The 57272-nt window shown below is 62.7% G+C and carries 49 protein-coding genes, 8 tRNA genes, 1 pseudogene, 1 riboswitch and 1 other annotated feature (2 of these 60 cut by a window edge); of the genes and pseudogenes, 41 read left to right on the forward strand and 17 right to left on the reverse strand.

The genetic code is table 11. From position 1 onward, the window contains the following. A protein-coding gene (locus AAGW05_RS11790; protein WP_411804725.1) for a DMT family transporter crosses the window boundary here: on the forward strand, window positions 1–51 show its end. Its footprint begins 264 nt before the window's first position; 51 of the gene's 315 nt are visible here — the last part of the coding sequence; its start codon lies beyond the left edge, outside the window; the stop codon is at window positions 49–51. A gap of 333 nt (window positions 52–384) precedes the next feature. Here the strand turns inward: AAGW05_RS11790 and AAGW05_RS11795 are convergent, their stop codons facing one another. Next, complete coding sequence (locus AAGW05_RS11795; RefSeq protein ID WP_411804726.1) at window positions 385–570, reverse strand: CsbD family protein; 186 nt, start codon at window positions 568–570, stop codon at window positions 385–387. 342 nt (window positions 571–912) lie between these two features. Further along, window positions 913–987 (reverse strand) — tRNA-Val (locus AAGW05_RS11800). A gap of 473 nt (window positions 988–1460) precedes the next feature. Here AAGW05_RS11800 and AAGW05_RS11805 point away from each other — a divergent pair. The 17 genes from AAGW05_RS11805 (at window position 1461) to ribH (ending at window position 11835) form a co-directional block, all read left to right on the forward strand. Beyond that, window positions 1461–1533, forward strand: a tRNA-Gly gene (locus tag AAGW05_RS11805). A gap of 24 nt (window positions 1534–1557) precedes the next feature. Further along, a tRNA-Cys gene (locus AAGW05_RS11810) sits at window positions 1558–1631 on the forward strand. Window positions 1632–1679: 48 nt separating this feature from the next. After that, window positions 1680–1751, forward strand: a tRNA-Val gene (locus AAGW05_RS11815). A 53-nt stretch (window positions 1752–1804) separates the two neighbouring features. Then, a tRNA-Gly gene (locus AAGW05_RS11820) sits at window positions 1805–1877 on the forward strand. Window positions 1878–1950: 73 nt separating this feature from the next. After that, a tRNA-Val gene (locus AAGW05_RS11825) sits at window positions 1951–2022 on the forward strand. Window positions 2023–2075: 53 nt separating this feature from the next. Continuing rightward, a tRNA-Gly gene (locus AAGW05_RS11830) sits at window positions 2076–2151 on the forward strand. Window positions 2152–2343: 192 nt separating this feature from the next. Next, a complete protein-coding gene (locus AAGW05_RS11835) occupies window positions 2344–3186 on the forward strand; it encodes a cytochrome (protein ID WP_411804727.1) in 843 nt (280 codons plus the stop codon). 78 nt (window positions 3187–3264) lie between these two features. Further along, window positions 3265–3828 (forward strand): peptide deformylase, encoded by a 564-nt coding sequence (gene def, locus AAGW05_RS11840; RefSeq protein ID WP_411804728.1) that lies wholly within the window; start codon window positions 3265–3267, stop codon window positions 3826–3828. Further along, window positions 3825–4745: a methionyl-tRNA formyltransferase gene (fmt, locus tag AAGW05_RS11845; protein ID WP_411804729.1), complete on the forward strand. Its 921-nt coding sequence runs from the start codon at window positions 3825–3827 to the stop codon at window positions 4743–4745. The genes def and fmt overlap by 4 nt, the downstream gene beginning before the upstream one ends. After that, window positions 4742–6298: an RsmB/NOP family class I SAM-dependent RNA methyltransferase gene (locus AAGW05_RS11850; RefSeq protein ID WP_411804730.1), complete on the forward strand. Its 1557-nt coding sequence runs from the start codon at window positions 4742–4744 to the stop codon at window positions 6296–6298. Before fmt ends, AAGW05_RS11850 begins: the two co-directional genes overlap by 4 nt. An 11-nt stretch (window positions 6299–6309) precedes the next feature. Continuing rightward, window positions 6310–6987, forward strand: a complete 678-nt coding sequence (rpe, locus tag AAGW05_RS11855) for a ribulose-phosphate 3-epimerase (RefSeq protein ID WP_411804731.1) — start codon at window positions 6310–6312, stop codon at window positions 6985–6987. A gap of 222 nt (window positions 6988–7209) precedes the next feature. Beyond that, window positions 7210–7354, forward strand: a riboswitch (FMN riboswitch). Window positions 7355–7479: 125 nt separating this feature from the next. Continuing rightward, window positions 7480–8235: a nicotinamide riboside transporter PnuC gene (pnuC, locus tag AAGW05_RS11860; protein ID WP_411804732.1), complete on the forward strand. Its 756-nt coding sequence runs from the start codon at window positions 7480–7482 to the stop codon at window positions 8233–8235. Between the two features lie 11 nt (window positions 8236–8246). Further along, the gene (ribD, locus tag AAGW05_RS11865; protein ID WP_411804806.1) at window positions 8247–9389 is read left to right on the forward strand and encodes a bifunctional diaminohydroxyphosphoribosylaminopyrimidine deaminase/5-amino-6-(5-phosphoribosylamino)uracil reductase RibD; all 1143 of its coding nucleotides are present in this window, start codon (window positions 8247–8249) and stop codon (window positions 9387–9389) included. A 1-nt stretch (window position 9390) separates the two neighbouring features. After that, complete coding sequence (locus tag AAGW05_RS11870) at window positions 9391–10035, forward strand: riboflavin synthase (protein ID WP_411804733.1); 645 nt, start codon at window positions 9391–9393, stop codon at window positions 10033–10035. After that, window positions 10032–10712, forward strand: a complete 681-nt coding sequence (gene ribB, locus AAGW05_RS11875) for a 3,4-dihydroxy-2-butanone-4-phosphate synthase (protein ID WP_411804734.1) — start codon at window positions 10032–10034, stop codon at window positions 10710–10712. Before AAGW05_RS11870 ends, ribB begins: the two co-directional genes overlap by 4 nt. Beyond that, window positions 10709–11350, forward strand: a complete 642-nt coding sequence (gene ribA, locus AAGW05_RS11880; RefSeq protein ID WP_411804735.1) for a GTP cyclohydrolase II — start codon at window positions 10709–10711, stop codon at window positions 11348–11350. Before ribB ends, ribA begins: the two co-directional genes overlap by 4 nt. After that, complete coding sequence (gene ribH, locus AAGW05_RS11885) at window positions 11347–11835, forward strand: 6,7-dimethyl-8-ribityllumazine synthase (protein WP_411804736.1); 489 nt, start codon at window positions 11347–11349, stop codon at window positions 11833–11835. The genes ribA and ribH overlap by 4 nt, the downstream gene beginning before the upstream one ends. 33 nt (window positions 11836–11868) lie before the next feature. On the opposite strand, the gene AAGW05_RS11890 is transcribed toward ribH, so the two are convergent. Then, window positions 11869–12522 (reverse strand): dihydrofolate reductase family protein, encoded by a 654-nt coding sequence (locus AAGW05_RS11890; protein WP_411804737.1) that lies wholly within the window; start codon window positions 12520–12522, stop codon window positions 11869–11871. A 63-nt stretch (window positions 12523–12585) separates the two neighbouring features. Between AAGW05_RS11890 and AAGW05_RS11895 the strand changes: the two genes are divergently transcribed. The 4 genes from AAGW05_RS11895 (at window position 12586) to hisF (ending at window position 14720) form a co-directional block, all read left to right on the forward strand. Further along, on the forward strand, window positions 12586–12732 hold the full coding sequence (locus AAGW05_RS11895; RefSeq protein WP_411804738.1) for a hypothetical protein: 147 nt from the start codon (window positions 12586–12588) through the stop codon (window positions 12730–12732). Next, window positions 12729–12992 (forward strand): phosphoribosyl-ATP diphosphatase, encoded by a 264-nt coding sequence (locus tag AAGW05_RS11900; protein WP_411804739.1) that lies wholly within the window; start codon window positions 12729–12731, stop codon window positions 12990–12992. Before AAGW05_RS11895 ends, AAGW05_RS11900 begins: the two co-directional genes overlap by 4 nt. A 102-nt stretch (window positions 12993–13094) precedes the next feature. Next, window positions 13095–13940, forward strand: a complete 846-nt coding sequence (gene hisG, locus AAGW05_RS11905) for an ATP phosphoribosyltransferase (RefSeq protein WP_411804740.1) — start codon at window positions 13095–13097, stop codon at window positions 13938–13940. Window positions 13941–13949: 9 nt separating this feature from the next. Further along, complete coding sequence (hisF, locus tag AAGW05_RS11910) at window positions 13950–14720, forward strand: imidazole glycerol phosphate synthase subunit HisF (protein ID WP_411804742.1); 771 nt, start codon at window positions 13950–13952, stop codon at window positions 14718–14720. An 89-nt stretch (window positions 14721–14809) separates the two neighbouring features. On the opposite strand, the gene AAGW05_RS11915 is transcribed toward hisF, so the two are convergent. Then, the gene (locus tag AAGW05_RS11915; protein ID WP_411804743.1) at window positions 14810–15454 is read right to left on the reverse strand and encodes a TIGR03085 family metal-binding protein; all 645 of its coding nucleotides are present in this window, start codon (window positions 15452–15454) and stop codon (window positions 14810–14812) included. Between the two features lie 114 nt (window positions 15455–15568). On the opposite strand from AAGW05_RS11915, the gene hisI reads away from it, so the two are divergent. The 11 genes from hisI (at window position 15569) to pyk (ending at window position 31047) form a co-directional block, all read left to right on the forward strand. Beyond that, the gene (gene hisI / locus AAGW05_RS11920) at window positions 15569–15985 is read left to right on the forward strand and encodes a phosphoribosyl-AMP cyclohydrolase (RefSeq protein WP_411804744.1); all 417 of its coding nucleotides are present in this window, start codon (window positions 15569–15571) and stop codon (window positions 15983–15985) included. Window positions 15986–16062: 77 nt separating this feature from the next. Continuing rightward, a complete protein-coding gene (locus AAGW05_RS11925; RefSeq protein WP_411804745.1) occupies window positions 16063–17616 on the forward strand; it encodes an anthranilate synthase component I in 1554 nt (517 codons plus the stop codon). Beyond that, entirely contained in the window at window positions 17613–18221 is a 609-nt protein-coding gene (locus AAGW05_RS11930) for a Trp biosynthesis-associated membrane protein (protein WP_411804746.1), read from the forward strand. The genes AAGW05_RS11925 and AAGW05_RS11930 overlap by 4 nt, the downstream gene beginning before the upstream one ends. A 98-nt stretch (window positions 18222–18319) precedes the next feature. Further along, the gene (locus AAGW05_RS11935; protein WP_411804747.1) at window positions 18320–18595 is read left to right on the forward strand and encodes an HGxxPAAW family protein; all 276 of its coding nucleotides are present in this window, start codon (window positions 18320–18322) and stop codon (window positions 18593–18595) included. 2 nt (window positions 18596–18597) lie between these two features. After that, window positions 18598–19413 carry an indole-3-glycerol phosphate synthase TrpC gene (gene trpC / locus AAGW05_RS11940; protein WP_411804748.1) on the forward strand — a complete coding sequence of 272 codons (816 nt, stop codon included), beginning with the start codon at window positions 18598–18600 and terminating at the stop codon, window positions 19411–19413. A gap of 181 nt (window positions 19414–19594) precedes the next feature. Beyond that, window positions 19595–21028 (forward strand): tryptophan synthase subunit beta, encoded by a 1434-nt coding sequence (gene trpB, locus AAGW05_RS11945; RefSeq protein WP_411804807.1) that lies wholly within the window; start codon window positions 19595–19597, stop codon window positions 21026–21028. Further along, on the forward strand, window positions 21021–21857 hold the full coding sequence (gene trpA / locus AAGW05_RS11950; protein ID WP_411804750.1) for a tryptophan synthase subunit alpha: 837 nt from the start codon (window positions 21021–21023) through the stop codon (window positions 21855–21857). Before trpB ends, trpA begins: the two co-directional genes overlap by 8 nt. After that, window positions 21854–22867 carry a prolipoprotein diacylglyceryl transferase gene (gene lgt / locus AAGW05_RS11955; RefSeq protein WP_411804751.1) on the forward strand — a complete coding sequence of 338 codons (1014 nt, stop codon included), beginning with the start codon at window positions 21854–21856 and terminating at the stop codon, window positions 22865–22867. Before trpA ends, lgt begins: the two co-directional genes overlap by 4 nt. Before the next feature lie 620 nt (window positions 22868–23487). Continuing rightward, complete coding sequence (gene gltB / locus AAGW05_RS11960; RefSeq protein WP_411804808.1) at window positions 23488–28047, forward strand: glutamate synthase large subunit; 4560 nt, start codon at window positions 23488–23490, stop codon at window positions 28045–28047. Further along, entirely contained in the window at window positions 28040–29494 is a 1455-nt protein-coding gene (locus tag AAGW05_RS11965) for a glutamate synthase subunit beta (RefSeq protein ID WP_411804752.1), read from the forward strand. The genes gltB and AAGW05_RS11965 overlap by 8 nt, the downstream gene beginning before the upstream one ends. A gap of 68 nt (window positions 29495–29562) precedes the next feature. Then, window positions 29563–31047 carry a pyruvate kinase gene (gene pyk / locus AAGW05_RS11970; protein WP_411804753.1) on the forward strand — a complete coding sequence of 495 codons (1485 nt, stop codon included), beginning with the start codon at window positions 29563–29565 and terminating at the stop codon, window positions 31045–31047. Window positions 31048–31256: 209 nt separating this feature from the next. On the opposite strand, the gene AAGW05_RS11975 is transcribed toward pyk, so the two are convergent. Next, window positions 31257–31859: an ANTAR domain-containing response regulator gene (locus AAGW05_RS11975; protein ID WP_411804754.1), complete on the reverse strand. Its 603-nt coding sequence runs from the start codon at window positions 31857–31859 to the stop codon at window positions 31257–31259. 178 nt (window positions 31860–32037) lie between these two features. On the opposite strand from AAGW05_RS11975, the gene AAGW05_RS11980 reads away from it, so the two are divergent. Together AAGW05_RS11980 and AAGW05_RS11985 are read left to right on the forward strand one after the other, a co-directional pair. Next, window positions 32038–32118, forward strand: a tRNA-Leu gene (locus AAGW05_RS11980). Between the two features lie 463 nt (window positions 32119–32581). Beyond that, a protein-coding gene (locus tag AAGW05_RS11985) for an IS3 family transposase (RefSeq protein WP_411804755.1) occupies window positions 32582–33801 on the forward strand; the annotation gives its coding sequence in 2 pieces (ribosomal slippage) (window positions 32582–32861 and window positions 32861–33801; 1221 coding nt in all). Further along, window positions 32860–32973: a sequence feature (AL1L pseudoknot), on the forward strand. Its footprint overlaps the gene before it by 114 nt. Here the strand turns inward: AAGW05_RS11985 and AAGW05_RS11990 are convergent. The 10 genes and pseudogenes from AAGW05_RS11990 to AAGW05_RS12035 all read right to left on the reverse strand — a co-directional run bounded on the left by AAGW05_RS11990 (window position 33763) and on the right by AAGW05_RS12035 (window position 49138). Then, window positions 33763–34314, reverse strand: a complete 552-nt coding sequence (locus AAGW05_RS11990) for an HAD family hydrolase (protein ID WP_411804756.1) — start codon at window positions 34312–34314, stop codon at window positions 33763–33765. The two genes, AAGW05_RS11985 and AAGW05_RS11990, sit on opposite strands and share 39 nt — an antisense overlap. Window positions 34315–34483: 169 nt before the next feature. Next, complete coding sequence (locus tag AAGW05_RS11995; protein WP_411804757.1) at window positions 34484–37201, reverse strand: plasma-membrane proton-efflux P-type ATPase; 2718 nt, start codon at window positions 37199–37201, stop codon at window positions 34484–34486. Continuing rightward, window positions 37191–38303: a class I fructose-bisphosphate aldolase gene (locus tag AAGW05_RS12000; protein WP_411804758.1), complete on the reverse strand. Its 1113-nt coding sequence runs from the start codon at window positions 38301–38303 to the stop codon at window positions 37191–37193. The genes AAGW05_RS11995 and AAGW05_RS12000 overlap by 11 nt, the downstream gene beginning before the upstream one ends. Continuing rightward, window positions 38300–40741 carry a phosphoketolase gene (locus AAGW05_RS12005; RefSeq protein WP_411804759.1) on the reverse strand — a complete coding sequence of 814 codons (2442 nt, stop codon included), beginning with the start codon at window positions 40739–40741 and terminating at the stop codon, window positions 38300–38302. Before AAGW05_RS12005 ends, AAGW05_RS12000 begins: the two co-directional genes overlap by 4 nt. Continuing rightward, window positions 40738–41736: a carbamate kinase gene (locus tag AAGW05_RS12010; RefSeq protein ID WP_411804760.1), complete on the reverse strand. Its 999-nt coding sequence runs from the start codon at window positions 41734–41736 to the stop codon at window positions 40738–40740. The genes AAGW05_RS12005 and AAGW05_RS12010 overlap by 4 nt, the downstream gene beginning before the upstream one ends. After that, window positions 41737–42768, reverse strand: coding sequence for an ornithine carbamoyltransferase (gene argF / locus AAGW05_RS12015; protein ID WP_411804761.1), 1032 nt, complete (start codon window positions 42766–42768; stop codon window positions 41737–41739). It abuts the gene before it with no gap. 12 nt (window positions 42769–42780) lie between these two features. Continuing rightward, window positions 42781–44052, reverse strand: a complete 1272-nt coding sequence (locus AAGW05_RS12020; RefSeq protein ID WP_411804762.1) for an arginine deiminase — start codon at window positions 44050–44052, stop codon at window positions 42781–42783. A 54-nt stretch (window positions 44053–44106) separates the two neighbouring features. Beyond that, window positions 44107–45498, reverse strand: coding sequence for an amino acid permease (locus tag AAGW05_RS12025; protein ID WP_411804763.1), 1392 nt, complete (start codon window positions 45496–45498; stop codon window positions 44107–44109). Window positions 45499–46048: 550 nt separating this feature from the next. Then, window positions 46049–47463, reverse strand: a pseudogene (locus AAGW05_RS12030) (IS1380 family transposase). 280 nt (window positions 47464–47743) lie between these two features. Then, window positions 47744–49138 (reverse strand): IS1380 family transposase, encoded by a 1395-nt coding sequence (locus tag AAGW05_RS12035; RefSeq protein WP_411804764.1) that lies wholly within the window; start codon window positions 49136–49138, stop codon window positions 47744–47746. A gap of 935 nt (window positions 49139–50073) precedes the next feature. On the opposite strand from AAGW05_RS12035, the gene AAGW05_RS12040 reads away from it, so the two are divergent. The 3 genes from AAGW05_RS12040 to AAGW05_RS12050 all read left to right on the forward strand — a co-directional run bounded on the left by AAGW05_RS12040 (window position 50074) and on the right by AAGW05_RS12050 (window position 51641). After that, window positions 50074–50853, forward strand: coding sequence for an HIRAN domain-containing protein (locus AAGW05_RS12040; RefSeq protein ID WP_411804765.1), 780 nt, complete (start codon window positions 50074–50076; stop codon window positions 50851–50853). A 222-nt stretch (window positions 50854–51075) separates the two neighbouring features. After that, window positions 51076–51276: a hypothetical protein gene (locus tag AAGW05_RS12045; protein ID WP_104092141.1), complete on the forward strand. Its 201-nt coding sequence runs from the start codon at window positions 51076–51078 to the stop codon at window positions 51274–51276. Then, entirely contained in the window at window positions 51273–51641 is a 369-nt protein-coding gene (locus tag AAGW05_RS12050) for a type II toxin-antitoxin system death-on-curing family toxin (protein WP_411804766.1), read from the forward strand. Before AAGW05_RS12045 ends, AAGW05_RS12050 begins: the two co-directional genes overlap by 4 nt. 734 nt (window positions 51642–52375) lie before the next feature. Here the strand turns inward: AAGW05_RS12050 and AAGW05_RS12055 are convergent. Next, on the reverse strand, window positions 52376–52924 hold the full coding sequence (locus AAGW05_RS12055; protein WP_411804767.1) for a DUF6036 family nucleotidyltransferase: 549 nt from the start codon (window positions 52922–52924) through the stop codon (window positions 52376–52378). Continuing rightward, window positions 52921–53541, reverse strand: a complete 621-nt coding sequence (locus AAGW05_RS12060) for a helix-turn-helix domain-containing protein (RefSeq protein ID WP_411804768.1) — start codon at window positions 53539–53541, stop codon at window positions 52921–52923. Before AAGW05_RS12060 ends, AAGW05_RS12055 begins: the two co-directional genes overlap by 4 nt. Window positions 53542–54957: 1416 nt before the next feature. Between AAGW05_RS12060 and AAGW05_RS12065 the strand changes: the two genes are divergently transcribed. From AAGW05_RS12065 to AAGW05_RS12075, 3 genes are all read left to right on the forward strand, one after another. Continuing rightward, entirely contained in the window at window positions 54958–55626 is a 669-nt protein-coding gene (locus AAGW05_RS12065; protein WP_411804770.1) for a response regulator transcription factor, read from the forward strand. 47 nt (window positions 55627–55673) lie between these two features. Beyond that, a complete protein-coding gene (locus AAGW05_RS12070) occupies window positions 55674–56861 on the forward strand; it encodes a sensor histidine kinase (protein ID WP_411804771.1) in 1188 nt (395 codons plus the stop codon). Window positions 56862–57250: 389 nt separating this feature from the next. Beyond that, window positions 57251–57272, forward strand: partial view of an FAD:protein FMN transferase gene (locus AAGW05_RS12075; protein ID WP_411804772.1) — the beginning only. 887 nt of this gene lie beyond the right edge of the window; the window shows 22 of its 909 coding nt (coding positions 1–22); the start codon lies at window positions 57251–57253; its stop codon lies beyond the right edge, outside the window.

Below are 57272 nucleotides of genomic sequence, written 5' to 3' on the forward strand. Positions count from 1 at the left end.
CTTCTGCTTGGCCTTGTCGGCTGCATCGTGGGACTGAAGCTCGCCCACTAACCATTTCCGAAAACCTGATGCCCCATACGCCTGTCCAGCAGCACAAGGGCGCTGGTCTATTGATCCCCCATGAAGCCTTTGGTTTTGACCGTGTGGATGAAGCGCTTGGTGGAGCCTGTTAGGCAGATCGCGGCGCCAATCAGCATCGGCTTGCGCCGGGGCGCTCCATTACTTTTTCAGTCATGCAGTAGAACGTAACACCGGCCTGTCGGGTGCCCGGCGACATTTTGCCGCGGGACACGAAAAAGCCCCTCCGGCCGGCATTGCTGCTGCTCGGAGGGGCTTTTTCTTGGTGGAACGCTTCTTGTGTTTAGTGGCGAGAGTTCCTCATGCCTACTTGCCGAAGACATCCTTCGCGGCGTCCTTGACGTGCTCACCAGCCTGCTTGGCCTTCGCGGCAGCCTGATCCGCGGCACCTTCGGCCTGAAGTTTCTCGTTGTTCGTTGCGTCGCCAAGGGTTTCCTTCGCCTTGCCGCCGACTTCCTGTGCTTTGTTGCTGATCTTATCTCCGAGTCCCATGGGGCCCTCCTTCAATTCGAATCCAACTAGTACGCCTTCGAGCCTAGGAAATGAGCCTGAGTGTTTCCTGAGAGCCACGGGATCCTTCAATGAGCACATAACCATCAGGCTGGCATGCTTTGGTGACCGTCATGCCTGGTGACCGTCACGCTTGGCTCGACAGGGAGCGCCGGGACTATCGCGACGTTACGCTCCACTCGGCCAAGCTTGCCGCCTCGATGAGGCGTGGTCCTAATGGGTCGCTCCCTTGCGCTGATGCGCTCCGAGAATCTAGGATCCTGTTCCGCGGCACGAAAAAGCCCCTTTGACCAGCATTTGTGCTGGTCAAAGGGGCTTTTCTCTTGGTGGGCGATACTGGGTTCGAACCAGCGACCTCTCCGGTGTGAACGGAACGCGCTACCACTGCGCCAATCGCCCAATGTCTGCATGCACTTTCCGCTTTGCGGATCGTGTGCTTCCCTTGGTGCGTGTAAAACAATAGCTCAAACCCTCGCGTGCTCATAATCGCTATTTTTTCATGGCCTGTATCCGTTGATTGGGTAATTCGGAGGCAGCTACCGTCTGCCAGCCTGACCGGCGTCCAGGGCGTGGAAAGCGGCGGGGGAGTGCCCGACGTCGTACCTTCGGGCATTGTTGTGACGCACACCTCAGAAATCATCTGGGTGGAAATGGGCGAAATTGGGGCAAAAGTCCCCTCAAATGACACTTTTGTAATTCGAATGCACGGGGCATAATCGGCGCCAATTCAACGATCCCCCCACTTCGGCTGCTTGACCGGCCACCCCGGTGCATGGCTGATTTGGTGTTTCGGAATGTGCTCGGGTAATGTTTTCACCGCAGCAACACGGACTGCCGAAGCGGAAACGCAGAGGCGGGAAAGTGAAGCTCATGCGGTTGTAGCTCAGCTGGTAGAGCACTACCTTGCCAAGGTAGATGTCGCGAGTTCGAATCTCGTCAACCGCTCGCATGACACCGTTCAGTATTCACGGTGGGGTGGCCGAGAGGCGAGGCAACGGCCTGCAAAGCCGTGTACACGGGTTCGAATCCCGTTCCCACCTCCAGGTTGACTGAAACAACGCATTTTGCTGTATAGTTCAGCGGGATGCATTGGGCGATTGGCGCAGCGGTAGCGCGCTTCCCTGACACGGAAGAGGTCACTGGTTCGATCCCAGTATCGCCCACGGATGAGCTTGTCTTATTCAAGCTGATGTAAATCAGTTATTGCAGTAAAACTGCGGTTGTAGCTCAGCTGGTAGAGCACTACCTTGCCAAGGTAGATGTCGCGAGTTCGAATCTCGTCAACCGCTCGGATGTTTGCGGAAACTGCCGAAATCCACAGGTTTCGGCAGTTTCGCAATTCCAGAAATTATGTAGTCGCTTGGGCGATTGGCGCAGCGGTAGCGCGCTTCCCTGACACGGAAGAGGTCACTGGTTCGATCCCAGTATCGCCCACGGATGAGTTTGTCTTATTCAAGCTGATGTAAATCAGTTATTGCAGTAAAAATGCGGTTGTAGCTCAGCTGGTAGAGCACTACCTTGCCAAGGTAGATGTCGCGAGTTCGAATCTCGTCAACCGCTCCATATATAAGGACTGCCGGAATCCATTGGGTTCCGGCAGTTTTTGCGTGCGCCCTTGAGGTTTCGGTGCGTCCCGCGTCGAAACAGCAGCTGTTTGGGCCTCGCCTGCCCTGCTCGTGTCCCTGACGGCCGGGTTATCCACAGTTGGCTTGCCGGTCGGATGCAAGTGTCGGCGGCAAATGGAATAGTAGAGGCATGACAGCACCAGCATTGGCCCACAGTACCGAATTGGGGCGCATGTACGCCCGTTCCCTGCAGGAACCGCCCACGGTTCCCTCAATCACCACGGTCATCGGCCAGCAGGCCATTTCCCTGGACGGCTGGATCGGCTACATGGCGGCCAATGCCGTCGCCAAGCACCCCGACCTTGGCTCTGCCGTGGGCAACCCTGGGCAATTGCGCACCGTCGTGCGTGACAGCTCCAATGCTGCCGAGCAGTTCAGGGATGCGGCAGCCGCCCGTGGCGACCGCGTCCACAACTACTGCGAACAAGTGGCCCTGCGTTCCCTTGACCGCCCGCACCAGCTGGTGGAAGCCCGCGAGGCGTTAGATGAACAAGGCGAAGGAAACTTTGCCCTGCGCTTTGACCACTGGTGGGAGGAATACCAGGTCAAGCCCGTGGCCCCGGAAATCACCGTCTGGAATGAATCGCTGGGCTACGCCGGAACGCTTGACCTGGTGGCAACCATCGGAGGCAAGCTCTGCATCATCGACTACAAGACCAAGGGCACTGACCGCAACGGCCAGGTCAAAAGCCTTGACGCCAAGGTCGTCATGCAGCTGGTGGCCGGCATGAAGGCCGAGGAGTCCATCGTGGATGAAGCGGCAGGGACCTGGGAGTCCTGGAAGTACGGGCAGGACCCGATCTTGCTTGGCGTCGCCATCGGGGAAACTGAGGTCCGCACGCTGCGGGCCAACCCCGAGGTCCTGAAGGCACATTGGTTCAAGTTCGCTTCGCTGCGACGCGTGTGGCAAACGTCATTGGATGCGGCGGGCGCCGGCACCCCTTTGCTCGAAATTGCACCGCCGGGGCAGTAACGGGCAACTAGACTGGTGGGGCCAGCAGTTTTACGGCCCGCTCCGGCCCGTATCGATACCAAAGTGAGGTGCCCACCCATGGCCATCCTGAGCATTCGCATCATTGGCGACCCCGTCCTGAGGACCGTCGCCGAAGAAGTGACGAGTTTTGGTCCCGATCTGGCCAAACTCATCGCGGACATGCACGAAACTATGCTCGATGTCCGCGGAGCGGGTCTGGCCGCACCCCAGGTCGGTGTCAACAAGCGCATCTTCACTTATTCCGTCGACGGCGACGAGGGCTACATCATCAACCCGATTCTGGTGTCCAGCGACGACATGGCCCCGGCAGAACCCGAAGGTTGCCTGTCAGTCCCGGGCATGGGGTTCACCGTTGAGCGCCACCGCTGGGTCCGCGTCACCGGCGTCAACCTGCACGGCCAGGCCATCGACATGGAAGCAACGGGCACCCTTGCCAAGTGCTTCCAGCACGAAACCGACCATCTCAACGGCAAGCTTTATGTGGACCGCCTTGAAGGGGAGGACCGCAAGTCCGCCCTGCGAGCCATCCGCATGGCCAACTACCACGACGTGACGGCTGAAACAGTTGCCAAGCGTGCCCAGACTGTAGGCTCTGCCTTCAGTGCCGGTGCCGCCGAATGAGGGTTCTCTTCGCCGGTACCCCCGCCGTTGCACTGCCATCCCTTGAGGCCTTGCGGGCCGCAGGGCATGAAATCGTCGCCGTCCTGACCCGACCGGATGCGCCCCTTGGCCGCAAAAGGGTCACGACGCCCTCGCCGGTGGCCGCCCGCGCCGAAGAGCTGGACCTGCCTGTCATCAAGGCTGACAGGATCGACGCCGAGGCTGCCGCCGCCATTGCTGCCGCCGCACCAGATGTCGCCGCCATAGTTGCCTACGGCGCGCTGATCCCTGCGTCCGCATTGGAGATTCCCACCCACGGCTGGATTAACCTGCATTTCTCCCTACTTCCCGCCTGGCGCGGCGCGGCACCCGTGCAGCACTCGGTCATCAACGGCGACGAAGTCACCGGCGCCTCCACTTTCCTGCTGGAGGTGGGGCTGGACACCGGCCCCGTCTACGGCACCATGACCGAGAGCATCCGGGCCACCGACACGAGCGCGCAACTGCTCGAACGGCTCTCCCACAGCGGAGCCGTGCTCCTGGCCCAGACCATTGACGCCATTGCGGCAGGTGCGGTCTCCGGCGTCGTGCAACAGGGCCAGATTTCTCTGGCACCCAAACTGACCCTCGAGGATGGCCGGGTGCACTGGAATGATCCTGCCCTGGCCATTAACCGACGGATCCGCGGTGTCACCATGGAGCCCGGTGCGTGGACCATGCTCGGCGGACAGCGGTTCAAGCTGGCCCCTGTCCTGCTGCGCCCCGATGTCACGGACCTGGCCCCCGCGCAGCTGCGGATCGAGCCGAAGTCGGTTCTGGTGGGCACGGGCTCCCATGCGGTGGAGTTGGTTGAAGTACAGCCCGCCGGTAAAAAACTTATGAAAGCAACGGACTGGGCACGTGGCCTGGCCAACAAGGAAGATGTGGTGTTTGAATGACCAGCGAGCAAGGCGGACGTTCGGGCCCCCGCAACAATCAGGGCAGTGGCGCAGGCGGCGTGCGGCGCCGTGACGACGCGGGGCGTGAACGCAACCGCAGCACAGGACGCAACCGGACAGAAACAGCCCCCGGCCAGCGCACCCGCGTCGCCGACCCCGCCCGTTTGGTTGCCTTTGAGGTGCTGCGCGCGGTGTCGGCCGACGACGCCTACGCCAACCTCGTGCTGCCCACCCGCATCCGCAGGCACGGCCTTGATCGCCGTGACGCGGGCTTCGCCACGGAACTGACCTACGGCGCATTGCGCGCCCAGGGAACCTACGATGCCATCCTGGCCAAGTGCGTTGACCGCCCCCTCAGTGAGCTGGACCCGGCCATCCTTGACGCGCTGCGCATCGGCGCACACCAGCTGATGGCGATGCGCGTGCCCACCCATGCCGCGCTCGACCAGACGGTCGGGCTGGCCCGCGCCGTGATCGGTGCCGGTCCCTCCGGGCTGGTCAACGCCGTTCTGCGCAAGGTCGCCGCCAAGGAACTGCCCGAGTGGATCGTCGAGCTCACCGACGGGCTCACCGACGACGTCAAGATCGCCTCCATTGAGCACTCGCACCCCGAGTGGATCGTGCGCGCCATGCGCCAGGCGCTGGTGGCCCACGGCCGCGACGTTTCCGAAATCACCGCCTTGCTTGAGGCCGACAACGCCGCCCCCGTGGTGAACCTTGTCGCCCTGCCCGGTCTGGGCGACCTGTCCGAGGCCTTCGATGCCGGCTTCATGCCCGGTGAGCTCGTGGCCGACTCGGCTCTCTCATCCGGAGGAGACTTGAGCCGCCTTGAAAGTGTCCGCGACGGCTCCGTCCGCGTGCAGGACGCCGGTTCGCAGCTCGTGGCCCGGGCCTTGGCCGCCGTCTTCGTTACGTCGGAGAAGAACGACGGCGAGGAGCGCTGGCTCGACATGTGCGCAGGTCCTGGCGGCAAGGCAGCCCTCTTGGCCGCTCTCGCAGCCGAACAGGGAGCCTGGATCTTGGCGAATGAGCCCTCCGTGCACCGCGCCAAGCTCGTGACGCAGGCACTTGCCGCCGTGCCGGAAGACACCTGGACCGTGCGTACTGGCGATGGCCGGGACATCGGCAAGGAACACCCCGAATCCTTCGACAGGATCCTCGTCGATGCCCCCTGCACCGGCCTCGGTGCGCTGCGCCGCCGCCCGGAATCACGCTGGCGCCGCAAGCTCTCGGACGTGACTGAACTGGGACCGCTGCAGCGCGAGCTGCTCGCCTCCGCACTTGACGCCGTCAAGCCCGGCGGCGTGGTCGCCTATGTGACCTGCTCGCCGCACGTTGCCGAAACCATTGCCGTGGTGGAGGACGCAGTGCGCAAGCGCGAGGACCTTGAACTGCTCGACGCCGGTGCCGCCCTTGACGCCGTCAGCCTCAGTGGCAGCGTAGGTGCCGGCAACCCGGCCTCGCCCATCCCGGCCCACCAGAAGATGGCGCAGTTGTGGCCCCACATCCACCAAAGCGACGCCATGTTCCTGGCCCTGATCCGCAAGAACTGAAAGGTTCCTTCATGACCGACCCCACGCCTGCCTGCTGCATCAACCCCAGCATCCTGTCCGCCGACTTCGTCAACCTTGAAGCCGAACTGGCCCGGATTGCCAATGCTGACGCCGTGCACGTTGACGTCATGGACAACCACTTTGTGCCCAACCTGACCATCGGCCTGCCGGTGGTTGAGCGGATCCAGCAGATCAGTCCCGTGCCGCTTGACGCCCACCTGATGATTTCCGACGTCGACCGTTGGGCGCCGCTGTACGCGGACGCCGGACTGGCCTCGGTGACGTTCCACGTGGAGGCGTCCAACGCCCCCATCAAGCTGGCCCGAGAACTGCGGGCCAGGGGATCCAAGGCCGGCATGGCGCTGCGCCCGGCCACACCGGTGGAGCCGTACCTTGACATGCTGCCCGAGCTCGACATGCTGCTCATCATGACGGTTGAGCCCGGCTTTGGCGGACAGGCGTTCCTTGACATCACGCTGCCAAAGATCCGCCGGGCACGCGCGGCCATTGAGGGCTCCGGGGTGAACGTTGCCATCCAGGTCGACGGCGGCATCACCGAGGAGACCATCACCCGCGCGGCCGAGGCAGGGGCGAACGTCTTCGTTGCCGGCTCGGCCGTCTACGGCATGCCGTCCCCGGCCGAGGCCATCGATTCACTCCGAGCCAAGGGCAGGCTGGCCTTCGGGTAACGCGCCCCCACCCCCGTCTGTGACGCACTTAGTGCAGTGGATAGCGCTTTCCGCGGCGTTTTTCGTGCAGTAACTGCGTCATAGACTGGGAGGGAAGGGGCGGGCGGGAATGAATATGGGCCCGCCACGCATTACAGAACTAGTACGCAATGCCATGTGCACAGTACAAGGTGCCATAATGTTAGTGATGCTGGCAATTGCTGGCATCAGAAATTGAAATATCACGTGCTCCGGGGTCGGTGTAATTCCGAACCGGCGGTTATAGTCCGCGACCCGCGCGCAGCCAGCTGGAAACAGCAGGGCACGCACGGTTGATCTGGTGAAATTCCGGAACCGACAGTTAAAGTCTGGATGGGAGAAGCACGAACAGTCTCGGCCGTCAGGTCAGGGGTGTGGTGGAAGTATTTCCAAATCCACCGCCGCCTTGCACCCTGTCAGCGGAGCTGTACGTTACCCCCGGAGCCATCGCGGTCTCGAAAGGGCAAGGTAACGATGGACTTTCTGCGATGGCTCTTTGACGCCAAACTTGAATTCGCCGGCGGCGGATTCCTTCTCTGGCGCGAAGTCATAGGCAATCTTTTTGGGCTAGCCAGTGCCCTCGGCGGCATGCGCCGTAAAATCTGGGCATGGCCTGTCGGCATCGTCGGCAACGCGCTCCTGTTCACGGTCTTCATGGGTTCCGTCTTCGGTTCGGCCGATCATGTGAACCTCCTGGGCCAGGCCGGTCGCCAAATCATGTTCATCGCGGTCTCCATCTACGGCTGGTACCGCTGGAACCAGACCCGGCACCAGACGGACGACGACGGCACCCACGTTGGCGTTGCCGTCGCCCCCCGCTGGGCGGGGGCCAGGGTACGGTGGCTCCTGGTGGGCACCATGATCGCCGGCACGGCAATCCTCACCCCCATCTTCAGGGCCATGGGATCCTACGAACCAGTCTGGGCCGACGCCTGGATCTTCATGGGATCGCTGCTTGCCACCTATGGCATGGCCAAAGGCTGGGTTGAGTTCTGGCTGATCTGGGTGGCCGTGGACCTTGTGGGCGTCCCGCTGCTGTTCAGTGCAGGCTATTACGCCTCCGCCTTCATGTACATCTTCTACGGTGCATTCACGCTGCTTGGATTCTTCGTATGGTGGAGGGTACGGCGCACCACTGACGCCCAGACCAACCTGGTTTCAGTGGACAGCACCTTCCCCGACATTACCGTTGGCAAGTCCAGCGCGAACCACCGAGAGGCCAGGCTATGAATTTCGGCAGCATGAACCACGGTTCCTTCACTTCAGGACCCTACGTCAACGAGCCGGGGGAGTTCACCGAGGCCGAGATCCTCGGCATGGAAACGGCGCTTTCGGCCGCCCGGCAGGGCGTCCGCGGCTCCAATCCGTTGGTGGGGGCCGTGATCATCGACGCCGACGGCACCTTCCTGGCCATCGGCTACCATCGCGGAGCGGGCACCCCACATGCCGAAGCGGACGTGATCAACCGACTGCTGGGCACAGGCGTCAAGCGCGACCTTTCGGCCGCAACGCTGATTGTCACGCTTGAACCGTGCAACCATGTGGGGCGGACAGGGCCCTGCACGCAGGCCATTCTCGACGCCGGCATCGGCAACGTGGTGTTCGCAGTCCCGGACCCCCACGTCCCCGCCGCGGGCGGAGCCGAGGTCCTGCACAATGAAGGCATCAATGTCCGCATGGGACTGATGTCGGCCGAGGCCCAGGACCTGAACAGGCAATGGTTCATTGCCGTCAGGGAGAACAGGCCCTTCATCACCGCCCGGCTGGCCCAGACGGTGGACGGGCGGATTGCCGCCGTCGACGGCACGAGCCAGTGGATCACCTCCCAGGAGTCACGCCAGGATTCGCACGAACTGCGGGCCAGGGTTGACGCCATCGTGGTGGGCACGGGAACCGTCATCGCCGACAACCCGCGCCTGACAGCCCGTGCCGCCGACGGAACCGACGCGGCCCACCAGCCGCTGCGTGTTGTCATGGGCTTGCGGGACATCCCGGCCGATGCTGCGGTTAGGGGCATCTCCGGCACCCCGAGCAGCCCGGACCGCCTGGGCAGCGAGGACTTCCTGGCCCTGCACACCCACGATCCGGCCGACGTCGTGCGTGACCTGCAGGAGCGCGGCGTGGGCCACCTGATGATCGAAGGCGGCGCCATGATCAATGCGGCGTTCCTGGCCCGGGGGTTGGTTGATGAGCTCGTCGTGTACCTGGCACCCACCCTGCTCGGCGCCGGCATCCCGGCCCTGACGGACCTGGGCATCGGCACCCTGGCGGACGCCCGGCGCTGGGAATGGGACGCCACCACAACAGGCCCCGTGGAATTGCTGGGGCCTGACCTTAAATTGACGCTGATGCCGGCCAAGGCCGCCAGCACTGAAGGAGACTGAGATGTTTACAGGAATTATTGAGGGCCGCGGCACTGTTGTGCGGCTCGATCGTCAGCCCGAATCAGACAGCGCAGTGCTGGTGGTCCGCGCCGGGGACGTCCTGAACGGCATGGACCTGGGCGGCTCGCTCGCCATCAACGGCGTGTGCCTGACGGCCGTCAGCCTCGGCGACGGCACCATCGAGGTCGACGTCATGGGCGAGACCCTTCTCCGCACCACCACCGGGGAGCTTGGCAGCGGCGACACCGTGAACCTTGAACGCTGCGTTCCCGCCGGCGGACGGCTTGACGGACACGTCGTGCAGGGCCACGTGGATGGCACCGGTGCCCTGCTTGAACGTGAAAACCAGGGCAAATGGGACCGGCTCCGCTTCTCCGTCCCCTATGGGCTGTCACGGTACATTGCCGAAAAGGGTTCCATTGCCATCGACGGTGTTTCACTCACTGTCACGGCAGTCAGCCCCGCAGCGGAGACGGACCAGTGGTTTGAGGTAGGGCTCATCCCGGTGACCTTGGAAAAGACCGGGCTGGGCGAGAAGGTGGTGGGTGGTGCCGTGAACCTTGAGGTTGACGTGCTCGCCAAGTACGCGCAGCGCCTGCTGGAATTCAGCACCCTGGACGCTGCGAAGAACAAGGGAGGTGCATGATGGGAGAGCTGACCAACCCCGCAACGCTCCTGGACCCCGTCCAGCTGGCCATCGCCGCCATGGCGCGCGGTGAGGCAGTGCTCGTGGTCGACGACGAAGACCGCGAAAACGAAGGCGACATCATCTTCGCCGCACAGCACAGCACCGCGGCGCTCATGGGCTGGACCATCAGGTACAGCTCGGGCGTCATCTGCATCCCCATGGACGAGTCCCATGCCGACCGCTTGGCGCTGCCACCCATGGTCGCGCACAACCAGGACGCAAAGGGTACCGCCTACACCGTCAGCTGTGACGCCGCGCACGGTGTCACCACCGGAATCAGCGCCACCGACAGGTCCCTGACAGCCACGGTCCTGGCCAACCCGCAGGCCGTGCCCGCCGACGTCACGCGCCCCGGGCACATCTTCCCGCTTCGCGCCGTGGCCGGGGGAGTGCGCCGGCGTGCCGGGCACACCGAAGCGGCCGTTGACCTGTGCAGGCTGGCAGGGTGCGAGCCGGTGGGTGTCATCGCCGAGGTGGTTGACGACTCCGGGGAAATGGTCAGGCTCAACGGCCTGCGCGACTTTGCCGACGCGCAGGGCCTGGTGTTGATTTCCATAGCCGACCTCGTCGCCCATCTCGGCGCCCTCGACACGGTAGATTCCGTTGACGGTGCAGCAGCGGGGAGCCTGGCGTGAGCGGACAAAAGCCGTCCGTCACGGGCGGCCCAATCGTCCAGCTGCCCACCCGCTTCGGCACCTTCGCCACCCAGGCATGGATCGACGTCCACACCGGCGCCGAGCACCTGACCCTGTCCGCGCCGGGAGAAATGAGGAGCATCGACGCAGTCCCCCTGGTCCGGTTGCACTCCGAATGCCTGACCGGCGATGTCTTCGGCTCCTTCCGGTGCGACTGCGGCGAGCAGCTGGACTACGCCCTTGAGATGATCCAACGCCACGGCGGAACCCTTGTGTACTTGCGCGGGCACGAAGGTCGGGGCATTGGGCTGGCGAACAAGATGCGGGCCTACAGCCTCCAAGAATCCGGCGCGGACACGGTGGAGGCCAACGAACAACTGGGCCTGCCGGTTGACGCGCGAGACTACGCCGCTGCGGCCGGAATCCTGGCGGCGCTGGCGCTGAACAGGATCGCCCTGCTCAGCAACAACCCACTGAAGCAGCAGGATCTGGCGCGGCACGGCATCGAAGTGGTGCGCGTGGTGCCTGCCGAAGTGCCTGCACGCGCAGAAAACCTGCGTTACCTGAAAACCAAACGGGACCGCATGCACCATGCGCTCTCCATCGACACACAACCCACGGAAGGACCTGCATCATGAGCGGTCACGGAGCACCCACCATCGGATTCAACCCCGAGCAAAAGTCACAGACGGCATCGCTGAAGCTGGCCATTATCGCCGCCAGCTGGCACACCGAGATCATGGACGGCCTGCTGGCCGGCGCCCTGCGCGGGGCCGCCGATGCCGGCATCGAGAACCCCACGGTGGTTAGGGTGCCCGGCAGTTTTGAACTGCCCGTGGCGGCTGCGCGGCTGGCACGGGCATTCGACGCCGTCGTCGCCCTGGGCGTTGTGATCCGCGGCGGGACCCCGCACTTCGACTACGTGTGCCAGGCGGCAACCATGGGCCTGACAGATGTCAGCGTCAAGACCGGCATTCCCGTCGGCTTCGGCGTCCTGACCTGCGACACGGAGGAGCAGGGACTGGCCCGCGCCGGACTCCCCGGCTCGGCGGAGGACAAGGGCCACGAAGCCGTGACGGCGGCCCTAGCAACAGCCGTGACGTTGGCCGGGCTGGGCGTATAGTCCGGCCCGGGCACACGCCGCGGTGGCAAGGGCCTAGGCTTGTGCGCTCCTTGTGAACGTCACGTGGATGATGCCGCTTTCGGCGACCTCCGAACTGACGGTGTAGCCGGACTCGAGTTCCCGCAGGTCCTCCCACAGGCGAATGCCCCGACCCAGCAGGATCGGGGTGATTCCGACGTGGAACTGGTCGATGAGTCCGGCCTTGAGGAAGTCACGGACCACCGTTGGGCCACCCCCGATCCGTACATCCTTGCCGCCGGCCGCCGCCCGTGCCAGGTCCAGGACGTCGACAGGGGTGGCGGAGAGGAACTCGAACCGTGTGCCGCCCGCCATGTTGAGCGACGGCCGTTGGGTGTGTGTGAGCACAAACACGGGCACCCGGAAGGGTGGCTCGGCGCCCCACCAGCCGCGCCAGTCGGGGTCCTGCGGGAAGTTGTGGAGGCCGAACATCCCGGCTCCCATGATTTCGGCCCCGACCTCGGCGAAGTAGCCCTGGGCGTAACTCTCGTCCACGCCGCTCGTCCCGTCGCCGCTCGCATCGTGCAGCACCCGCTCACGGAACGTGCGGGTGGCGGTGTAGGCGTCGACGAGCCGGCCCCAGTCGCTGCCGAACGGATTCTCCGGGGTTTGGTCTGTGGTGGTGGCGTACCCGTCGAGCGAGATGTTCAGGTCGGCGCGGACTGTCATGGCTTCTCCTTCAGGGGTGATTGCACTATGGAATCACTATGAATCGAGGGCAGGCACGAGTCAATGAGTCCGACGCCGTCCAAGGCCGACGGAATCCATGGTTCCGCCCCGTTCACCCTGCTGGCCGGGGTGGCAGGCGTTCATATGCTGGACATGCTCCGTCCCCAAATCCGCGAACTCCCGGCGAACCCAGTAGGATGGACTGCGTGAAGACCTTCGAATCCCTTTTTGATGAGCTCAGTGCGAAAGCCGCAGCCCGGCCCGCTGGCTCCCGTACCGTCGCCGAACTTGAAACCGGCATCCACGGTATCGGCAAGAAAGTGGTTGAGGAAGCCGCCGAGGTGTGGATGGCCGCCGAGTATGAGTCGGAAGAAGCCTGCGCCGAGGAGATTTCCCAGCTGTTCTACCACCTGCAGGTCATGATGATCGCAAAAGGGTTGACCCTTCAGGACGTTTACAAGCATCTCTAGCCACATGCCGTGGCTGAACGATGCATTGAAACCTTCCCTGCAAGAGGCGTTGAAAACAACGCCCAAACCTTGTGCCTGAACCTACCTGAAAGATTTTTTCCCATGCTGCGTGTTGCCGTTCCCAATAAGGGTTCCCTGTCCGAAGCCGCTTCAGCGATGTTGGCGGAGGCTGGTTACCGCCAGCGCCGCGACTCCCGTGAGCTTGTCATGGTTGACCCCGATAACAACGTTGAATTCTTCTTCCTGCGTCCCCGCGACATTGCCGTGTACGTCGGTGCCGGCACCCTTGACGTGGGCATCACGGGCCGTGACCTGTTGATGGATGCCCAGGTTGATGCCGAGGAGCTCCTGCCACTTGGCTTTGCAAAGTCCACGTTCCGCTTTGCGGGACCGGTGGGCGATTTCTCCAACACCGCCGAACTTGAGGGCAAGCGACTGGCCACCAGCTACGACGGACTGCTGCGTGAATACCTGGCCGAGCTGGGCATCAACGCCCAGGTTGTCCGGCTAGACGGCGCCGTGGAGTCCTCCGTGCGCCTCGGCGTGGCGGACGCCATTGCCGACGTCGTGGAAACCGGCAGCACACTCAAGGCAGCCGGCATGGAAATCTTCGGTGAGCCCATCCTGAACTCCGAGGCCCTGCTGATCGGGCGCCGCGGCGTCACCCCGCCGGCCGGCGTCGAGGTCCTGATCCGCCGCCTGCACAGTGTGCTGGTTGCCCGCCAGTACGTGCTTCTTGACTACGACGTGCCCAAAACCTTGATGGAGCAGGCCACGGCACTGACCCCGGGCCTGGAATCGCCCACGGTTTCCCCGCTGCGCGACACCGACTGGGTGGCTGTTCGCTCCATGGTTGCCGCCAAGGACACCAACCGCATCATGGATGAACTGTACGAGCTCGGCGCCCGCGCCATTCTCGTCAGCAGCATCCACGCCTGCCGCATCTAGGAGCCCGCCATGAGTGTTGCCATCAGAGTCATTCCGTGCCTGGACGTCGAGGCAGGCCGGGTAGTCAAGGGTGTGAAGTTCCAAAACCTGCGCGACGCCGGTGACCCGGTTGAGCTGGCCAAGCGCTACGACCTTGCAGGTGCCGACGAACTGACGTTCCTTGACGTCACCGCCTCCTCGGGGAACCGCGAGACGACCTTCGATGTTGTCTCACGTGCTGCCGAGCAGATCTTCATCCCGCTGACGGTGGGCGGGGGAGTGCGCGAGGTGTCCGACGTCGACAAGCTCCTGCGGTGCGGTGCAGACAAGGCCTCGATCAACACGGCAGCCATCGCCCGCCCGGCCGTCATTGACGAAATCACCCGGCGCTTTGGTTCCCAGGTGCTGGTGCTCAGCGTCGACGCGCGCCGCACCCAGGGCGGGATCACGCCGTCGGGCTTTGAAGTGACGACCCACGGCGGGCGCAAGGGCACGGGCATGGACGCGATCGAGTGGGCCAAGGAGGCCGCCGACCGGGGTGTTGGCGAGATCCTGCTGAACTCGATTGACGCCGACGGCACGAAGGAAGGCTTCGACCTGGAGCTGATCCGCCTGGTCCGTGCGGCAGTGAATATTCCGATCATTGCTTCAGGTGGTGCCGGTGCGCCCGAGCACTTTCCGCCGGCAGTTGCAGCAGGGGCAAATGCCGTGCTGGCGGCGTCGGTGTTCCACTTCGGTCCCGACAGTGCCATTGCCGACGTCAAGAAGGCCATTCGCGACGCGGGCTACGAAGTCCGCTGAGCCCATAATCTGTGTCGCAGTTAGTGCAGCAAAAACGCCCAAGAAAGCGTTTTCCAATGCAGCAACTGCGACACAGATTGGTTTAAGGGCTAGAGTCCGACGTCGGCCGTCTGCAACAGTGCCACGGCATCGGGCTGGCCCTCGAAGGACACAAGGGCCTGGCCGGTGCGTCCGTTGGCATGCATGATCAGCTCGCCGGGATCACCGATGATGGCCACCGAAACCGGGGCGCGCTTGGCGACGTGGCGGGGCCCATTCGGGTTCACCAGGACAATGCCGAGGTCGACGCCGCGGTAGAGGATGGCTGCACGCTTGAGCAGCTCGGCCCACAACGCCTCGGAATAGTCTGCGTCGAGGGTGCGCGGGGCCCAGCGATCGGTGGCGCGCCGGACGTCCTCGGTGTGGACGAAGAACTCGATCAGGTTTGCGCTGGAGTCAACGGCCTTGAGGGCAAAAGGTGACAGTTTGGGCGGCCCGGCCCGGAACTTCGCCACCAGGGCGGCGAAGGCTTCGGGCGTGCTGGCTTCGGCCGCAAGCTTGGCAGTGGCCTTTTCGGTTGACTTCTTCCAGGGCTTGAACACCATGCCAAGGCCCACGCGGGGATTGTGCTCGCGCAGGTAGAGATGCGCGGCCAGCTCCTGGGTGCGCCACCCGTCGCAGAGCGTACCGGCACCGGGCCCTGCCGCCAGCAGGGTCTCGGAGAGGACTTCACGGGAAGGTTCTACAAATTGCATCACTTGTGAAATTAGCATGTATTGGCCCCCGGTGGCAGCTTGAACCGCCGCAGTCTTGTGTCGAGTTGCCCACTGGCGGCGTAACAGGCGCTTCTGGCACTAGAATTGAACGCGATGCCCCAAAGCCCAGAACCCCAGTCATTGCCGGTGGAATCCGCCGGCCAGCCGCCCCGCGAGTTGCCGGCCGACGTTGCCGCCCTGCTCAAGCATGATGGTGCCGGCCTTATAGCAGCCATCATCCAGCAGCATGACTCGAAGGAAGTCCTCATGCTCGGCTGGATGGACGACGAAGCGCTGCGCCGCACCCTCACATCGGGCCGCGTCACCTTCTACTCGCGCTCCCGCCAGGAATACTGGCGCAAGGGTGACACATCGGGCCATTTCCAGTACGTGAAGTCGGTGGCCCTCGACTGTGACGGCGACGCCCTGCTCATCAACGTCGACCAGGTGGGCGCGGCCTGCCACACAGGCACGCACACCTGCTTCGAAGGCCGCGGCCTCGGCGCAGTTGTTGGCAGTCGCGGCGAATAGCACCAGCCTTCACACCGCCGGCCCGGCCGGCCAGCACGTCCTGTTCACCCGCTTGAGTCAAGGAAGCCAAACATTTCATGCAAGATCTAGGTGTCATCAGCCCCACCCTGGCGGAATTTCGGGAATTGGCCCGCACCCGCCGGGTTGTCCCCGTCCACCTCAAGGTCCTCGCCGACGCCCAAACCCCCATCGGGCTGTACCGCTCGCTGGCGGCCGGCGCGCCGGGCACCTTCTTGATGGAATCGGCTGCTGTAGGCGGCGTGTGGTCGCGCTACTCCTTCATCGGCGTGCGCTCCAGTGCCACGCTGACAACGAACGACGGCGGGGCGTTCTGGCAGGGGGAACCCCCTGTTGGCGTTCCCTTGAGTGGGAATCCTGTGGACGCCATGGAGGCGACGCTGAAGCTGCTGGCAACCGAACGCTTCGAGGGACTTCCCCCGTTCACCTCCGGCCTTGTGGGCTTCGTCGGCTGGGAGGCCGTGCGGCACTGGGAGAAGCTGCCCACCCCGCCGCTTGATGACCTCAAGTTGCCTGAGGTGGCACTGAACCTCGTGGCCGACATGGCAGTCCACGACAACAACGAGGGCACAGTGTTGTTGATTGCCAACGCCATCAACTCAAACGGCACGAACGAGAACGTCGACGGTGCCTGGCACGACGCCGTCTCGCGGGTCCGTGCCATGGTGGAGCAGCTGCGCCGCCCGGTGGCCCAGCCCATGTCAGTGGTGGATGTTCCCGCGGCAACCTTTGCCGACAGCGTGCAGGAGCGCTGGGACCGCAACGAGTACCTGAAGGCCCTGGACCTGGCCAAGGTTGCCATTGTTGACGGGGAGGTCTTCCAGGTTGTTGTTTCGCGCCGCTTCGAAATGGTCTGCGAGGCCTCGGCCCTGGATGTCTACCGAGTGCTGCGCAACACCAATCCCAGCCCGTACATGTACCTCTACAGCTTCCAGGACGCCACGGGACAGCCGTACTCGATCGTCGGCTCTTCCCCCGAAGCCCTCGTCAGCGTGCTCGGCAACGAAGTCATCACCCACCCCATCGCCGGTTCACGCCCCCGCGGCGCCACCACCGAGGATGACAAGTGGTTGGCCAAGGACCTGCTGGCCGACGAGAAGGAACGCTCCGAGCACCTGATGCTCGTAGACCTGTCGCGCAATGACCTCTCAAAGGTCTGCGAGCCCGGGACGGTGGATGTCACCCAGTTCATGGAGGTCGAGCGATTTAGCCACATCATGCACCTGGTCTCCACCGTGGTGGGAACCCTGAGCCCCGATAAGAGCGCTTACGACGTCCTTGCCGCAACGTTCCCGGCCGGCACCCTGTCGGGGGCGCCCAAGCCACGGGCCCTGAGGCTGCTTGACGAACTTGAACCGCACCGCCGCGGAATTTACGGGGGAGTGGTGGGCTACCTGGACTTCGCCGGGGACATGGACATGGCCATCGCCATCCGTTCGGCCCTGTTGCGCGACGGCAAGGCCTACGTCCAGGCCGGCGGCGGCATCGTGGCCGATTCGGTGAACGAAACCGAAGCGCAGGAGACGGTCAACAAGGCCGCCGCGCCCCTGCGGGCCGTCTATGCGGCCGCCTCCCTGCGCGACCTCGATGAGACGGCAGGGGCGCACGCATGAACACCGAAACACCGCACACCACGGCAGTGAAAACCCCGTTCTGGCAGCGCAAGGCACCACTGATACTGGTGGCAATCCTTGCCGCACTTGCCGTTTTCGGCACCACCACCCAGACATGGATCCACGTCGTCATCAGCCAGGGCAGCGTGGTCCAGAGCGACCTTGACATCCCCGGGAGCAAGGCGGCGGTGGCCGTATCGGCCCTGGCACTTGTCGCGCTGGCCGGCTCGCTGGCCACCACCATTGCCGGCAAGGTCGCCCGGGTCATCACCACCGCAATTGTCTTCCTCGGCGCGGTGGGGATCATCGCCGTCGTCCTGGGAATTCTGGCCGACCCGTCGGCGGCGGCCATGACCCAGGTCGGTGCGGCAACCGGCATCACGGGACAGGCGTCCAACGCCTCCACCACGATTTTCCCTGTGTTTGCCCTCGTTGCGGCTGCCTTGCTCGGCGTCGCCGCGCTGCTGCTGTTGTGGTTTGGCCGCGGCTGGAGCGTGCGCACCAAGTACGACGCCGGCAAGGCCCCGGCAGGGGAAAAGGACGGGCCGGTGGACGAAATTGACCGCTGGGACCAGCTCAGCCGTGGCGAGGACCCGACCGAGTAATTCCGGCACGAGTCAGTGTGCCGGACAACTTTCGGCTTCCACGGGCAACTAATGGCAGAATGTATTTCAGTATCCGCGTTAAATAGGGAGATTCACCAATGAGCAACAACTCGGCTGCAACAGTATCCGTGCACGAACCCGTAGACCACAGCATCGAACTGGGTCACGGCAACAGCCCGGCAGCATGGACCAGCGTGACAATCATGCTGGTTGGCGTGATTATTGGCTGCATCGCGTTCGTCATCGGCGAAAGCGCCACCGTCCTGTTCTGGATCGGTGTCGGAGTCATTGTCGTTGGCGTCATCGCAGGTCCCGTCCTGCGCATGGCCGGCTATGGTGTCGGCGGCAGCAAGCTGAACAACTCCGGCCACTAATCATGAGCGTTTTGCTCGACATCATTGACGGTGTCCGTAAGGACATGCAGGTCCGCCAGGAATCGGTGAGCCTTGCCGACCTCAAGGACCGGGTCGGGAACGTCGCACCGGCACTTGACGCCTGGGCTGGCCTCGGCGGCGAGTCCGCCGACCGCCCGGACCTGAAGGTCATAGCCGAGGTCAAGCGCCGCAGCCCCTCCAAGGGCGACTTGGCAGGGATCGCAGATCCCGCCGCGTTGGCAGCGCTGTACCGTGACGGCGGCGCCTCCGTCATCAGTGTCCTGACAGAGGAACGCCGCTTCGGCGGTTCCCTGGCCGACCTTGACGCCGTGCGTGCGGCCGTTGACATCCCCGTGCTCCGCAAGGACTTCACCTGCGACCCGTACATGATCTGGGAGGCGCGCGCCCACGGCGCGGACCTTGTCCTGCTGATCGTTGCCGCGCTTGACGACGACGAACTGCGCGACTACCTGGCGCTGACCCACGAACTGGGCATGAACGCCGTCGTGGAGACGCACACCGCCGAGGAAATCGAGCGGGCACTGGCTGTCGGCGCGAAGATCATCGGCATCAACGTGCGCAACCTGAAGACACTCGATGTGGACCGCGGCATCTTTGCGGCCCTGGCCGGGGACATTCCGGCGGGCCCCATCGTGGTGGCCGAGTCGGGTGTCCGTGACATCTCCGACGTCGAGCTTTACAGCGCCAACGGCGCACACGCCATCCTGGTGGGTGAGGCACTCGTGAAGGATGCAGCCCCGCGGGAGCGAATCGCCGAGTTCAAGTCCGCTGGCGCACTGGCCATCAGCACCCGCTGAACCGGCGCACTTGGCGAATGCTTGACGGGAGGGCTTGTCCGGCAGCGGGCAGGCCTTTCACCGTCAGGCAAGGCGCACCAACAGTTTTACTGCAACACCGCGGACCGCTGACGGGCTTGCCCCGGGGGCACCGCCCCAGACCATTTGTGCACAATCAATGAGGAACAGGACGGTGGAACTGATGGCTCACGTGCCAGCAGCTTCGTCTCAGGAACCCGCCGACATGGTGGATCCGGCAACAGCATTCCTGCAGGGCAGCGCCCCCGCAGGATCAACACCGGAGCATTCGCTGCGGCACGCGCCCGGGCCGTACTTCGGCAGCTACGGCGGCCGGTGGATGCCCGAATCGCTCATTGCCGCCCTCGACGAGCTCGAGGACACCTTCGAGAAGGCCAAGGTCGATCCCGAGTTCCTCGCCCAGATCGCGGAGCTGAACAAGAACTACTCCGGCCGCCCGTCGCTGCTGACAGAGGCCACAAACTTCAGCAAGCACGCCGGCGGCGCCCGCGTGTTCCTCAAGCGCGAAGACCTGAACCACACCGGTTCACACAAGATCAACAATGTCCTCGGGCAGGCGCTGCTCGCCAAGCGCATGGGCAAGACCCGCGTCATCGCCGAAACCGGCGCCGGCCAGCACGGCGTTGCCAGCGCCACCGCCGCAGCCCTGTTGGGCCTTGAGTGCGTGGTGTACATGGGCGCCGAGGATTGCCGCCGCCAGGCGCTGAACGTTGCCCGCATGCAGCTGCTCGGTGCAACGGTTGTGCCCGTCACGAACGGTTCGCAGACGCTCAAGGACGCCATCAATGACGCCCTGCGCGACTGGGTCGCCAACGTCGACACCACGCATTACCTGCTCGGGACCGCCGCAGGCGCCCACCCGTTCCCCGCCATGGTCCGCTTCTTCCACGAGGTCATCGGCGAGGAGGCCCGCGGCCAGATCCTCGAGCAGATCGGCCGCCTGCCCGACGCCATCTGCGCCTGCATCGGCGGCGGTTCAAACGCCATCGGCCTGTTCCACGGCTTCCTTGATGACCCCTCAGTGAAGATCTACGGCTTCGAGGCAGGCGGCGACGGTGTCGACACCGGCCGTCACGCGGCCACCATCACGCTCGGCAAGCCCGGCGTGCTGCACGGCGCCCGTTCCTACCTGATGCAGGACGACGACGGCCAGACCATCGAGTCGCACTCGATTTCCGCAGGCCTGGACTACCCCGGCGTCGGTCCTGAACACTCCTACCTCAACGACATCGGCCGGGTCAGCTACGAACCCATCACCGACGCCGAAGCCATGGACGCCTTCAAGCTGTTGTGCCGCACCGAGGGCATCATCCCCGCCATCGAGTCCGCACACGCACTGGCCGGGGCACTCAAGGTCGGGCACCGCCTGGTCGCCGACGCCGACAAGCCCGAGGACATCGTCATCATCGTGAACCTCTCGGGCCGAGGCGATAAGGACGTGGAGACGGCTGCCGACTGGTTCGGCATGCTGGATGAAAACGGCAACGTCAAGGGCACCATGCTCTCCACCCGCAGCGCCAAGGGCGCAGCCCATGGTGCCGGCGCCCAGGCCGGCGACACCATGGATATCAACGCAGAGGATGCCAGCAATGAGTGAGACCACCAACACGGCAGCCACCGAAAGCAAGTCGGCAGCCGCCATTGAGCGTGCCAAGGCTGCCGGGCGCAAGGCACTGATTGCCTACCTGCCCGCCGGCTACCCCGACAAGCAGACCTCCATTGACGCGGCCATCGCCGTGGCCCGCAACGGCGCAGACATCATTGAGATCGGCATCCCGTACTCGGATCCTGTCATGGACGGTGCCGTCATTCAGGCTGCCACCACCGAGGCGCTGGCCAACGGCTTCCACGTTGAGGACGTGTTCGACGTCGTCGCGGCCATCACTGCCGAAACCGATGCCGCCGTCATGGTCATGACGTACTGGAACCCTGTCATGCGCATGGGCATTGACGAGTTCTCCCGCCGCCTGGCCGAGGCCGGCGGCGCGGGTCTGATCACCCCCGATCTCACTCCCGACGAGGCTGCCGAATGGTTGGCCGCCTCCGACAAGTACGGCCTGGACCGGGTGTTCCTCGTGGCGCCGTCCTCCACGCCCGAGCGTGTGGCGATGACTGTGGAGGCGACGCGCGGCTTCGTCTACGCCGTATCGATCATGGGTGTCACAGGCGCCCGGACCTCGGTGTCAAGTGCTGCCGAGGCCGTTGTTGCGGCAGTCCATGCCGCCGGCGCCCCGCGTGCCTGTGTCGGCCTGGGAGTGTCAAAGGCTGAACACGTCCGCGAAATTGCCGCCTACGCCGACGGTGTCATCGTGGGCACGGCCCTCGTGGCAGCCCTGCGCGATGGCGGCGTGGACGCCGTCGGCGCACTGGCCAAGGAACTCAGCTCAGGCTTCGACGCCCCCGCCCCCCAAGCAGCCGCCGAATGATGGGCGCATTTGCGGCACAGGCACTGGCCGGTTCCGTCTCCGCCGCCATCCCGGCGCCGACCTGGTCCGGTTTCGACATCGGCCCGCTGCGCGTCCACGCCTACGCCCTGTGCATCCTGCTGGGCATTGTCGCCGCGATTTGGCTGACAAACCGGCGCTGGAGCCGCCGGGGTGGCCCCGAGGGATCCATCTGGGACATCGCCATCTGGGCCATTCCCTTCGGCATCATCGGCGGCCGGCTCTACCATGTCTTCTCCTCCCCGGAGGCTTACTTCGGCCCCGGCTTCAACGGCACGGGCAACCTGGCCCTCATCCCGCAAATCTGGTTGGGCGGGCTCGGCATCTGGGGTGCCGTCGTGCTTGGCGTTGTTGGTGCCTGGATCGGCTGCCGCCGCGCCAACGTTAAGATTTCCGCGTTCATTGACGCCGCCGCCCCTGGCATCCTGCTGGCCCAGGCCATCGGGCGTTGGGGCAACTACTTCAACCAGGAGCTGTTCGGCGGCCCCACCACCCTCCCGTGGGGCCTGCGGGTCGCCCCTGAATTCGTTCCTGCCGGGTACAGCCCCGACACCCTGTTCCAGCCCACGTTCCTGTACGAGTGCATCTGGAACCTGCTCGGTGTTGCCGCGCTGCTGCTCATCGACAGGAAGATCAAGCTGCGTAGCGGACGGCTGTTCATGCTCTACGTGATGATCTACACGGCCGGCCGGGTGTGGATTGAAATGCTGCGCATCGATACTGCCGAGCAGGTCACGCTCTTTGGCATCACCACACGCCTGAACGTCTGGACAAGCATCCTGGTATTCATCGCCGCACTCGTGGCGTTCCTGGTGATCACCTACGTCAAGCGGGGCAAGCCGGACGAGTCCGTCTACCTGCCGGGCCGCGAGCCCTCCCTTGTGGGTGCCGGCGCCTCTGAATCGGCGACCGCGACGGCGACCGCCACCGACGACGCGACTGACGCGTCAAAGGAAGCTCCGAAGGGTGGCGGGTCCACGACGGACTCATGATCCATGCGGTGGTGACACTGCGCTGAAAAGCGGTCCCGGGTTTTTGAACCGGGGCCGCTTTTTGCATACCCACCCCTGAACGCTCCCGGAAACTGCCCGCCCGCGCCGAAGACGCCCCCAATCTGCCACAACGACGAATCTTGTCGGGTGTTTCGCGGGTTGGCCCAGCTAATGCGAAAGTACGAGCTCAAGGGCCTCGGCTATCTCACGCCGTGTTTCAGTGATGCTGCATCCATAATATTACTGATCGTGCAGATCGTACTGAATTATGAGATTCGTATATTTTGCTGCTTCCGGCGGATATATAGTAAAAACCGCTGCACACGAAGCCTTGACCCATGTATTCAGCTTCTGTTGTGCGTATGCACTATGAACTACAAGTTCATTGGCAGATGCGCAGTGCGGCCGCTCCACGGTCCCTCCATGCGGAAGACCCACGGACAGGCCAACAGCAGCCACAGCAGCACCGTTGGATCAGGACCATCCTTCCAGCGACCGGGCCAACGTTGTCCCCCACCATCGCTCATAATTTGGGGAAGGACTTACACGTCGTGACTTTGAAACCTGCACGTGACTCCCACCGGCCGCAGGCCGTCTCACCATTCACCCGCTTTGCCGCCATGCCCGCACAGGCGGGGCTGTACCGTCCCGAAAATGAAAAGGACGCCTGCGGCCTGGCCGTCGTGGCCACACTGCGCGGAACGCCGGGTCACGACATCGTTGAAAAGGCACTCATCGCCCTGCGCAACCTCGAACACCGCGGGGCTGTGGGCGCTGATGAGGGAACCGGCGACGGCGCCGGCATCCTGACCCAGGTGCCCGACGCGTTTTTCCGCGCCGTTGTCGGCTTCGAACTCCCCGCACAGGGCAATTACGCTGTGGGAACCGCGTTCCTGCCCACCGAAGCCCCCGAGCTGTCGGCCGCGATCGCCGGTCTTGAGGCACTTGCCGAACGCGAAGGACTGCGTGTCCTGGGCTGGCGCGACGTGCCCGTCGTTGCAGACCTGGTCGGTGCCAGTGCCCGCGCCTGCATGCCGCACTTCAGCCAGCTCTTTGTTGAATTGACCAATGAGCCGAAGACCCCGCTGGATCCCACCATTGCGAACGAGCTTGACGGCAAGGCCTTCCGCCTACGCAAGCGCGCACAGCAAAAGTTCGGTGTGTACTTCCCGTCGTTCTCCTCCAAGACCATTGTGTACAAGGGCATGCTGACCACGGCCCAGGTTGAACCGTTCTACCCGGACCTTTCCGATGAACGATTCGCCACCAAGCTGGCCGTGGTGCACTCGCGCTTCTCCACCAACACCTTCCCGTCGTGGCCGCTGGCGCAGCCGTTTCGGACCATTGCCCACAACGGCGAGATCAACACCGTCAAGGGCAACCGGAACTGGATGCGCGCCCGCCAGTCGACCATGGCACACCCGTTGCTGGGGGACACCCCCGAGGAACTGTTCCCCATCTGCACGCCCGGCGCCTCCGATTCGGCATCCTTTGACGAGGTTGCCGAACTCCTGTGGCTGTCGGGGCGGCCCATCACCGAAGCCGTCATGATGATGATCCCCGAGGCCTGGGAAAATCACGCCACCATGGATCCCGCCCGCAAGGCGTTCTACGAGTACCACTCCCTCATGATGGAGCCCTGGGACGGCCCGGCCGCCGTATCCTTCACCGATGGCACACTTGTCGGCGCAACCCTTGACCGCAACGGCCTCCGCCCGGCCCGTTTCTGGGTCACCGACGACGGCCTCGTGGTCCTGGCATCGGAGGTCGGCGTCCTTGACATCGACCCCGCAACCATCGTCAGCAAGGGCCGCGTCGCCCCCGGCACCATGTTCCTGGTGGACACCGCCAAGGGCGAACTCATCAGCGACGCCGACATCAAGGCCCAGGCCGCCGCAGCGCAGCCGTACGAACAGTGGGCGAAGGAAAACACTATCCGGCTGGCCGAGCTGCCCGAGCGCGAACACGTCGTCCACACCGCGTCCTCGGTGCTGCACCGCCAGCGCACCTTCGGCTACACCACCGAGGAACTGCGGATCCTGCTGGGCCCGATGGCAAAAACAGGGGCCGAGCCCCTGGGCGCCATGGGCACCGACACCCCTGTTGCCGTGCTGTCCAAGCGCCCGCGCCTGCTTTTTGACTACTTTGTCCAGCAGTTCGCCCAGGTCACCAACCCGCCGCTTGACGCGATCCGCGAGGAACTCGTCACGTCCCTGAACACCACCATTGGCCCGCAGGGCAACCTGCTCTCCCGCCGCAAGGTCCAGGCACCCCAGCTGGCCCTCACGTTCCCCGTCATCGACAACGACGACCTCGCCAAGATCGCCAACATGGAAAGTCCCGCCACAGCAGATGGCGGAGGCGGCGAGCATCTCGCCATGAAAGTGCGCGGCCTGTACAAGGTCGACGGCGGACAGGTCGCCCTGCGCGCCCGGCTCACCGAAATCTGCGAGCAGGTCTCCGGGGCGATCAACCGCGGCGTGCAGTACGTTGTGCTCTCAGACAGGGATTCCTCGGCCGTCTGGGCGCCGATCCCTTCCCTTCTTCTGCTCAGCGCCGTCCACCACCACCTGTTGCGCAGTGCCAACCGCACGAAGGTTTCCCTTGTCGTTGAAGCCGGCGACGTCCGCGAGGTCCACCACGTTGCAGTCCTCGTGGGCTACGGCGCGGCCGCCGTCAACCCGTATCTGGCCATGGAAACCGTTGAAGAGCTCATCCGCAACGGCGACGTTGAGGGGGTCACCGCAGAGCAGGGCGTCCACAACTTGATCAAGGGCCTGGGCAAGGGTGTTTTGAAGATTATGTCCAAGATGGGCATCTCCACCGTTGCCTCCTACTGCGGCGCGCAGACGTTCGAGGCACTGGGCCTGTCCCAGGAACTCATCAACGAGTACTTCACCGGCACTGTCTCCCAGCTCGGCGGCGTCGGCCTTGACGTGGTTGCCAAGGAAGTCGCAGCCCGCCACACCATCGCCTACCCTGTCGACGGCGTGGACGTTCCGCACCGCCCGCTCCTTGGCGGCGGCGAATACCAGTGGCGCCGGGACGGAGAACCGCACCTGTTCAACCCCGACACAGTGTTCCGCCTCCAGCACGCAACGCGTGAACGCCGCTACGACATCTTCAAGAAGTACACCAACGGCATTGACGACCAGGCCAACAAGCTCATGACCTTCCGCGGCCTGCTCACCTTCAAGGACCGCCCGTCGATCCCGCTGGAGGAGGTGGAGCCCGTCAGCTCCATCGTCAAGCGCTTCTCGACCGGCGCCATGAGCTACGGCTCCATCTCCCAGGAGGCACACCAGACGCTGGCCATCGCCATGAACCGGCTGGGCGCCAAGTCCAACACGGGCGAGGGCGGCGAGGACGTTGAGCGCCTCCTTGACCCTGAACGCCGCAGCGCCATCAAGCAGGTGGCCTCGGGCCGGTTCGGCGTCACGAGCCTGTACCTGACCAACGCGCAGGACATCCAGATCAAGATGGCCCAGGGCGCCAAGCCCGGCGAGGGCGGCCAGCTCATGGCCAAAAAGGTGTACCCGTGGATTGCCGAAACCCGGCACTCAACTCCCGGCGTGGGCCTGATTTCCCCGCCCCCGCACCACGACATCTACTCAATCGAGGACCTTGCCCAGCTCATCTACGACTGCAAGCGAGCCAACCCGAGCGCCCGCGTCCACGTCAAGCTCGTATCCGAAATGGGGATTGGCACTGTGGCGGCCGGCGTGACCAAGGCCAAGGCCGACGTCGTCCTCGTTTCGGGGCACGACGGCGGAACCGGCGCCTCGCCGCTGAACTCGCTCAAGCATGCGGGCATGCCGTGGGAGCTGGGTCTGGCGGAAACGCAGCAGACACTGCGCCTGAACGGGCTGCGTGAGCGCGTGGTGGTGCAGGTCGACGGGCAGCTAAAGACAGGACGCGACGTTGTCATTGCCGCGCTGCTCGGCGCCGAGGAATACGGCTTCGCCACGGCGCCCCTAGTGGTGTCGGGCTGCGTCATGATGCGCGTCTGCCACCTTGACACCTGCCCCGTGGGGGTCGCCACCCAGAACCCGGAGCTGCGCAGCCGCTTCAGCGGCAAGCCTGAGTTCGTGGTGAACTTCTTCGAGTTCCTGGCCGAGGAGGTGCGCGAAATCCTGGCGGAGCTTGGGTTCCGCAGCATCGAGGAGGCCATCGGCCATTCAGACGTGCTCGACCTCAAGGCCGCCATGAACCACTGGAAGACCTCAGGGCTGGACCTGAGCCCCATCCTCTCCGATGCAGGCGTCCCCGCCGACGCCCCCGTGCGCCACATGACAAACCAGAACCACGAACTGGACAAGCACTTCGACCAGCAGCTGATCACCATGGCTGCCGAGTCACTTGGCGGCAGGGCGCCGGTGAAAATCAGCGTCCCCGTGGTCAACACGGACAGGTCGGTCGGCACCATGCTCGGCTACCACGTCACCAAGACGTTCGGCATTGACGTGCTGGGCCCCGACACCATCGACGTGACGCTGACAGGCCAGGCCGGGCAGTCAATGGGCGCATTCCTGCCGGCAGGGATCACGCTGCGCCTGCTCGGCGACGCAAACGACTACCTCGGCAAGGGCCTCTCCGGCGGGCGCATCACCGTCCGTCCCGACCGCCGCAACACCTTCGTGGCGGCCGAAAACGTCATCGCAGGCAACGTGATCGGCTACGGCGCAACAAGCGGGGAAATGTTCCTCAACGGACTCGTGGGGGAGCGCTTCCTGGTCCGCAACTCGGGTGCCACGGCCGTCGTGGAGGGCATCGGCGACCACGGCTGCGAGTACATGACGGGCGGGCGTGCACTGATCCTGGGCACCACCGGGCGCAACTTTGGCGCCGGAATGTCCGGCGGCACGGCCTATGTCCTTGACCTTGATCCGAACCTCGTGAACAAGGGCGCGCTGGATTCGGGGGAGCTTTCCCTCTTGGCGCTCGACGCCGTCGACTCCGAGATTGTCCACTCCCTTTTGGGCCAGCACTTTGAAGAGACGGAGTCGGAGAGAGCCGCTGAACTGTTGGCCGACTTCCCCGCAACGGCGGCCCGGATCACCAAGGTCCTCCCGCGCGACTATGCAGCAGTTTTGGAAACCCGCCTGGCAGCAGCCGGGCTGGGCGAAGACCCTGACGGGGCAACCGTCTGGCAGAAGATTTTGGAGGTCACCGGTGGCTGATCCACATGGTTTCTTAAACACCCGCGAACGCATCACCCAGACCCGCCGCCCTGTGCCTGTGCGCATCATGGACTGGAAGGAAGTGTACGAGGCGCAGGAAAAGGGCGTCTTGAAGTCACAGGCAGGGCGCTGCATGGACTGCGGCGTGGCCTTCTGCCATCAGGGCTGCCCGCTGGGGAACCTCATCCCCGAATGGAACGACCTCACCTGGCGCGGCAAGGGCCAGGAGGCCATCGAGCGCCTGCACTCGACCAACAACTTCCCCGAGTTCACGGGCCGTCTGTGCCCGGCGCCCTGCGAGTCGTCCTGCGTGCTGGGCATCAACCAGCCCGCTGTGACCATCAAGCAGGTTGAGGTGTCCATCATTGATGAGGCCTTCGACCAGGACTGGGTCCACCCGCTGCCGCCTGCCCGGCTCACAGGCAAGACTGTCGCCGTCGTGGGTTCCGGACCTGCCGGGCTGGCAGCAGCACAACAGCTCACCCGCACAGGGCATACCGTGGCCGTGTATGAGCGCGACGACAGGATCGGCGGGCTGCTGCGTTACGGCATCCCCGACTTCAAGCTTGAGAAGGAAAGCGTTGACCGCCGTGTGGAGCAGATGGCTGCCGAGGGCACCCGCTTCCGCACCGGCGTCGAGGTGGGTAAGGACATCGGGTGGGACGAGCTGCGCCGGCGCTATGACGCCGTCGTGGTCTGCATCGGGGCAACCGTTCCGCGCGACCTGCCCATCCCGGGCCGGGCACTTGGGGGCGTACATTTCGCCATGGACTACCTCGTCCAAGCCAACAAGGTGGTGGCTGGTGACGCCGTCGCGGGTCAGATCGATGCGCGCGGCAAGCACGTTGTCATCCTTGGCGGCGGTGACACCGGGGCCGACTGTCTGGGCACCGCGCACCGCCAAAAGGCTGCGTCGGTGACGACCCTGGCGATCGGCCAGCAGCCGCCGCTTGCGCGCACCGAAGCCCAGCCGTGGCCCACCTTCCCGAACCTTTTTGAGGTGGCCAGCGCGCACGAAGAGGGCGGCGAACGGACCTACCTCGCTTCGACAGTTGAATTCCTGGGCGAAAACGGCGTCCTGACCGGATTGAAGATTGCCGAAACGGAGTTCGTCGGAGGACGCAGGGTGCCCAAGGAGGGCACTGAGCGGATCATCCCGGCTGATTTGGTGTTGCTGTCGCTTGGCTTCACCGGGCCGGAGTCGGCAGAGCTTGTGCACCAGCTGCCGGTATCCCTGGACGGGCGATCGAACATTGGCCGCGACGGCTACTACATGACGGGACGCGACGGTGTTTTTGCCGCAGGGGATGCGGGCCGCGGACAGTCGTTGATTGTGTGGGCGATTGCCGAGGGTCGTGCGTGTGCGGCTGCTGTGGACAAACACCTGATGGGGGAGACGTTCCTGCCCGCACTTGTCTCACCCAGTGACTCAGCTATCAGTGTCTAGCGCCGAGGCGATAGGCTGTTGTAAGGCACCAAAGATTTCTGCTGAAAACCACACATGAGGTAGGTACATTGAGACGCGCAAAGATTGTTGCGACTTTCGGGCCGGCTATTGCCAGCTATGAGAACACACTTGCGGTACTGGAGGCGGGCGTCAACGTAGCCCGCATGAACATGAGCCACGGCGACTACACCGTGCACCAAAACACGTACGAGAACGTGCGCAAGGCAGCCGAAGCACTGGGCAAGCCCGTCGCCATCATGGCCGACCTGCAGGGCCCGAAGATCCGTTTGGGCCGCTTCGCCAACGGCGAAGGCTACGACCTGGCCGTGGGCGACGTCTTCACGATCACCACCGAGGACGTCCCGGGCACCAAGGACATCTGCTCCACCACGCTGAAGTCACTGACCGAAGACGTCAAGGTCGGCGACATCATGCTGATCGATGACGGCAAGGTCTCCGTCCAGGCCACTGCCGTTGACTCCGTCAAGGTTGTCACCGTTGTCACCGTTCCGGGCAAGGTTTCCAACAACAAGGGCATCAACCTGCCCGGCGTTGCAGTGAACGTGCCCGCCTTGAGTGAAAAAGATGAAGACGACCTGCGCTGGGCACTGGAGTGCGGCGTGGACCTGGTTGCCTTGTCGTTCGTGCGAGACGCAGCCGACATCAGCCGCGTCCACGAAATCATGGACGCCGCAGGACGCCGCGTGCCGGTGATCGCCAAGATCGAAAAGCCGCAGGCCGTCGAGAACCTCGAAGCCATCGTTGACGCTTTCGACGCCATCATGGTTGCCCGTGGCGATCTGGGCGTGGAGCTTCCCCTGGAGGATGTTCCGCTGGTGCAGAAGCAGTGTGTCGAGATGGCACGCCGCTGGGCCAAGCCGGTCATCGTGGCCACGCAGGTCCTGGAATCCATGATCGACAACCCGCGCCCCACCCGCGCTGAGGCCTCCGACTGTGCAAACGCCGTGCTCGACGGCGCGGATGCAGTCATGCTCTCCGGCGAGACAAGCGTTGGTAAGTTCCCGATCGAGACCGTCAAGGTCATGGCCCGCATCATCGAGGCCACCGAGAAGGACGGCCTGAAGCGTATCCCGTCACTGGGCTCCGAGCCGAAGACGCGCGGCGGTGTCATCACCGCAGCTGCCGTGCAGATCGCCGATCAGCTCGACGCCAAGTTCATTGCAACGTTCACGCAGTCAGGTGACTCGGCACGCCGTTTGTCCCGTCTGCGCCCGTCCAAGCAGGTTTTCGCTTTCACCCCTGAAGTGAGCGTGCGCAACCAGCTGGTAATGAACTGGGGCATCGAACCCGTTCTTGTTCCCATGGTTGCCCACACCGACGCGATGACCGAGCAGGTTGACGCGGTCCTGTTGGAGAAGGGTGTCGTCACCGAAGGCGACCTGGTTGTCATCTCCGCCGGTTCCCCTCCCGGACAGGCCGGTTCCACGAACCTCGTCAAGGTCCACAAGGTGGGCGACCTCGCCGACCTGGGCAAGGCCGAAGGTGGCGTCCGCATCAACAAGGAAAAGATTGGCCCCTGGCCGGTTGCCTAACTGGTTTAGTTAATGCACGACGGCGGCACCCACCTTTTCGTGGGTGCCGTCGTCGTTGTTTGTGGCAAGGACCTGGCACATGGTGGGTGCCGCGGCCGTGAATGTGAAAAATGCCATAGTTTGACGTTTTTGCCATGGTTCAAACCCTGGCAAAAACGTCAAACTATGGCATTTTCTGCCCCCGTTCGGGGCGCGGTGGTGCTTGAGGCTTAGTTGACCTGGTTGATGATGGTCTCGGCGACCTCGCGCATGCTCAGGCGGCGGTCCATGGAGGTCTTCTGGATCCAACGGAAGGCCTCAGGCTCGGTGAGGCCCATCTTGGTGGTCAGCAGGCTCTTGGCGCGTTCTACAAGCTTGCGGGTGGCGAACTGTTCCTGGAGGTCGGAGACCTCGTCCTCGAGGGCCTTGATTTCCTCGTGACGCGAGAGGGCGATCTCCAGGGCCGGGAGAAGGTCGGCCGGGGTGAAAGGCTTGACGACGTAGGCCATGGCCCCGGCGTCGCGCGCGCGCTCCACGAGTTCCTTCTGGCTGAAGGCGGTCAGCAGGACGACGGGGGCGATGCGTGCCTTGACGATGATCTCAGCGGCCGTGATGCCGTCCATGACGGGCATCTTGACGTCCATGAGGACCAGGTCAGGCTTGAGCTCCTTGGCCAGCGCGACGGCCTTCTCGCCGTTGTCAGCTTCGCCGACGACGTCGTAGCCTTCGCCACGCAGGATCTCCATGATGTCCAAGCGGATCAGGGTCTCATCCTCGGCAACAATGACGCGGCGTGCGGGGGAGGTGGGGGTTGATTCCGCTTGTTCTGACACAGAGACTCCTAAGACGTGGTGAAGTGCACCACAATTGGTAAATTTTTAGCCCCTGACAGGGCCCGGTTCCACAAAACAGCCTATCTCCATGTAGAGTAGTTCCGCGCACTCGTTCGGAAGTGATTCCAAAATGGGAGCGTGATCTTTGTAACGGTGTTCCTTTGAACATGTTGCTAAGGCCCAAGTGGCGGAACGGCAGACGCGCTGCACTCAAAATGCAGTATCGAAAGGTGTGTGGGTTCGAATCCCACCTTGGGCACGCTAAACCCCCTGTTTACAGGGGGTTTTCGTGTTTAAGTGTTCCCAAAAACCCCGAATACGTTCCCGCGGATCAAGAATTAGGGGCATGGCAAGTGTTGTTGTACGCCGGTCGAAGTCTGGAACCACCTCGTTTCAATTGCGGTGGCGGGACCCCGATGTGGGCTAACAACAAAGCGTCACCTTCTCCCTGGAGTCCAATGCACGGATGCTGCAGAAATTCCTGGACGGGAACAGGCAATCCTTCACGGTCGCCCATAAGTGCCACGAGGGAATCCCTTCCGCTTCCAGATAGAGCAGATACTCGCCCGCCAATGCACCAAAACAGTCTCGTGTTGAACGCGCCAACCCCCGCTGGATCATGTTCTGGTCCCACGACCCCAGCAGTGCGGTGAACTCAGCGCAGCACGGTGAACCGCCCCGGGTTTAATGGAGGGTGTTGATTCCTTGAAAGGATGAGCATCATGGCTCCACCGAAGAAATATCCTGATGGGCTTCGCCAGCGGGCGGTCCGTCTCGTAATGGATGCCCAGAAGAATCCAGCGGACCGGCGGGGAGCTTGCACCCGTATCGGTGCGCAACTGGGCATTCCGGCCGACACGATCCGTGGTTGGGTCAAGACCGAGGAGATCGATCAGGGCGTGCGTCCTGGCACTACCACCGATGATGCGACCCGGCTGGCCGAGTTGGAACGCGAAGTTACCGAGCTGCGGAGGGCGAATGCGATCTTGAAGTCTGCGTCGGCTTTCTTCGCGGCGGAGCTCGACCGCCCCTCACGACGATGATCACTTTCATCGACCAGCACAAGGATGAATACGGGGTCGAGCCGATCTGCAGGCAGCTGCCGATTGCCCCCTCCACCTACTACGCTGCCAAGGCGCGTCCAGAATCTAAACGCACTGTCAGTGATGTAGTGACGACCGAGAAAATCAAGGAGGTACACAAGGACAACTACGGTGTTTACGGGGCCAGGAAAATCTACGCAGCCCTGAACCGTGCCGGCCACAAAGTCGCGCGGTGCACGGTGGAGCGGCTGATGCGCCGGGCCGGGCTGCACGGGGTACGGCGGGCCAAGGGACCTCGTACGACTGTGCCAGGGCCCTTGTCCCAGCGGCCGGCAGACCTGGTCCGGCGGCAGTTCACGGCACCGGCACCAAACTGTCTCTGGGTGGCGGATATAACGTACATCAAGACGTTTTCCGGCTGGGTGTACGCAGCGTTCGTGCTCGATGTTTTCTCCCGCCGCGTGGTCGGCTGGCAGCTTTCCACCACCATGCACACGGCCCTTGCGCTGGATGCGTTGGAGATGGGCTTATGGACTCGGCGGCGTGATCGAAAAGATGTATCACAACTTATTCACCACTCGGACAGAGGTGTGCAGTATCGTGCCATCCGCTACACCGAGCGCCTCGCCGAGGCTGAGGCTGTCGCTTCCGTAGGGGCCAAGGGTGATAGTTACGATAACGCCATGGCCGAGGCCCTCAACTCACTTTTCAAGGCCGAGCTGATCCGGAACAACGGGCCATGGACGGGCATCAACGATCTTGAAATAGCCGTCGCTGAGTACATCGATTGGTACAACTACCGGCGTCTCCACGGCGAAATCGGATACATCCCACCCGTGGAAGCAGAAACCAATTACTACTCAAACCTGCCCGCCATCAAAACGATGGAACGGGTCTAACAAACCCTCCACCAAACCCGGGGCTTGACAGCTGAGACCATCGATGCGGATATCGAACAACTCCGCGATGCCGGCGGCAGCGAGTATCTGGGTGCAGTTGGCGCTGGAAGACACCACTGCGGTGAGCAGCCCGACCTTACGTACCGCACGCACGTAGCGTACCGATCCCGCGTACGCTTGCACACCGTCGTGGCGGATCCGGCGGAGCAGAATTTCGTTCTTTGCCTGGCCCAGCGCTGTGATCGTTTCGGCTCCGGCCAGGTCTTCCGGGCCGCCGATGGGCAGCTCGATCCCCCGCGAGGCCAGAAACGAGGCGGTCCCATAGGCCCGGGACTTTCCGTCGACATAGGTGTCATAGTCCGTCGCCGGGTCGAATGCCACGAAGGGTGTCCCGAGGCGCTGTGCCCGGGGTTTCAGGTAGCTGTCAAACATCTCCTGCCATGCCGCGGCATGAATCGTTGCAGTCGCGGTCAGCACACCATCCAGATCGAACAGGCACGCAAGCGTCGCCACCCGCAATCCCACTGATGCTGCCGCCACCGGACTTTCCGCGGCCGGTGTCATGCCTGCCCGGCGTCCGCTTGGCACGTCGTTGCGCCGACCGACACGGCCGCGTCGGCGGGCAGAAGGGACTGCTGGCTCACCTGGCTCTTACAGGTCTGGAACAACGTATGTCGCCACGTCATGTCAATCCGCCAGTCTTGGGCAGGGTGGCCCGATCGTGTTTGGGATGCCAACCAGTTGCAGCGTCGGTGTTTGTCGGTGCCGGGGTGGTCATGGTGGTGGGTTTTGATCTCCTGGGCGTTGGAGCAGTTGTTGTCGTCGGGATAGGCGCTGTCGCCGGGGTCGTTGTCTGAGACGGGCCGTGGATGGCGTCGTGCTCGGGTGATAGCGTGTCCTCGGTCGTGTTCGCGTCGTCTGGGCTGGCGGTCTTGTTGGTGCGGTCGAAGACGCGGTAGGCGAGAAGTTTGATGCGGTCGCTGGCCAAGGCCCAGATGATGGCGTAGCCCCAGACGAACGCGGCCCAGCCCCAGCCCAGCGGGGTCATGAACAGCCCGTAGACGGCGATGAGGGTCGCCACGGCCTGGGTTCCTAGAACCGCTATCCAGAGGATGCGGGCTGGGCGGATGGACCAGAACGGGCCACGGGTGCGGGTGAGGAAGATTGTGAGGTGACCGGCAACCGAGAGCATCAGGTACATCATGGTTTGCAGTTGGGGACGGCCCAGGCCAAATACCTTCTCGCCGAGGTAGAAAAGACCAAACGCGGCGATCGGTCCCACGACACCGAGCACCGTGGCGATCCCCAGCACCAGACGCATGTTCCAGGCTTCAGGTTTCATCTTGTAGTGGACGTTGTCATAGGCGATGGAGAGAATGGCGCCGTCGTTGAGCAGGGCCAACATGACGATCATTATCGCAGTGACGGGGAAGAAGTTGAAGACGAGGATTGACCCGGTGACGAATAGCAGCACCCGGAGTGTTTCGGCGATGCGGTACATGGCGTAGGAGTTCATCCGCTGAAAGATCTTGCGGCTTTCCTTGATCGCGTCAATGATCACCGCCAGCCCGGGGGTGAGCAGGACGATCGCGGCGGCGGCGCGGGCAGCGTCGGTGGCGCCGGAGACGGCGATCCCGCAGTCGGCTTTCTTCAGGGCCGGTGCGTCGTTGACGCCGTCGCCGGTCATTCCGACGATGTGACCTCGCTGCTGGAGTACGTCGATAATGTGGTACTTGTGCTCGGGGAAGACTTGGGCGAACCCGTCGGCGGTCTCGATGGACTGAACTGCCTCGGGGGATTCCTGCTTCTTCACGTCGCCGAGGCCCGCGGCGTCGAGGATCTTGGTGCCGAGCCCGACTTTGGCCGCGGTCTCCTTGGCAATCGCGATCGCGTCACCGGTGACCATCTTCACGCTCACGCCCATCGTCCGGGCGGTGGCGATCGTCGTCTTCGCGTCCTGCCGGGGCGGGTCGAAGAGCGGGAGCACGCCCAGGAATATCCATTGGTCCCGGTCGTCGGTGCGAGCGACCCCCAGCGACCTGTAGCCGCGGGCGGCGAAATCGTTGACGGCGGCCTCGACGGCCGGTGTGATCGCGGCACTGTCGCCTGCAAGAGCGAGGATGACCTGCGGAGCGCCCTTACTGACTTTGAACGTCATCCCATCGGAGCTGGTGACGGTGGCCTCGGTGCGTTTGTCGACGGGGTTGAAGGGTTCGAAGTGGATGATCGTGTAAGGCTGCAAGGCGTCTTTGTCGGACAGGCCGCCGAGCACGGCGAGGTCGATGGGGTCATCGTTCTCGGCGCGGGAAGCTAGCGCACCTGCCAGGACGACGTCGGCGGCCGTGATGGTGTCGATGCTGAACGGCTCGCCCAAGGTGAGCGAATTCTGCGTCAGCGTGCCGGTTTTGTCCGCGCACAGCACGTCCACGCCGGCGAGTTCCTCGATCGCGACCAGCCGGCTGACGACGGCCTTCTTCTTGGCCAGCAGCCGGGCACCGACCGCCATGGTCACCGACAGCACCGTGGGCATGGCGACCGGGATCGCCGCGACGGTCAGCACTAGAGCGAACTGCAGGGTGGTCAGGACTGCGTCGCCTCGCAACAACGAGACGAGTACGATCACCGCGACGAACACTGCCGCAAGCACAATAAGGTAGTTGCCGATTTTCAGGACAGCTTTTTGGAAGTGGCTGACGGTGTGGGCATCGGCGACCAGTTCGGCGGTCTTGCCGAAGTAGGTGCGGGTGCCGGTGGCGTAGACCAGTGCACCGATCTCGCCGCGTCGGATGATCGAGCCCGAGTACACCGGATCCCCAGGTTTACAACTCGCGGGCAGGGACTCTCCGGTGAGGGCGGATTGGTCGACCTCGATCTCGTCGCCCTCCAGTAGACGGGCGTCGGCGGGGACGATGTCACCGAGTCGCAGACGAATCACGTCGCCGGGCACCAGTTCTCGTGCGGCCGGGGTACCCCATTCGCCGTCACGTCGCACGCGGGCGGTGATGGCGAGTTTGGCTTTCAGCGCATCAATGGCGTTGCCGGCTTGGCGCTCCTCGGTGTAGCCGACGACGGCGTTGGCCAGTAGCAGCACCAAGATGATGAAGAAATCAGGCCAGTGCCCAACCGCGCCCGAGAGGATCACCGCGACCTCGATCATCCATGGGATCGGTCCCCAGAAGTAGGACAGGAACTTCAGCAACGGGTTGGTCTTGTGCTCGGCAATCTCGTTCGGCCCGTACGTGATCAGCCGTTGCGCCGCTTCGGCCTGGCTCAGCCCCTCCGGTGAGGTGCCGAGCTGCTTCTGGACCTCCGCCATGGGCAGCGTCTTCAAGTCGGTCGTCGGGTCGGGGTTAGAGGTCGCCGGGGCGTCCGGCGTCGATTTTGTGCTGTCAGTACTCATGGTGGTCATCCGCCCGCTCAAAATGGGTGCCGGGACCGCCGCGGGCATCCCGATTGGCCGTAACCCGTTGCTGGAGGGCCTGCTGGGCACATGTCGCATGAGCGTCCTGGCCGCCCCAGATCGTCAGGGCCGGCTGCTGGATCGCGCGGCCGAAGGAGAAAGCCACCGGCCATGGCAGGGGTGGATCTGTGCGGCTGTTGATGGCGGCCAGCCGGGTTGTGGCGAGGTCTCCAGACTGGCCTCTGGAGAGAAACGTGATCCCGGCGACCGCGGCAGGCACGGCCCGCCTCAGGCATGTCCGAGTGGCCTGGGCCACGGTTGAGACGGGGTCCTGAATTGGACAGTCAAGCCCTGGAAGGATCATGTTGGGTTTCAGGAGCATCCCCTCCAGCACGACTGCCTGCTCCGCGAGTTGATTGAAGACGACACGAAGCACCTCTTCAGTGACCTGGCCACACCGGGCGAGGGTGTGCTCGCCGGTCATCAGCACTTCCGGTTCTCCGATCGGCACCAGGCCGGCCTCCTGGCAGAGCGCGACGTAACGCGCCAACGCGTGCGCGTTGGCCACTACCGAGGCCCTGCTGGGTGTGGAGGCGCCGATGGTGAACACGGCCCGCCATTTCGCGAAGCTGGCGCCCAGCTGGCGAGACTCCTGCAGACGGTCGCGCAATCCGTCAAGGCCTTCGGTAACTTTCTCTCCGGGATGGCCGGCCATCGGTGTCGCGCCGAGGTCGACCTTGATGCCCGTGGCGATCCCGGCATCGTGCAGGACGCTCGGGAACGACACCCCATCAGCGGTGCGTTGCCGAATGGTCTCGTCGCAGACGATGACTCCACCGATGCTGTCGCCGAGGCCAGGGGTGGTGACGATTAGTTCCCGGTATGCGCGGCGGGCCTGCACAGTTTGGGGTATTCCGAGCCGGGCGAAGCGCGAGTTGCAGGTGGGGATCGATTCATCGATCGCCAACAGGCCCTTGTTGTCGGCAAGCAATACCCGCGCCGCCTCCACCACTGCGGAGTCAAATACAGCAGCGTCGACAGTCCCTGGGCCAGCGGGCAAGGCACCAGTCTCCGGCGTGATGGTTGCAGGAGTGGTGGTCATTGCCACGGGGTCCACACCCAGTCGCGGATTTCGGGCAGGTCCTGGCCGTGGTGGTTGATGTAGAGGTTGTGTTCGATGAGCTTGTCAGCCATGCTCTGTTTGAGATAGTCCCCGGTGGCGCCGAGTTGCGGGAGCCGGTCGATGACGTCCTGGACTAGGTGGAATCGGTCTAGCCGGTTTTGTACGCGCATGTCGAAAGCCGTGGTGATGGTGCCCTCCTCGATGTAGCCGCGCACATGCAAGTTGCGGTTGGTCCGCCGGTAGGTCAGGCGGTGGATCAGAGTCGGGTAACCGTGGAAGGCGAAGATGATGTGCTTGTCCTTGGTGAACAGCGTGTCGAAGTCTGTATCGGAGAGCCCGTGCGGGTGTTCGCTGGCTGATTGAAGCTTCATCAAGTCCACGACGTTGACGACCCGGACCTTTAGCTCGGGCAGGTTTTCTCGCAGGATCATGGCCGCGGCCAGCACCTCCAGGGTGGGGGTGTCCCCACAACAGGCCAGAACGACGTCGGGCTCGGCTCCACGGTCGTTGCCCGCCCACTCCCAGATCCCAATACCCTTCGTGCAGTGGACCTCCGCCTCGGCCATGGACAGCCATTGCGGCATGGCACGCTTGCCGGCGAGGATGACGTTGACGTAGTGACGGCTTCGTAGGCAGTGGTCGGCGACACTGAGCAGGCAGTTCGCATCCGGCGGGAGGTAGACCCGGACGATGTCGGCCTTCTTATTCACCACGTGATCAAGGAAGCCGGGGTCCTGGTGGGTGAAACCGTTATGGTCCTGCTGCCACACGTGGGACGCCAGCAGGTAGTTCAGCGAGGAAATATCGCGCCGCCAGGGCAGGGCCTTGGTGATCTTGAGCCATTTGGCGTGCTGGTTGAACATCGAGTCAACGATGTGGATGAACGCTTCGTAGCAGTTGAACAGGCCATGGCGGCCGGTAAGCAGATAGCCTTCCAACCATCCTTGGGACTGGTGCTCGGAAAGCATCGAGTCCAACACCAACCCGGATGGGGCCAAAAACTCATCGTTTTCGACCGTGCGGGCCTCCCACTGTCGGTCGGTGGCCTCGAATACAGCCCCAAGCTTGTTTGAAAGCGTCTCGTCGGGACCGAAGATCCTAAAGTTCCGTCGTTCACCGTTGAGATTGATGACATCGCGCAGGAACTCGCCCAACACGGCAGTGTCTTCTGCCTCCACGGCACCGGGCGCAGCCACGGCAACCGCGTGGGTCCGGAAATCGGGCATCTGCAGGTCCTGCAGAACCAATCCGCCGTTCGTGTGGGGATTGGAGCCCATCCGCGCTTGCCCCGTCGGGGCAAGCGCGGCCAACTCAGGCAGCAGTCGTCCGTCGGTATCGAAGAGTTCTCCCGGTTTGTAACTGCGCATCCATTCCTCGAGCTGCGCTACATGCCCGGGATGGGCCGCATCGACCAGCAACGGCACCTGATGGGCCCGGAAGGTACCCTCAATTTGCAGCCCGTCGACCACTTTCGGGCCAGTCCACCCCTTCGGGGAGCGCAGCACGATCATCGGCCACCTGGTCCTTTGCGTGAACCCATCAACGCGCGCATCGGACTGGATCGCGAGGAGGTCCTCAATGGCCTCATCCAACATGGAGGCCATCAGCTGGTGCATCTTCTCTGGATCATCGCCCTCGACATAGCGAGGGTCCCATCCACAGCCGCGCAGAAAGGCATCCAATTCCTCGGGCTCAATGCGGGCCAGCACTGTCGGGTTGCTGATTTTGTACCCGTTCAGGTGCAGGATCGGCAGGACCGCCCCGTCGCTGGCCGGGTTGAGGAATTTCGTGGAATGCCATGCCGTGGCCAGCGGGCCGGTCTCGGCTTCCCCGTCGCCGATGACGCAGGCGACGACCAGCCCGGGGTTGTCAAACACGGCTCCGAACGCGTGGCTGAGCGAGTAGCCGAGCTCGCCGCCCTCGTGAATCGAGCCCGGGGTGGTGGGGGCTACGTGGCTGGAAATCCCGCCCGGGAACGAGAACTGCGTGAACAGTTTCTTCATCCCCGCCTCGTCCTGGCTGATGTCCGGGTAGATCTCACTATACGAGCCCTCGAGATAGGTGTTGGCGACCAGCGCCGGCCCGCCGTGTCCGGGACCAGCGATGTAGAACATGTCCAGGTCGTATTTCACGATCGCCCGGTTCAGGTGCACATAGATGAAGTTCTGGCCCGGTGTCGTCCCCCAATGACCGACCACCAACGGCTTCACGTCCGTGAACTCCAGGGAACGCTTGAGCAGTGGATTGTTGTAGAGATAGATTTGCCCGACCGATAGATAGTTCGCCGCACGCCAGTAAGCATCCATTCGGAACAGTAGTTCAGGATCCAAGGTTGAGGTGTGCGCGGTGCCCTCCTCTTTACCGGATAAGGCAGGTACCGGAATCGCCGTGTTGAAAGTATTGGTCTGTTCAGTCATAACATTGCTCCTTTGGCTATGAGTGGCCCGGGTGGGGTCGTTGCCGCCGATGCACCGGATGTGGTGGCGGCAGCTTCCGGCGGCGTGGTGCCGCTGGTGATCGTAGTGCCGGTGTTTCCGTCCAGGACGTCGGCTGCCTCAGTGAGGGCGCCGATCGCGGATGGGTGGCCGGTGGCGGTAGTGAACCACGCAGCCGCGGCCACCTTAGGACCCATCGACCCTGCCGGAAGCTGCAGTTCGGTCAGGTCGTCGACGTTGATCCGATCAATGGCGTGCGCGTCCGGGGTGCCGAAGTCGCGCATGACTGCTGTGACATCGGTGAGCAGGAGCAGCCTGTCGGCGCCTACCTCTAGGGCGATGCGGGCCGAGGTATAGTCCTTGTCGACTACAGCCTCAACGCCTCGCAGCTGGCCTGCGGGATCCCGAATAACTGGAGAGCCGCCTCCGCCGCCACACACGACCAGTGCGCCGGCGTGAAGCAGGTGCAAGATGCTGTCCTGTTCGATGATTCCCAGTGGGCGAGGGGAGGCCACGACCCGCCGCCAGGACGAGCCGTCGGCGCGGACCTGCCAGCCATGGCGTACAGCCAGCTCGTCGGCCTCGCTGCGGGTGTAGGTCCGCCCGATGAATTTCGAGGGCGAAGCGAAACCCGGGTCGGTCTCGTCGACGAGCGTCTGCGTGATCACAGCGACTACCGGACAGGTTACGCCGGCATTGCGCAACTCCTGGGTAATCCAGTAACCGATCATCCCTTGCGTTTGGGCTCCGAGGGCGTCCAAGGGATACGCCTCTGTCAGTGACTGATCGGCTTCGCTCTCCATGGCCAACAGCCCGATCTGGGGGCCATTGCCGTGGCACACGATCAGTTGGTGGTCGCGGGCGAGAGGCGCCAGAGCAGCTGCCGCTTGGCGGATATGACGGCGTTCGACATCGGCGTCGGGCCGGTCCTTGCGTTCAATTAGGGCATTGCCTCCCAGTGCGACGACGATGCGCATCTATCGGTCCCCTTGGGTCACGGAAGCGAGGGAACCGAGCATGACCGCTTTGATGGTGTGCATTCGATTCTCGGCCTGGTCATAGACACGAGACGCTGCGGAGTGGAACACCTCGTTGCTGACTTCCGCGCCGTCCAGTCCGTAGCGGTCGAAAATCTTCTTGCCAAGTGAGGTGGTGCTGTCGTGGATGCTTGGCAGGCAATGCAGGAACTGGGTTCTCGCGTTACCGGTCCGGGCCATCATGGATGTGTCAATGCGATACGGCGTCAGCAAAGGAACACGCTGGTCCCAGGACTCTTCGGATTCTCCCATACTCACCCATACGTCCGTATAGAGGAAGTCGGAACCGGCGATGGCTTCGTCCACGTCAGTGGTGACAGTGACCCTGGCCCCGGATTGGGCTGCGATTTCCTGCGCCGCGGCGACCACCGCCGGGTCGGGTTGGAGGAGGGCAGGAGCTGCGATTCTCACGTCCATGCCAAGAATGGCGGCCGAGGTCATGAGGCTGTTCGCCACGTTGTCGTGTCCGTCGCCCAGGAAGCAAACAACGACGTCTTGAAGGGGCTTGGTGGTGTTTTCCATCATCGTTAGCATGTCCGCCAGCGCCTGGGTGGGGTGCCATTCATTGGTGAGGGCGTTCCAGACTGGGACGGAGGCATGGTTGGCGAGCTCATCAACACTATTTTGGCCGAATCCGCGGTAGGCGATGCCGTCGTAGAAGCGGCTGAGAACCTTTGCCGTGTCCTCAAAGGACTCGGAACTGCCCAAATGGCTGCTTGCCGAATCCATGTACGTGCACCCGGCGCCCTCATCGTGGAGGGCGACCTCAAACGCGCTTCGCGTCCGGGTCGACGGCTTTTCGAAAATGACTGCGATGTTTCGTCCGAGCAGACGCGGCATAATGGCACGGGAAGCCCGTTGCCGTTTGAGCAGGGTGGCATCGGCAAGAAGCTGCTCATAGGCGGTCCGCGACAAGTCGGTGTCGCGAAGCAGGTGCCCAATCGTGGCGGTCTGGGGTGTGAGGGTTGTCATGAGTTCGTCTCCTTATTCGGCGGGGTCGCGCTGGATCGGGCAGGACATACAGCGCGAACCGCCACGGCCGCGCCCGAGCTCGCTGCCGGCCACGGTGATAACCTCTATCCCGTTCTTGCGTAGCAGGGTGTTGGTCGTGACATTGCGGTCGTAGCCGATGACGACGCCGGGCTCGAGGGTGAGGTAGTTGTTGGCATCATCCCACTGCTCCCGTTCGGCGGCCCGGCTGTCCTCGTCGGCCGTCAACACGCGCAGTTCTGGACGGCCGAGCGATTCGCCGATGAGTTTAAACAGCCCGCGTTCCGGGCCCACCAGCAGCGGCTCTCCACTGGGGTCGTCCGGGGCCGTGATCTTCCACGCGCGAAGCGATGACTTCCGCACGTTGGGATACAACACGAAGGTATCGACGTCGATCATGGTCATGAGCGTGTCCAAGTGCATCATGGCGTGGGACTTGGGCAGTTTGATCGCAATAACCGATGTCGCCTGGCCCGCGGCGAACAACTGCTGGGCCAGCAGTTCCACTGCCATCGGGCTGGTTCGTTCGCCCATGCCGATCAGGACCGTACCGTGGCCAAGGACGTGAATGTCACCGCCCTCAATGGTGGAACGAGTCCGACTTTCATCCACGTTGTACTGATGAATCGCGCTGCTGGCGAACAGCGGGTGGTAGGCGTAGATCGCGCGGACATGGTCTGTCTCCCGAACTCGCGCCGGCTTGGCCATGACGTTGACATTGACCCCGCCATAGATCCAGGCAGAACTGTCCCGAGGGAACAACGAATTTGGCACGGGCGGAACCAAAAAACCGTCGGTGCTCAAGGCCTGCGCATACAGGCTCGGCGAGGACGTGCCCGGGATGTCTTCCGGCAAGATACCGCCTATGAGTAGTTCGGCGAGCCGGTCAGAGGATTGGCCGGCCAGAAAGCTCCGAAGGTGTGGGGCAAAGGAAGGACCAAACGAGTCCGGTGTGCAGAGTCGCTCCAGCACGAACTCCCGAGCCTCGCCCAACTCCATGGTTTGCGCCAGGAGATCGCCGAAGTGGTGCACTTCGATCCCACGCGACACCATGGCATCCGCGAAGCCGTCGTGCTCCGACCTGGCCCTTGCCGGCCACAACACATCATCGAAGAGCAGATCCTCTCGATTCTGCGGTGTCAGGCGGCTCAGTTCAGTTCCGGGACGGTGAATGATCACCTGGCGGAGTTTGCCAACCTCGGAATGGACACCCAAGGTCAGCGATTTGGCCGCTTCGGTGACGGGCTCAATGGTGGGAATTGCCATGCGAAGGCTCCAATTTGAGGGGTAAGAGTTTTGCTGTGTTAGAAGCGTTTTGCTTTAGGCCGGCTGGGTTGCCTCGGCGCTTCCGTCCGCTATCGTCGCCGGTGTCTTGTCGTCGTGCTTTGTCGATGCCCGCAGCCAGATGTACAGGGGCACTCCGAGCAGGAAGCAGAAGACGCCGTAGTAGCAGGCCTGGGCGCCGCTGCCGGCGAGGGCCCAGAACGTGAAGGCCAGTGCGACGCCCGCAATGGTGACATCTTTGGTGAAGTGTCCCCAGGACGTTTCGCGGCGGTGGGTGATGAGCCAGAACAGCTGTGCACCGGCGGAGAACATGTACGGAATGACGGCAGTAAAGACGGTGAGCAGCAGCACCGTGGTGAACACGTTGGAGAAGTTTGTGTAGGCGAGCACGGTCAGCGCGGTGGCAAGGATGGTGGAGGCGAGGATGCCAAAGATGGGCAGTCCGCGCCGTTCGCTGGCAAAAATGTGCGGGAACATGCCTTCCTTGGCGGCAGCATACGGCATTTCTCCAACAATGAAGGTCCAACCCACGAGGCAGCCGAGACCGGAAATGATAGCGGCGGCGGCAATCAACTGGCCGCCGAGGGTGCCGCCGAAGATGGCGTTGGCCGCATCACTGAATGGGGCGGTCGAGATGCGAAGAGCCTTGTTGCTGACCGTGCCAAAGACGACGAGCGTGCCGAGCACATAGATGACTGCACAGACGATAGTGCCCCAGACGGTGGCGCGGCGAACGTTCTTCTCCGGGTTGCGAACGCGCCCCGCCGCCACGGACGCGGTCTCAATGCCCAGGTAAGCGAAGAGAACAATGGCGCCTGCCCCGGCGATGGCGCTCCATGCGCTGGTGCCGGAGGCGTTGAATGTGCCAAAATTCGCGCCCTTGAGGAAGAACAGGCCAACGATGGCGATAAATACGAGCGGCACGATCTTCAGGACCGTGAAGATGGCCTGGGCCGCGCCCAGGGTTCTGATGCCAACCACGTTGATGAGGACCGGGATCCATAGGCCCGCAGTGGCGATGACGATGGACCACCAGATGTTGTGGCCCTTGTTGACAAAGACCTCGACATATCCGGTGAGGGCGACGACGATCGCGGCGTTCCCGGCCCAGGCGGTCACCCAGTACGACCAGCCTGTGAGGAAACCGGCGAAATCGCCAAAGGCGTCACGCGCGTAGAGGTACGGGCCGCCCGAGCCGGGAATGCGTTGCGCCAACCAGCCAAACACGATGGCAAGTGCCAACGCACCAATGGTCACGAGAACGAAAGCAACCAGGCTGATGGGGCCAAACATGGCCAGGGCCGAAGGGATGCCGAAAACGCCGGTACCGATGACGGAGCCAATCACCAAGGCGGAAGCGGCAGGAAGGCCCAGCCGGCCGGGGGCAACGGACTTCTTGCGCGGGTTGGTGTCAGTGGGCTTGTACATGTACCGATCATCCGGCTTGAATCGTGGGCGCAGAAGGGCCATTGGTCCTGTATCGCTTCGCTTTCATCGTCTCAAACGGCCGGTGGATTGGGGTCCCTTGGCCGTAGGCGAGGGAAAGAAAGGTTCCTAGAATTATGACTACTAAGGCCATGCTCAGACGACAAGAAAGGGTGGTCGACCATGTGGGGCCAAAAGGAAGACACCAATCAGCCGGCAACTATTGCGATAATCCAGAGCGAGACAACGCATCCCATTTGGTGCAACCACTGTGAAACTGATGAGGACATCGTCATGGGCGGGGTCTGCCACCGCCATTGGTGCCCGCCCGGCTATGTAGAAGTCACCTACTTCTGCTCCCAGTGCAACGCGGTGTACAGGCACCTGGTCACCGACTTAGCCTTGTTCCACCGAGCCGCTTCTGATTGCTGATTGATTTCGGTGGTCGGGGGCGGTTTCTTTTTTGGGCAGGCCAAAGTGGTCGGCCTTGCTGCCGGTGGTGTTCCACGCTTTGGGGTTTCTGGTTGCGCCTTGTTGGCTGGGTTGACGGGTTTTATGTGGCTTGTGGCGGTGCGTGGGTGGCGGTGAAGAGGTTCTCCCACTCGCTCTGCCACAGCCAGTTCTCTGGGAGGCGGAGTCGTATACGTCGGGCACTGCTGACGATGCGGGAAGGAACATGAATGAGCTTGCGCCGGATCGTACCCGTCCTGGCCTTGGCGAACAGGCCCTCGGCCAGGATCCCAGCAGCCCTGGTGAGGTTGTACGCCACCACAGCAGCGACGAGCCAGGCAGAGTTCGCAGTGAATTTTCCCGAGGGCAGGTGGGCCAGGGCACTGTCTTTCAGGTCCGCGTTGACTTGTTCAATAATGGCGTGCTTGCGGTGAATCTTATCGGCAGCAACCGCTCCCAACGTCTCTACCGGGACGGTGGTGAAGAACGCGTGGAAGCGGTGCGTGTCAAATAACGACGTCTGGCCCTGGATGGCTTTGGGGTTCAGTTCTGGGATGCGGCGCACGACCAGGCGGCCCGTGACTCGTTCGGCCTTCGTCCGTGAGGAGAACGCGGTGAACGGGACCTCGGTCACCTCAGCGTTGGAGACCCAGGTTTGGGTGTTTTCGTCATAGACCGCGTTCGTGTACCGGATCGCCTCCCACGCATCAGCGTCGATCGTGGCGGTAGCCTTTTTCACGGCCGGATCCATCCGCAGCGTGATGGATACCTGGGCACCGCCGTCCAGGGCTGCGCTGACCGCCGGGTACCCGTAATACGCTGAATCACAGCGCATCAACACGTTTTCCGACGCGCCAGTGGTGTTGGTGCGTTTGAGGGTAGCCAAGGCATCGGCTTCGAACCGGTTGGCACCTCGGGCTGAGTTCGCCGCGCCCTTGCGCAGGCGCTGGCCGATGATGACCGGGGCAGTATCTGCCCTGGAAGCAGTCGCCAGCAACGCGTTCAGGCCACGAACCCCGGAGTACCCATAGTCCGAGCCTTGTTTCTGGTAGCCGTGGACTTCCACGATTGTGTCGTCAACGTCCAGGAACACAAACCCACCACCATCCTCACTGCCCGTAGCTGTGCCGAGCAGGGGCACTGCCTGGTTGAGGTTGGTCAGGAAACGGGAGGCAACAGCGTCGAGTTGACGCACATGCCCAAACTTAAAGGAGCGCAGGAACGAGCCCAAAGTTGAAGGTGCGTACGCGCCGGCGAAGACCTTCTTCATGCCACCGTGACGCAACAGGGCCATGTCATCGATACTGTCAGCACCAGCGATCATCCCAGCGCCCAGAGCAGAGACCTTCAATCCGGCATTCGCTCCTTTGTCCGTGGGCACGGACAACCACTCATCAGCCAAAGACTGCAGGCCCGCGTTCTGGGCCAAACGCATCACCGGCACCAGCCCGGCCGGGGACACGAGATTGGGCTCGTCGAAGGAAACTGAACGGCGGCCGAGGTATGGGAAACTAACACTTGCGAGATGCTCCTCTTTTTCGTGGAACTGGACTCTAGACAAGCCCCATTTTCCCCTAAAAGACGGGCATTTCGTGCTTAAAACGCCGAGGAACAACCCAAAACAATCGGTGGATTCAGGCTTAGCCTGTATCCACCGAGCCGGCTTGGTGATCTGCTGATTCCCGTTTTTGATGATTTTGTGTTTTCGGGCAGGACCTGGTGGCCGGCCTCGCTGCCGGTGCTGTTCCACATTTTGTTTTCCTTGGGTTGCACCGGGGACAGGCTGGGTGGATGGGTGTTATGCCGCTTGTGGTGGGGTGTGGGTGGCGGTGAAGAGGTTTTCCCAGGCTTCCTGCCAAGGCCAGGCTTCAGGCAGGTGCAGCGTAATTCTTCGGGCACTGGAGGCGATCCGCGCCGGGACGTTGATCAACTTGGTGCGGATCGTGCCGGTCCGGGCTTTGCTGAAGGTGCCGGCGGCAAGGGCCCCGGCGGTACGGGTGAGGTTGTAGGCCATGACCGCAGCGACCAGCCAGGTCGAATTAGCAGCGAAGTTTCCCGAGGGTAGGTGGGCCAGGGCAGAGTCCTTCAGGTCAGCGTTGACCTGCTCGGTCCGGGCATGTTTGCGGTGGGCTTGGTCTGCAGCGACCGTACCCAGGGATGTCGCTGGCACGGTGGTGAAGAAGGCGTGGAAGCGGTGTGTGTCAAAAAGTGTCGGCTGGCCTGCCGGGGCCTTCGGGTTCAGTTCCGGGATCCGGCGCACCACCAGGCGCCCGGTGATCTGCTCGGCCTTCTTCCGGGACGAGAACGCGGTGAACGGGATCTCAGCGACTTCCGCGGCCGACACCCATGCCTGGGCTTCCTCGTCGTAGACCGCGTTCGTGTACTTGATCGGCGTCCAGGTATCCGCCGGGATGGTGGTGATGGCGCTTTGGACGGCCTTGTTCATCGGAACCGTGACCGTGACATCGGCGCCACCGACCAGGGCCGCACTGACGGCGGGGTGGCCGTAGTAGGCGGAATCAAAACGGCACAGCACCGGCCCCTCCACCCCGGTGCGTTTGAGCGTGCCCAGGGATTCGGTGACGAACTTCCTTGCGCCGCGGGCGGAGTTCGCCGCCCCCTTCCGCAGGCGCTGGCCAATGATGACTGGTGCGGTGTCCTCGCGGGAGGCGGTGGCCAGCAGTGCGTTCAACCCGCGGACCCCGGAATACCCGTACCCTGAGCCCTGCTTCTGGTAGCCGTGGACTTCAACAATGGTGTCATCGACGTCCACGAAGATGAAGTCTTCCCCGGACGAGGCCCCGAGCAAGGGTGCCGTCCGTGCCAAGTTCACCAGAAGTCGGGAGGCGACCGCGTCGATCTGGCGCACATGTCCGAAGGTGAAGGACCGCAGGAACGAGCCCAGCGTTGACGGGGCGTAAGCGCCCTTGAAGACTTTTTTCATCCCACCGTGGCGCAGCACCGCCATGTCATCAATGCTGTCGGCCCCGGCGACCATGCCTGCCACCAGCGCCAATACCTTCAATCCCGCATTTGCCCCCTTATCCGTAGGGATCTTTATCCACTCATCGGCCAAGGCATGCAGTCCCGCGTCCTCGGCCAGGCGCATCACCGGCACCAAGCCCGTGGGCGACACCAGGTTCTGCTCGTCGAAGGAAACTGACACGGCCGCCGGCGTGTGGGAAACTAGCATCTACGAGATGTCCTTCATTTTCAGGAAAATTGAGCTGTGGTAAGTCCAATTATCCTTGAAAAGACGGGCATTTCGTGTTTAAAACACCGTGCAACCCGCCAAATCGGTGGATTCAGGCTTAGACACCAAAGCCTTCTTTGCAGCAGCACCGGGTGTCAGGGTGGGATTCTTCCCCGAGAGCTGGAGACACATTCATGAATGGCTATATTGTTGACGATCGATGTACCGGAAAGCCGGTCTTGTCACCGGCGAGGGATCCTGCATTGGCTGTGCCACAGCCCTCCGGCTACTGCGGGAGGGACTCACGTCATCGCTACTAATATCAAGGCGTCATTGAAGTCGGAGTTCGCCGGGGAGACGGCTCGCCACTTTATACAGGTCAAACAGCCACCCGGTGCCACCCCAAAGGCCGCGTTCCCCAGCCATCTCTTGGTTGGTGAGTGACGACGCTGTCAAAGCCTCGGGCTTGATCAGCACCAGTGACGGGGGCGGGCAGCGATCTGAGGGTGGCTTTTGCCACTCAACATCGCAAAGAGGACCACACACCATGAAAGTCACCGTTGCAGGGGGTAGTCAGCCAGATCCTGGGGCCACTATCGAATTTCTCCCACGAACTACTCATGACCGCCCGGCATCGACAGGTGCCCGACGGTGTAGAGAACCTGTCGAGACACACCTTCAAGCATCATGAGGAGGGGTCTGCTCAAGGTTTGATTGACACTTTCACCTGTCAACTAGATCTTGGGCAGAACCTTCTCACTAAGGCCCTTGCTTCAGGCATCCTTGGTAGAGTCGTGCTCACAGCAGAGGAAAGCCGCGCAGGACAAAAATAGGGGGACCCCGTGAGGCTTGGTGCTTGGCTTCGTGAAGCATTTGGCGTAAAGCCCGCCCCTCCGCAGGTGGCTCGCGCCGGCACTGAGTCCGAGCAGCCGAGTATGGTGCTCAGCGTTTCCCTGCAGTCTCACCCGTGCCTGGAAGTCGCAGGGACAACTACGTTCGCCAAGGACGCCGTCACTGCACTTGCAAACCGCAAGGCGCTGCGTGAGCGGGGCTACTACGAAAGCGAGGCCCAGCTGCAGCGGGAGCCGGACAATCCTGTCGATCCGCATGCCGTGGCCATCTTTGTGGATGGTGAAAAGATCGGCTGTCTGCCCTCCTACGCCGCTAAAGACTTGGCATTGCCAGCCGGTGCCAGCGAACCGGTGCGCTATCAGCTGCACGTGTTGCGCGAAAAGAAGCTGTTGGCAAAGGCATACGTCTGGCTGGGCCACGGCGAGCCGGAATGGCAATTCACAGCGCAGAATCCGCCAGCGCTGACGTCCACGGAGAGAATAAACAGCTCCCACTCGGAAAAGACAGCAATGGTGCGCGAAGCGCTGCAGGGCCGTGGTGAACGGGCACAACAATTCAGGCGTGGCATGGTGGACGGTGTCCACTACCTTGAACTTGTTGAGCCGATAAAGCAGCTGAAACGCGAAGGTCGGCTCGAAGAAGCCCTCAACCTTTGCTACAAGGCAATCGAGGCCGCCGAAGAAGATGCGGGAGGTCGCGAGTCTGCACCTTGGTACACGGAGCAGGCCGCCATCGTCCACCGGAAGCTCGGCCAAAGACCTGACGAGATCGCAGTGCTGAAGAGATGGCTGGCACGCTGCCCCAAGGCTCATCGCGCGGGCAGCCGCATTGGTGAACGGCTTGCGAATCTCGAGGCGAAATGAAGTCCGTCGAGGAGTGAACTGTTCCGGAAATGATGCCGCCGCCTATTTTGACGAACGTGGGTATGTTGGCCTCTCGTTAAAGTTCGGCGCGTGGCGATGTGGTGGAGAATGTAGATCTCGACGTCTGGGTGCTCCTGTGGCGAGCGGGACCACCCGAATCGGGTCGGATCTTCTGGATTGATGGACAGAGCTAGTACCGGATTGGTACCATGAGGTATGGCTATGAATCTGCGAGTACCCGAAGAGCTGGATCGAGAGCTGGAGAAGCTTGCTCTTGAGGAACATACCTCAAAGTCCGCGCTGCTGCTTCAGGGCGCCGAGATGGTGCTACAACGTCACCGGCGTCGTCGTGAGATCGCTGCGAGCATTGAGTTCGTCAAGAGCCATGATGCCGAGCTGTTGACCCGCCTCGCTGATGCATGACGCAGTATCTCGATATTGAGGATGCTCTCCAAGTCGTCGACGGCTATGGCTTTCATATCCGGGACATCGGCCTGTTTGCCTCCGCCCTCGCCCGTCCGGGAACCACCGTGCTGGGAACGGAAGCATATCCGGACCTTGCCTTGAAGGCAGCGGCGTTGCTGGATTCGGTGGCCAGGTTTCACCCGCTGCTGGACGGAAACAAGCGCACTGCCTGGACACTGATGGTGTCATTTCTTTGGATCAACGGATTCAAGCACAACTTCGGGACAAATGAGGCGTTTGATCTTGCCCTGGGAGTGGCCGCTGGAAATATTGGATTGGAACTATCGGCCGCGGTGATCGTGTCCCATATTGTTCCTCGCTAACCGATGGCAAGGACGGTAGGCTCTAGTCGGAGTCGGCGGGCGTACCTAGCCAGGATTCATGAAAATGGGCCTGTTCCCGCCGGGAACACTTTTCCTTCTGGACCGGTCCGGACTGCGTCGTACTGGGCCGAACTTCCGCAGTAACTCGCTACTTCCCAGTGTTTGCAAGGGGTAAAAGCCGGTTCGAGTCCCACCTTGGGCACGCTAAACCCCCTGTTTACAGGGGGTTTTCGTGTTTAAGTGGCTTTTAAAAGGGTGAGAACTCCTGATAAGCCAGATGGTGTCTAAGCCGCTGGATTGCCAGGAGTTCGCGTATGCCATCTCCTCACTATGCCGTGTTCATCGACGAATTTACTGCCACTGATACGGCCGCCAGTGATCTAGGGCAGGCTTTGGCGGCATTGCGCAGCTTGCCGGATCCTTGAAAGAAACGCGGGGTGCGGCACCCTTTCGCGCACTTGCTAGTCGTCATGGTGTGCTCCGTACTGGCCGGGTCGCCATCGCTGGTGGAAATGACTGTATGGGCTACCGCCACAGGGCTCCGGTCATAGCGATTTAATGGGTTTGAGGTGGGTCTACCTTCGCCCTACGTGGGCTCACTTTCAATGACCTAGCGAATCGCCGTATGCGGGCCCCCATGTACGGTGGTGTGCGAGGCGGGACGGGAAACCCGTCCCCCCTACTCGATTTCTGTATTGTTGCGTGGCCCTGGTCGTGCGCGGCAGTTGGTTAGTCTAGGGCTCGAGGCTTGTTGCAGCGTCGAATGCGTCATCGACGACGATGAGGTAGTTTTCTCGACTGGCGGCGAGTGGGATGGAGTGATCGCCATACTTGTTGAAGGCGACGTCGACGGCGTCGATGGCGTTGGTGATGTTGAGTTTTCGTAGGAGGCGCGCGATGTCGAGGGTGTCTTTGTCTCGTTCGGCGGCGATCTTCATTGCTAGAAGTGTTTCGCTGTCTGCTGCCTGGATGGTTAGTCCGTCGAGTTCTTCGAGGGTGATCCAGCTGGCGTTGTCGGGGATGAATGCTGATGCATTGGAGTTGAGCCAATCACTGGCCAGGTCGTAGTCCGTGGCCATCTCAGCCACGATCGAGTTGACCGACGCTGTCTCGGCGTAACTGGCGTCGATGTCCGCAGTGGGACGGTTGCCTATGCCTTGCAGTACGAGCGCGGCTCCGCCTACGAGTTTGATGTCACTATGAATACCGCGAGTGGCCAGCCTGTTGCCGAGTTCACGGAGGAGGGCCAGGATTTGGTCACAGGTGAGTTCGCCGGCGCTCATGCTGTTGCCAGGCTGCGTTCGCGGATGAAGACGTTCATAGCGGCAAGCTCGCGAGGTGTTTCAGACTGTGTTAGTCGCCTCATGGGTTCGCGGACTCTCCTGTAGGACTCGGCTGGCATCCAGGCCTCTTTGAGGGGCCGGATGCGTCTGGTCCAAGCCGGGGCGGTTTGGTCGAGACGGTGTGCGGTGTAGTTGGTGATTCCCGCCAGTGCTGCCGACCATTGTGGGTCATTGAGTTGTGGGTTGCGCTGGAGGAGCGGTCGGCCTGCCTTCATTGATGCGGTGGCGTAGTCGGCGAGCATTTTGATAGCGAATTCAAAGTCCTTCTTGGCCAGGAGATCTGTGAAGGTGGCTCCGTAGTCACGCCGGTCGGGGTCGTAGTCGCTGCCGCGGGGCATGGAGGTTGCGGGGGACAAGGAGAGCCCGAGTGCTGCCAGGACAGCCAAGGTCTTGCCGAGTTCGGCACGCTCGTGTCCGGCTTCGAGGTCGATGAGGAATTTCCGTGAGACCCCTGCCGTGTCGGCCAGGGCTTGTTGTGTCAAGCTGTGATTCATGCGCTGGGCGCGGATCAGCGCTCCCGCGGCGGCGGGTGTGTCGATGTTGTTCCCAAGTGTCATGATGCTGTCCCTTCCGAAACCATTGTGTCACCGAACGGTGACACTCGCATCTCAAGGACCCGGCGCGGCCGAGAGTGGCGGGGAAACGGGGTGTGTTGACTGTGTCAACACATTTGCTGTGTGACTGGTTAGGATCGAGTCGTACTGGGCCGGTTTGGGCCTGTGGTTGCGGTGTTCCCTTTGTTTGTAAGGGCAATAGTGTTTGTAAGGGCAATAGTCTGGTTCGAATCCCACCTTGGGCACATATGTTCGAATAATGACCCTCTGAAAACAGGGGGTCATTATTCGTTTCATGGTCCGCACAAGCGTTTACTTCATGGCCTCAGGTGCATCAATCTTGCCAAATGTAGGAAGTTGTTCGTGGTTGCTGGAGTTGACTCCCGAAAAGGCTGGGGGAGTGACGTCAAACGCACTTATGGGTGAACTGTCCGTCCTTCCCCTCTGGCCAAAGCTCTGGCGAGGTGTTGACGGCTTCGCAGTCGAATGACCCGCAATGACGGGACACGGGTAGAACAAGTCGTTCCGACGCGTCCTGAAGTGGCTCTCGGCCTTTGACTGATTCCCCGGAGAGGATCGGCAGTCGTTCTATTGACTTCAATGTGAACCGCCCTGGGAACTACCCCGTCAACAAAACGGCATGATTCATGGGATGGTTCACGAGTTGAAAGAGTCGCAACCACTGCACGGAACATCCACTATCTATCCTGCCAGCGGGTACCAGACCTGCCAAGGACAATTAGAGATCGAGGCTTACTTTTGGCTGCAATTGCGCCCGCTCCGTTGTGATCCACCGCTGACCAAGGCAGGAAAGGCGACGACGGCGAGGTGCATGACGACCAGGATTAGAACGGCCTCAGGCGCGTCTCCACTGGACGGGATATGGGCGTCCGGGCCAGGCTACCCGTGGTCACTTCTACCGTAAGCCAGTCAAGCAGGCGCCTGGGTCGTAACGAAAACAAGGTGACAACGGGCCACGCGAGGGAGGCCATCGCCACCCCTGGCACCGTCAGCTTCCCAGTGTCCAGGCAACGCAAGTGTTCATGGCCCGGAGTTACCTGGAACATGGAGATACCGGTCGCCACAATGGCCGTGCAGGCTGCCAATGAGCCGATGATTGACACAACATCGGCCGTGATGAACCTGCCGGCCGCAGTCCGCCGCCAGCCACGCGCGAAGTCGACCGTGAAGTGGGCGCCGGTCCTGTGGGTCACGGAGGCCATACTGCTAAATCGACACCTGGCTACTTGGCTCATCTGGCATGCAGCGACTCCTTGGGCTGGGGACGGCGGACCAGCAGTGGTACACCCTACGGGAGCTGGATGCAGTCCCTGCCGCAATGTTTTGCGTGCATTCCTAGTGGTTTTTTGGGCTCCGGGCCCAACTGCAGCATGGTTTACGGCGCCTATACTTCACTTCATGGGTGATGAACGTTCTGTGCTGGTGGTTGAGGATGATGCGGCGTTGGCGTCGTTGCTCCGGGAGTTGCTCGAGGGCGAGGGATACACAGTGGTGACTGCCCATGATGGCCAGCGTGCGCTGCATGAAGGGCTGAGCCGGCCATTCGACGTCATCGTGATGGACAGAGGTCTGCCTGCCATTGAGGGATTGGACGTACTCGAGCGCCTGCGCCGCAAAGGTGTCACTACCCCCGCACTCGTCCTCTCGGCGCTGAGCAATCCGGCCGACCGAGTCGAGGGCTTGGACAGGGGTGCCGAAGACTACCTGGGTAAGCCGTTCGACATCGACGAACTGCTGGCAAGGATCCGGTCCCTCCTGCGCCGACATGCCGACACTTCCGCCACGGTGCGGATTCCAGGCGGGACTCTTGATGTCGGCACCCGGACGGTGTTGCTCGACGTCGATGGCCGGGTGGTCCTGTCCGAACGGGAATGTGAATTTTTGGAGCACCTCGCGCGCCGTCCGCAGCAGGTCTTCACCAGGGCTGGCCTGCTTGAGTCGGTCTTTTCCGATGCCGACGACGGCGGCGTGGTGGATACGTACGTGCACTACTTACGCAAGAAATTGGGCAGGTCGTGTGTGCTGACGGTGCGGGGTTTGGGTTACGTCCTGGGACCGCTAGCGTGAACACGAGGGATGCGAAAGAACTCCGGCGTGCCGTTGTTCGGCTGTCTATGCAATTTACGGCGCTCATCGCTGTCCTGTTGGCCTTGATGGGTGCTTTGCTGTACTCAATCGTTGCCGCCAGTACCGCGGAAGCCATGAACAAGAGCTTGATCAACGCGACACAGGTTGATTCTCCACGAGACGTACCGGCTGGAGTCTATGTGGCGATATCCGAGGAGGGCCGCCTGAGCGCCTCGCCGGTGATGCCGCAGGGGCTCCCTGACACGGCCGCGATGAGCCGTGTGGCGGCCTCGCACTCGGATGAACAAGTGGATCTCTTAGTCAACGGGCGAACTTACCAGGTACTGACAACATTTCGCGGTGACAGGGTGATCCAAGCTGCCATGGACACCCACGAGGGCCGCGAGGCGCTGAACCGGATCGTGTTGGCCATGGTCGTCGCCGTCGCGGCTGCGGCTCTATTGGCGGCCGGATCGTCGGTGTGGATGGCCAGGCGTGCTATGCGTCCCTTGGCTGAAAGCCTGTCATTGCAGCGGCGTTTTGTGGCCGACGCCAGCCACGAACTTCGGACGCCGTTGACATTGCTTAGCACTCGCGCACAACTGCTGCGCCGAAAGTTGACCGGACCCGGGCTTTCGCCGGAGTGGGTTTCCACTGAGGTTGCTCGCATCGTCGATGACTCAAAGATGCTCACGGGAATTCTGGATGACTTGCTGATTTCCGCCGATCCACGGGGAGCCGTGGACCACACCGCAGTCGAACTTCTGGGCGTTGCCAGCAGTGCTGTCGCCTTGGCTGCACCGCAGGCACTGAAGCAATCCATCCGGTTGGAATCGGTCGTGGGTGAGGTCCCCATCACAGTGCAGGGTTCTCCGGTGGCACTGCTGCGGGTGTTCACCTCTTTGATTTCCAACGCCCTGGACCATGCCGAAACAGCCGTGCGAGTCGATGTCGGCCTTCTCGCTGGCGAGGCGCGCATTCTCGTCACCGACGACGGGCCCGGCTTTGCGCCGGGAACTGAGAGCCGGGTCTTTGAAAGGTTTTCCTCTGCACGCGCAGAAAGCCGCGACACCGATGGCACGCGCCACTACGGGCTTGGACTGGCACTGGTGGCGGAGATCGTGGCCTTGCACAACGGCAAAATCATGGTTGAACCGGCGTCACCGCACGCGGGTGCTGCCGTGGTGGTTGTGCTGCCTCTGTTACGGCATCGAAAAACCGATGCTCAGCCTTGACTAAGAAAGGACACAGAATCAGTGGGGATGATGGAGACAGGAAAGGTCACCACTAAGCGGATTGGAACAGGTCATGGCGACACGAAGCAGCGGTAGGAAAGTAGCGGCGGGCATCACCACGTTTGTGGCCCTTGGCAGTTTTTCGGTCGCGGGTATCGCAGCCGTGGCCGTGGACCTTACCACCACGAGCCACGCTGCCACTTCCACCTCGAGTTCCGGGCAAGACGACGGTACCTCACAGGAGCAGGGCGGCGACAATGGTTACTCCAATGGCACCTCCGGGGGGAGCTCGGTCCAGCAAGGTAACGGCGGGACCACTAGCGTCCGATCGTCAGGATCCTAAGATGGAGGCCGCGACTTCTTGGACCGTTTGGGGACTCACTGCGTCCGTGACCGTCACCGACGCCTCGA

This window comes from Arthrobacter sp. LAPM80 (genome assembly GCF_046736435.1).
In the GTDB taxonomy this organism is placed as follows: domain Bacteria; phylum Actinomycetota; class Actinomycetes; order Actinomycetales; family Micrococcaceae; genus Specibacter.

Bases quoted from the DNA above. Each gene is read 5' to 3' on its own strand.
- AAGW05_RS11795 (WP_411804726.1), bottom strand. From the start codon at position 570: ATGGGACTCGGAGATAAGATCAGCAACAAAGCACAGGAAGTCGGCGGC.
- AAGW05_RS11835 (WP_411804727.1), top strand. From the start codon at position 2,344: ATGACAGCACCAGCATTGGCCCACAGTACCGAATTGGGGCGCATGTAC.
- def (WP_411804728.1), top strand. From the start codon at position 3,265: ATGGCCATCCTGAGCATTCGCATCATTGGCGACCCCGTCCTGAGGACC.
- fmt (WP_411804729.1), top strand. From the start codon at position 3,825: ATGAGGGTTCTCTTCGCCGGTACCCCCGCCGTTGCACTGCCATCCCTT.
- AAGW05_RS11850 (WP_411804730.1), top strand. From the start codon at position 4,742: ATGACCAGCGAGCAAGGCGGACGTTCGGGCCCCCGCAACAATCAGGGC.
- rpe (WP_411804731.1), top strand. From the start codon at position 6,310: ATGACCGACCCCACGCCTGCCTGCTGCATCAACCCCAGCATCCTGTCC.
- pnuC (WP_411804732.1), top strand. From the start codon at position 7,480: ATGGACTTTCTGCGATGGCTCTTTGACGCCAAACTTGAATTCGCCGGC.
- ribD (WP_411804806.1), top strand. From the start codon at position 8,247: ATGAACCACGGTTCCTTCACTTCAGGACCCTACGTCAACGAGCCGGGG.
- AAGW05_RS11870 (WP_411804733.1), top strand. From the start codon at position 9,391: ATGTTTACAGGAATTATTGAGGGCCGCGGCACTGTTGTGCGGCTCGAT.
- ribB (WP_411804734.1), top strand. From the start codon at position 10,032: ATGATGGGAGAGCTGACCAACCCCGCAACGCTCCTGGACCCCGTCCAG.
- ribH (WP_411804736.1), top strand. From the start codon at position 11,347: ATGAGCGGTCACGGAGCACCCACCATCGGATTCAACCCCGAGCAAAAG.
- AAGW05_RS11890 (WP_411804737.1), bottom strand. From the start codon at position 12,522: ATGACAGTCCGCGCCGACCTGAACATCTCGCTCGACGGGTACGCCACC.
- AAGW05_RS11895 (WP_411804738.1), top strand. From the start codon at position 12,586: ATGAGTCCGACGCCGTCCAAGGCCGACGGAATCCATGGTTCCGCCCCG.
- hisG (WP_411804740.1), top strand. From the start codon at position 13,095: ATGCTGCGTGTTGCCGTTCCCAATAAGGGTTCCCTGTCCGAAGCCGCT.
- hisF (WP_411804742.1), top strand. From the start codon at position 13,950: ATGAGTGTTGCCATCAGAGTCATTCCGTGCCTGGACGTCGAGGCAGGC.
- AAGW05_RS11915 (WP_411804743.1), bottom strand. From the start codon at position 15,454: ATGCAATTTGTAGAACCTTCCCGTGAAGTCCTCTCCGAGACCCTGCTG.
- hisI (WP_411804744.1), top strand. From the start codon at position 15,569: ATGCCCCAAAGCCCAGAACCCCAGTCATTGCCGGTGGAATCCGCCGGC.
- AAGW05_RS11925 (WP_411804745.1), top strand. From the start codon at position 16,063: ATGCAAGATCTAGGTGTCATCAGCCCCACCCTGGCGGAATTTCGGGAA.
- AAGW05_RS11930 (WP_411804746.1), top strand. From the start codon at position 17,613: ATGAACACCGAAACACCGCACACCACGGCAGTGAAAACCCCGTTCTGG.
- AAGW05_RS11935 (WP_411804747.1), top strand. From the start codon at position 18,320: ATGAGCAACAACTCGGCTGCAACAGTATCCGTGCACGAACCCGTAGAC.
- trpC (WP_411804748.1), top strand. From the start codon at position 18,598: ATGAGCGTTTTGCTCGACATCATTGACGGTGTCCGTAAGGACATGCAG.
- trpB (WP_411804807.1), top strand. From the start codon at position 19,595: ATGGCTCACGTGCCAGCAGCTTCGTCTCAGGAACCCGCCGACATGGTG.
- trpA (WP_411804750.1), top strand. From the start codon at position 21,021: ATGAGTGAGACCACCAACACGGCAGCCACCGAAAGCAAGTCGGCAGCC.
- lgt (WP_411804751.1), top strand. From the start codon at position 21,854: ATGATGGGCGCATTTGCGGCACAGGCACTGGCCGGTTCCGTCTCCGCC.
- gltB (WP_411804808.1), top strand. From the start codon at position 23,488: ATGCCCGCACAGGCGGGGCTGTACCGTCCCGAAAATGAAAAGGACGCC.
- AAGW05_RS11995 (WP_411804757.1), bottom strand. From the start codon at position 37,201: ATGAGTACTGACAGCACAAAATCGACGCCGGACGCCCCGGCGACCTCT.
- AAGW05_RS12000 (WP_411804758.1), bottom strand. From the start codon at position 38,303: ATGACCACCACTCCTGCAACCATCACGCCGGAGACTGGTGCCTTGCCC.
- AAGW05_RS12005 (WP_411804759.1), bottom strand. From the start codon at position 40,741: ATGACTGAACAGACCAATACTTTCAACACGGCGATTCCGGTACCTGCC.
- AAGW05_RS12010 (WP_411804760.1), bottom strand. From the start codon at position 41,736: ATGCGCATCGTCGTCGCACTGGGAGGCAATGCCCTAATTGAACGCAAG.
- argF (WP_411804761.1), bottom strand. From the start codon at position 42,768: ATGACAACCCTCACACCCCAGACCGCCACGATTGGGCACCTGCTTCGC.
- AAGW05_RS12020 (WP_411804762.1), bottom strand. From the start codon at position 44,052: ATGGCAATTCCCACCATTGAGCCCGTCACCGAAGCGGCCAAATCGCTG.
- AAGW05_RS12025 (WP_411804763.1), bottom strand. From the start codon at position 45,498: ATGTACAAGCCCACTGACACCAACCCGCGCAAGAAGTCCGTTGCCCCC.
- AAGW05_RS12035 (WP_411804764.1), bottom strand. From the start codon at position 49,138: ATGCTAGTTTCCCACACGCCGGCGGCCGTGTCAGTTTCCTTCGACGAG.
- AAGW05_RS12040 (WP_411804765.1), top strand. From the start codon at position 50,074: ATGGTGCTCAGCGTTTCCCTGCAGTCTCACCCGTGCCTGGAAGTCGCA.
- AAGW05_RS12045 (WP_104092141.1), top strand. From the start codon at position 51,076: ATGAATCTGCGAGTACCCGAAGAGCTGGATCGAGAGCTGGAGAAGCTT.
- AAGW05_RS12050 (WP_411804766.1), top strand. From the start codon at position 51,273: ATGACGCAGTATCTCGATATTGAGGATGCTCTCCAAGTCGTCGACGGC.
- AAGW05_RS12055 (WP_411804767.1), bottom strand. From the start codon at position 52,924: ATGAGCGCCGGCGAACTCACCTGTGACCAAATCCTGGCCCTCCTCCGT.
- AAGW05_RS12060 (WP_411804768.1), bottom strand. From the start codon at position 53,541: ATGACACTTGGGAACAACATCGACACACCCGCCGCCGCGGGAGCGCTG.
- AAGW05_RS12065 (WP_411804770.1), top strand. From the start codon at position 54,958: ATGGGTGATGAACGTTCTGTGCTGGTGGTTGAGGATGATGCGGCGTTG.
- AAGW05_RS12070 (WP_411804771.1), top strand. From the start codon at position 55,674: ATGCAATTTACGGCGCTCATCGCTGTCCTGTTGGCCTTGATGGGTGCT.